55 protein-coding genes (1 of these 55 running past the window's edge) are annotated in these 57,671 nt (G+C 67.9%); 32 read left to right on the forward strand and 23 right to left on the reverse strand.

Features of this window, described 5'->3' with window-relative positions; translation table 11 throughout:
* Together CRM90_RS18590 and CRM90_RS18595 are read right to left on the reverse strand one after the other, a co-directional pair.
* On the reverse strand, positions 1-562 hold a 562-nt coding region (locus CRM90_RS18590; protein ID WP_142391399.1), incomplete at its 3' end, for an MlaD family protein.
* A gap of 176 nt (positions 563-738) precedes the next feature.
* Complete coding sequence (locus tag CRM90_RS18595) at positions 739-1,542, reverse strand: SGNH/GDSL hydrolase family protein (protein WP_102808425.1); 804 nt, start codon at positions 1,540-1,542, stop codon at positions 739-741.
* Between the two features lie 69 nt (positions 1,543-1,611).
* On the opposite strand from CRM90_RS18595, the gene CRM90_RS18600 reads away from it, so the two are divergent.
* Positions 1,612-2,238 (forward strand): TetR/AcrR family transcriptional regulator, encoded by a 627-nt coding sequence (locus tag CRM90_RS18600; protein WP_102808426.1) that lies wholly within the window; start codon positions 1,612-1,614, stop codon positions 2,236-2,238.
* 6 nt (positions 2,239-2,244) lie between these two features.
* Here the strand turns inward: CRM90_RS18600 and CRM90_RS18605 are convergent, their stop codons facing one another.
* Entirely contained in the window at positions 2,245-2,469 is a 225-nt protein-coding gene (locus CRM90_RS18605) for a hypothetical protein (protein ID WP_102808427.1), read from the reverse strand.
* A 159-nt stretch (positions 2,470-2,628) separates the two neighbouring features.
* Between CRM90_RS18605 and CRM90_RS18610 the strand changes: the two genes are divergently transcribed.
* Complete coding sequence (locus CRM90_RS18610; RefSeq protein WP_102808512.1) at positions 2,629-4,032, forward strand: cytochrome P450; 1,404 nt, start codon at positions 2,629-2,631, stop codon at positions 4,030-4,032.
* On the opposite strand, the gene CRM90_RS18615 is transcribed toward CRM90_RS18610, so the two are convergent.
* Entirely contained in the window at positions 3,988-4,992 is a 1,005-nt protein-coding gene (locus tag CRM90_RS18615; protein ID WP_199189947.1) for a VWA domain-containing protein, read from the reverse strand. The genes CRM90_RS18610 and CRM90_RS18615 overlap by 45 nt on opposite strands.
* Before the next feature lie 93 nt (positions 4,993-5,085).
* Between CRM90_RS18615 and CRM90_RS18620 the strand changes: the two genes are divergently transcribed.
* The 3 genes from CRM90_RS18620 to CRM90_RS18630 are packed head-to-tail and all read left to right on the forward strand — an operon-like array spanning position 5,086 to position 6,594.
* Complete coding sequence (locus CRM90_RS18620) at positions 5,086-6,090, forward strand: VWA domain-containing protein (RefSeq protein ID WP_502693291.1); 1,005 nt, start codon at positions 5,086-5,088, stop codon at positions 6,088-6,090.
* 52 nt (positions 6,091-6,142) lie between these two features.
* A complete protein-coding gene (locus CRM90_RS18625; RefSeq protein WP_102808429.1) occupies positions 6,143-6,349 on the forward strand; it encodes a DUF3072 domain-containing protein in 207 nt (68 codons plus the stop codon).
* Positions 6,349-6,594: a hypothetical protein gene (locus CRM90_RS18630; protein WP_502693292.1), complete on the forward strand. Its 246-nt coding sequence runs from the start codon at positions 6,349-6,351 to the stop codon at positions 6,592-6,594. Before CRM90_RS18625 ends, CRM90_RS18630 begins: the two co-directional genes overlap by 1 nt.
* Here CRM90_RS18630 and CRM90_RS18635 read toward each other — a convergent pair.
* Positions 6,591-7,397 (reverse strand): HugZ family pyridoxamine 5'-phosphate oxidase, encoded by an 807-nt coding sequence (locus CRM90_RS18635; protein ID WP_102808514.1) that lies wholly within the window; start codon positions 7,395-7,397, stop codon positions 6,591-6,593. The two genes, CRM90_RS18630 and CRM90_RS18635, sit on opposite strands and share 4 nt — an antisense overlap.
* A 285-nt stretch (positions 7,398-7,682) precedes the next feature.
* On the opposite strand from CRM90_RS18635, the gene CRM90_RS18640 reads away from it, so the two are divergent.
* From CRM90_RS18640 to CRM90_RS18675, 8 genes are all read left to right on the forward strand, one after another.
* Entirely contained in the window at positions 7,683-8,801 is a 1,119-nt protein-coding gene (locus CRM90_RS18640) for an ABC transporter substrate-binding protein (protein WP_102808431.1), read from the forward strand.
* Between the two features lie 8 nt (positions 8,802-8,809).
* On the forward strand, positions 8,810-9,673 hold the full coding sequence (locus CRM90_RS18645; RefSeq protein WP_102808432.1) for an ABC transporter permease: 864 nt from the start codon (positions 8,810-8,812) through the stop codon (positions 9,671-9,673).
* A gap of 65 nt (positions 9,674-9,738) precedes the next feature.
* Positions 9,739-10,455, forward strand: a complete 717-nt coding sequence (locus CRM90_RS18650; protein ID WP_102808515.1) for an ABC transporter permease — start codon at positions 9,739-9,741, stop codon at positions 10,453-10,455.
* Positions 10,452-11,570, forward strand: coding sequence for an ABC transporter ATP-binding protein (locus tag CRM90_RS18655; protein ID WP_102808433.1), 1,119 nt, complete (start codon positions 10,452-10,454; stop codon positions 11,568-11,570). The genes CRM90_RS18650 and CRM90_RS18655 overlap by 4 nt, the downstream gene beginning before the upstream one ends.
* A 69-nt stretch (positions 11,571-11,639) precedes the next feature.
* Positions 11,640-12,125, forward strand: a complete 486-nt coding sequence (locus CRM90_RS18660; RefSeq protein WP_102808434.1) for a GreA/GreB family elongation factor — start codon at positions 11,640-11,642, stop codon at positions 12,123-12,125.
* 7 nt (positions 12,126-12,132) lie between these two features.
* Positions 12,133-13,107: an NADPH:quinone oxidoreductase family protein gene (locus CRM90_RS18665; RefSeq protein WP_102808516.1), complete on the forward strand. Its 975-nt coding sequence runs from the start codon at positions 12,133-12,135 to the stop codon at positions 13,105-13,107.
* Between the two features lie 96 nt (positions 13,108-13,203).
* Entirely contained in the window at positions 13,204-14,478 is a 1,275-nt protein-coding gene (locus CRM90_RS18670; protein WP_102808517.1) for a maltokinase N-terminal cap-like domain-containing protein, read from the forward strand.
* A gap of 46 nt (positions 14,479-14,524) precedes the next feature.
* On the forward strand, positions 14,525-16,204 hold the full coding sequence (locus CRM90_RS18675) for a sulfatase-like hydrolase/transferase (RefSeq protein ID WP_199189954.1): 1,680 nt from the start codon (positions 14,525-14,527) through the stop codon (positions 16,202-16,204).
* A 32-nt stretch (positions 16,205-16,236) separates the two neighbouring features.
* Here the strand turns inward: CRM90_RS18675 and CRM90_RS18680 are convergent, their stop codons facing one another.
* Complete coding sequence (locus CRM90_RS18680) at positions 16,237-20,061, reverse strand: Calx-beta domain-containing protein (protein ID WP_233209390.1); 3,825 nt, start codon at positions 20,059-20,061, stop codon at positions 16,237-16,239.
* A 700-nt stretch (positions 20,062-20,761) separates the two neighbouring features.
* Here CRM90_RS18680 and recC point away from each other — a divergent pair.
* From recC to recD, 3 genes are read left to right on the forward strand one after another with little or no spacing between them, the layout of a single operon-like run.
* Positions 20,762-24,025, forward strand: a complete 3,264-nt coding sequence (gene recC, locus CRM90_RS18685; protein WP_102808436.1) for an exodeoxyribonuclease V subunit gamma — start codon at positions 20,762-20,764, stop codon at positions 24,023-24,025.
* A complete protein-coding gene (gene recB, locus CRM90_RS18690; RefSeq protein WP_102808437.1) occupies positions 24,025-27,324 on the forward strand; it encodes an exodeoxyribonuclease V subunit beta in 3,300 nt (1,099 codons plus the stop codon). The genes recC and recB overlap by 1 nt, the downstream gene beginning before the upstream one ends.
* Complete coding sequence (gene recD / locus CRM90_RS18695; protein ID WP_102808438.1) at positions 27,321-29,054, forward strand: exodeoxyribonuclease V subunit alpha; 1,734 nt, start codon at positions 27,321-27,323, stop codon at positions 29,052-29,054. The genes recB and recD overlap by 4 nt, the downstream gene beginning before the upstream one ends.
* A gap of 15 nt (positions 29,055-29,069) precedes the next feature.
* Here the strand turns inward: recD and sigI are convergent, their stop codons facing one another.
* The gene (gene sigI, locus CRM90_RS18700; RefSeq protein ID WP_102808439.1) at positions 29,070-29,921 is read right to left on the reverse strand and encodes an RNA polymerase sigma factor SigI; all 852 of its coding nucleotides are present in this window, start codon (positions 29,919-29,921) and stop codon (positions 29,070-29,072) included.
* Between the two features lie 74 nt (positions 29,922-29,995).
* On the opposite strand from sigI, the gene CRM90_RS18705 reads away from it, so the two are divergent.
* Positions 29,996-30,442, forward strand: coding sequence for a nitroreductase family deazaflavin-dependent oxidoreductase (locus CRM90_RS18705; protein ID WP_102808440.1), 447 nt, complete (start codon positions 29,996-29,998; stop codon positions 30,440-30,442).
* Here the strand turns inward: CRM90_RS18705 and CRM90_RS18710 are convergent.
* The 5 genes from CRM90_RS18710 to CRM90_RS30730 are packed head-to-tail and all read right to left on the reverse strand — an operon-like array spanning position 30,431 to position 33,213.
* Positions 30,431-31,255, reverse strand: coding sequence for an ABC transporter permease (locus CRM90_RS18710; protein ID WP_102808441.1), 825 nt, complete (start codon positions 31,253-31,255; stop codon positions 30,431-30,433). The genes CRM90_RS18705 and CRM90_RS18710 overlap by 12 nt on opposite strands.
* Positions 31,245-32,054 carry an ATP-binding cassette domain-containing protein gene (locus CRM90_RS18715; RefSeq protein WP_102808442.1) on the reverse strand — a complete coding sequence of 270 codons (810 nt, stop codon included), beginning with the start codon at positions 32,052-32,054 and terminating at the stop codon, positions 31,245-31,247. The genes CRM90_RS18710 and CRM90_RS18715 overlap by 11 nt, the downstream gene beginning before the upstream one ends.
* Complete coding sequence (locus tag CRM90_RS18720; RefSeq protein ID WP_102808443.1) at positions 32,051-32,497, reverse strand: MarR family transcriptional regulator; 447 nt, start codon at positions 32,495-32,497, stop codon at positions 32,051-32,053. The genes CRM90_RS18715 and CRM90_RS18720 overlap by 4 nt, the downstream gene beginning before the upstream one ends.
* Positions 32,498-32,523: 26 nt before the next feature.
* Positions 32,524-33,024: a metallophosphoesterase family protein gene (locus tag CRM90_RS18725; protein ID WP_102808444.1), complete on the reverse strand. Its 501-nt coding sequence runs from the start codon at positions 33,022-33,024 to the stop codon at positions 32,524-32,526.
* 21 nt (positions 33,025-33,045) lie between these two features.
* Entirely contained in the window at positions 33,046-33,213 is a 168-nt protein-coding gene (locus tag CRM90_RS30730) for a hypothetical protein (RefSeq protein ID WP_199189950.1), read from the reverse strand.
* Between the two features lie 90 nt (positions 33,214-33,303).
* On the opposite strand from CRM90_RS30730, the gene CRM90_RS18730 reads away from it, so the two are divergent.
* The 3 genes from CRM90_RS18730 to CRM90_RS18740 are packed head-to-tail and all read left to right on the forward strand — an operon-like array spanning position 33,304 to position 35,645.
* Positions 33,304-33,609 (forward strand): hypothetical protein, encoded by a 306-nt coding sequence (locus CRM90_RS18730; RefSeq protein WP_102808445.1) that lies wholly within the window; start codon positions 33,304-33,306, stop codon positions 33,607-33,609.
* Between the two features lie 24 nt (positions 33,610-33,633).
* Positions 33,634-34,848 (forward strand): CoA transferase, encoded by a 1,215-nt coding sequence (locus CRM90_RS18735; RefSeq protein WP_102808446.1) that lies wholly within the window; start codon positions 33,634-33,636, stop codon positions 34,846-34,848.
* A complete protein-coding gene (locus tag CRM90_RS18740; protein WP_102808447.1) occupies positions 34,845-35,645 on the forward strand; it encodes an acyl-CoA thioesterase in 801 nt (266 codons plus the stop codon). Before CRM90_RS18735 ends, CRM90_RS18740 begins: the two co-directional genes overlap by 4 nt.
* On the opposite strand, the gene CRM90_RS18745 is transcribed toward CRM90_RS18740, so the two are convergent.
* Positions 35,615-36,280 carry a TetR/AcrR family transcriptional regulator gene (locus CRM90_RS18745; RefSeq protein ID WP_102808448.1) on the reverse strand — a complete coding sequence of 222 codons (666 nt, stop codon included), beginning with the start codon at positions 36,278-36,280 and terminating at the stop codon, positions 35,615-35,617. The two genes, CRM90_RS18740 and CRM90_RS18745, sit on opposite strands and share 31 nt — an antisense overlap.
* Before the next feature lie 11 nt (positions 36,281-36,291).
* Positions 36,292-37,587, reverse strand: a complete 1,296-nt coding sequence (locus CRM90_RS18750) for an acyl-CoA dehydrogenase family protein (protein WP_102808449.1) — start codon at positions 37,585-37,587, stop codon at positions 36,292-36,294.
* Positions 37,588-37,697: 110 nt separating this feature from the next.
* Between CRM90_RS18750 and CRM90_RS18755 the strand changes: the two genes are divergently transcribed.
* The 6 genes from CRM90_RS18755 to CRM90_RS18780 are packed head-to-tail and all read left to right on the forward strand — an operon-like array spanning position 37,698 to position 42,435.
* Positions 37,698-38,522, forward strand: coding sequence for a PRC-barrel domain-containing protein (locus CRM90_RS18755; protein WP_102808450.1), 825 nt, complete (start codon positions 37,698-37,700; stop codon positions 38,520-38,522).
* Positions 38,519-39,757 (forward strand): NRAMP family divalent metal transporter, encoded by a 1,239-nt coding sequence (locus tag CRM90_RS18760; protein ID WP_102808451.1) that lies wholly within the window; start codon positions 38,519-38,521, stop codon positions 39,755-39,757. The genes CRM90_RS18755 and CRM90_RS18760 overlap by 4 nt, the downstream gene beginning before the upstream one ends.
* A gap of 17 nt (positions 39,758-39,774) precedes the next feature.
* Positions 39,775-40,569: an enoyl-CoA hydratase/isomerase family protein gene (locus CRM90_RS18765; RefSeq protein WP_102808452.1), complete on the forward strand. Its 795-nt coding sequence runs from the start codon at positions 39,775-39,777 to the stop codon at positions 40,567-40,569.
* Positions 40,566-41,450, forward strand: a complete 885-nt coding sequence (locus CRM90_RS18770) for an SDR family NAD(P)-dependent oxidoreductase (RefSeq protein ID WP_102808453.1) — start codon at positions 40,566-40,568, stop codon at positions 41,448-41,450. The genes CRM90_RS18765 and CRM90_RS18770 overlap by 4 nt, the downstream gene beginning before the upstream one ends.
* A gap of 9 nt (positions 41,451-41,459) precedes the next feature.
* Positions 41,460-42,065, forward strand: a complete 606-nt coding sequence (locus CRM90_RS18775) for a GNAT family N-acetyltransferase (RefSeq protein ID WP_102808519.1) — start codon at positions 41,460-41,462, stop codon at positions 42,063-42,065.
* Positions 42,066-42,111: 46 nt separating this feature from the next.
* Positions 42,112-42,435 (forward strand): hypothetical protein, encoded by a 324-nt coding sequence (locus CRM90_RS18780; protein ID WP_102808454.1) that lies wholly within the window; start codon positions 42,112-42,114, stop codon positions 42,433-42,435.
* Positions 42,436-42,669: 234 nt separating this feature from the next.
* Here CRM90_RS18780 and glgX read toward each other — a convergent pair whose 3' ends face one another.
* From glgX to CRM90_RS18805, 5 genes are all read right to left on the reverse strand, one after another.
* Positions 42,670-44,799 (reverse strand): glycogen debranching protein GlgX, encoded by a 2,130-nt coding sequence (glgX, locus tag CRM90_RS18785; RefSeq protein ID WP_102808455.1) that lies wholly within the window; start codon positions 44,797-44,799, stop codon positions 42,670-42,672.
* A gap of 100 nt (positions 44,800-44,899) precedes the next feature.
* Entirely contained in the window at positions 44,900-45,325 is a 426-nt protein-coding gene (locus CRM90_RS18790; protein WP_102808456.1) for a hypothetical protein, read from the reverse strand.
* The gene (locus tag CRM90_RS18795) at positions 45,322-46,065 is read right to left on the reverse strand and encodes a pyrimidine reductase family protein (RefSeq protein WP_102808457.1); all 744 of its coding nucleotides are present in this window, start codon (positions 46,063-46,065) and stop codon (positions 45,322-45,324) included. The genes CRM90_RS18790 and CRM90_RS18795 overlap by 4 nt, the downstream gene beginning before the upstream one ends.
* 40 nt (positions 46,066-46,105) lie before the next feature.
* The gene (locus tag CRM90_RS18800; protein WP_102808458.1) at positions 46,106-46,771 is read right to left on the reverse strand and encodes an HAD family hydrolase; all 666 of its coding nucleotides are present in this window, start codon (positions 46,769-46,771) and stop codon (positions 46,106-46,108) included.
* Between the two features lie 87 nt (positions 46,772-46,858).
* Positions 46,859-47,569: a TetR family transcriptional regulator gene (locus tag CRM90_RS18805; protein ID WP_102808520.1), complete on the reverse strand. Its 711-nt coding sequence runs from the start codon at positions 47,567-47,569 to the stop codon at positions 46,859-46,861.
* Between the two features lie 70 nt (positions 47,570-47,639).
* On the opposite strand from CRM90_RS18805, the gene CRM90_RS18810 reads away from it, so the two are divergent.
* Positions 47,640-48,686: a ferredoxin reductase gene (locus CRM90_RS18810; protein WP_102808459.1), complete on the forward strand. Its 1,047-nt coding sequence runs from the start codon at positions 47,640-47,642 to the stop codon at positions 48,684-48,686.
* Between the two features lie 16 nt (positions 48,687-48,702).
* The gene (locus CRM90_RS18815; RefSeq protein WP_102808460.1) at positions 48,703-49,800 is read left to right on the forward strand and encodes a fatty acid desaturase family protein; all 1,098 of its coding nucleotides are present in this window, start codon (positions 48,703-48,705) and stop codon (positions 49,798-49,800) included.
* On the opposite strand, the gene CRM90_RS18820 is transcribed toward CRM90_RS18815, so the two are convergent.
* Positions 49,801-51,711 (reverse strand): ArnT family glycosyltransferase, encoded by a 1,911-nt coding sequence (locus tag CRM90_RS18820; RefSeq protein WP_102808461.1) that lies wholly within the window; start codon positions 51,709-51,711, stop codon positions 49,801-49,803. It abuts the gene before it with no gap.
* Between the two features lie 120 nt (positions 51,712-51,831).
* On the opposite strand from CRM90_RS18820, the gene CRM90_RS18825 reads away from it, so the two are divergent.
* Together CRM90_RS18825 and CRM90_RS18830 are read left to right on the forward strand one after the other, a co-directional pair.
* A complete protein-coding gene (locus tag CRM90_RS18825) occupies positions 51,832-52,491 on the forward strand; it encodes a hypothetical protein (RefSeq protein ID WP_102808462.1) in 660 nt (219 codons plus the stop codon).
* Positions 52,492-52,637: 146 nt separating this feature from the next.
* Entirely contained in the window at positions 52,638-53,327 is a 690-nt protein-coding gene (locus tag CRM90_RS18830) for a DUF305 domain-containing protein (protein WP_102808463.1), read from the forward strand.
* Positions 53,328-53,340: 13 nt separating this feature from the next.
* Here CRM90_RS18830 and CRM90_RS18835 read toward each other — a convergent pair whose 3' ends face one another.
* Entirely contained in the window at positions 53,341-54,519 is a 1,179-nt protein-coding gene (locus tag CRM90_RS18835; RefSeq protein ID WP_233209391.1) for a sensor histidine kinase, read from the reverse strand.
* A gap of 125 nt (positions 54,520-54,644) precedes the next feature.
* Between CRM90_RS18835 and CRM90_RS18840 the strand changes: the two genes are divergently transcribed.
* Together CRM90_RS18840 and CRM90_RS18845 are read left to right on the forward strand one after the other, a co-directional pair.
* Positions 54,645-56,156, forward strand: coding sequence for a multicopper oxidase family protein (locus CRM90_RS18840; RefSeq protein ID WP_102808464.1), 1,512 nt, complete (start codon positions 54,645-54,647; stop codon positions 56,154-56,156).
* 21 nt (positions 56,157-56,177) lie between these two features.
* Positions 56,178-56,447, forward strand: coding sequence for an SHOCT domain-containing protein (locus CRM90_RS18845; protein WP_102808465.1), 270 nt, complete (start codon positions 56,178-56,180; stop codon positions 56,445-56,447).
* A 25-nt stretch (positions 56,448-56,472) separates the two neighbouring features.
* Here the strand turns inward: CRM90_RS18845 and upp are convergent, their stop codons facing one another.
* Both upp and CRM90_RS18855 read right to left on the reverse strand, forming a co-directional pair.
* Entirely contained in the window at positions 56,473-57,102 is a 630-nt protein-coding gene (upp, locus tag CRM90_RS18850) for a uracil phosphoribosyltransferase (RefSeq protein WP_102808466.1), read from the reverse strand.
* A protein-coding gene (locus tag CRM90_RS18855; RefSeq protein WP_102808467.1) for a URC4/urg3 family protein crosses the window boundary here: on the reverse strand, positions 57,102-57,671 show its end. It continues 648 nt past the right edge of the window; the window shows 570 of its 1,218 coding nt (coding positions 649-1,218); the start codon falls outside the window, past its right edge — the gene reads right to left on this strand; the stop codon is at positions 57,102-57,104. Before CRM90_RS18855 ends, upp begins: the two co-directional genes overlap by 1 nt.

Raw genomic sequence — 57,671 nt, forward strand, 5'->3', positions numbered from 1 at the left:
CCTCGGCGGCCGCGCTGAGCGTCAAGTTCAGCTTGACCGGATCCACCTTCTCCGAGATCGAGGTGAGCGTCTCGAACAGCGTGTTGAACTCCGTCGTCACGTGGGACACGTCGATCACGTCGCCGCTGGAGATCCGCTGCTTGGACGGATCGGGCGGGCTGCGGAAGGACACGTACTTGTTGCCGAAGACGGTGCTGGCCTTGACCTCGGCGATGGCGTTGGCCGGGATCAATGGGACGTACTTCGGGTTGACGTTCAGTGACAGCTTGGCCTTGGTGGTGCCGTCGCGCTCGACGGCGTCGACGCCGGTGACGCGACCGATCTCGACGCCGTTGTAGGTCACTTTCGACCCCGGGTCCATCACCAGGCCGGCTCGCTGCGAAATGAGGGTCAGCTCGGTCTTGGGTGTGAAGTCACCACGAAACTGCATGTAGACGACCACCACGATGACGGTGAGCAGGATGGCGGTCACCGCGAAGGCGGTCTTCAGCGGGGGCGAGAACTGCCAGTGTCTGGCACGCGACTCGAGCCACCCCGGCGCGTCACCACCGCGGTCAGCCATGTCCGCGCCTACCCATCTCGGGGTCCCCTCCACCGACTGCGGTTCACCCGCAGATCGCCATTCGTTGCCCTGTCACTATCCCACGCAGGCCGCTGACGTCGGGGTTTTCGGACCAATCGATATCAGTGATGAACTCCAGGCGCTGGGCCCTGCGTGACGTGGCTCACACGGTGAGTTCAGGCGGTGTGATGGGCCTGCGGCACGAGCTGGGAAACAGGCTGCAGGACACCGTATTTCGGATCTCTGCCGTCACCGGAGGACCGGCCACGCGCGTGCCGCCACAGCCACGGGATCAGCAGGCCGCGGGTCCACTGGCCTTGCGCGTACATCCGCTGCCAGAAGCCGTCTTGGATCTCCTCACCGCTGGGCTGCGCCCAATCATGGTTACTACCGGGCAGTTTCAGCGCTTCGGCGGCCGCCTCGGCAAACAAGATGTGGCCCCGGGTCGAGGCGTGCATGCGGTCGTGACTCCAGTTCGACGTCTCGTTCATCGACTCGGCGTTGTAGAGATCGACCAGGCCGAACCCGTGCCGATCGGCGGCCTGACGGATGACCGAATTGACCTCGCGGATGCGCGCTCCGATCAACCGGCCCACCGGCAGCATCTTCGCGACGTCGGGGAATGTCGTGGTCACCACCGTCGCGCCGGACTCCGCCAGCTGTCGGTAGACGGTGTCGAGATCGCCCATTGCCCTGGTGAACGTGCGGCCGGGCCGCGTGACGTCGTTCATCCCGATGCAGACGGTGACCAGATCGGGGTCCATCGCCAGCGCTCGGGGGAGCTGATCTTCCAGCACGTCGATCACCCGTTTGCCCCGGATCGCGAGATTGGCGTAGAGCAACCCGGGGTGGCAGCTGTCCAGGGTGGTGGCGAGCCGGTCGGCGAACCCGATCAGTCCATGGGTGTCGTCGCCGTCCCAGAGACCTTCGGTCTGACTGTCGCCGATCGCGACATAGCGAGAGAAGCCGATGTCGGACATGAACTTCGACTTTAGCGTCGCACACCGCAGTACGATCGGCAGGCGAATGGAAGGTGGGGTGTACAGAAGGTGAAGTCGTCTGCGTCGGTCGAATCCACGGCACCGCAGTCAGATCCCGCTCCGTCGACACCTCGCCAGCGACTGATCGACGCGCTGGCCGCCTCGATCACCGACGTCGGATACTCGGCGACCACCGTCGCCGACATCGTGCGCCGCGCGCGGACCTCACGACGGACCTTCTACGAGTACTTCACCGACCGGGAAGCGTGCTTGGTTGCGCTGCTCGCCGATACGAATCGGCGGGCTGTGGAGACCATCTCGGCGGCGGTTGACCCGGCAGCGCCCTGGGAAGCGCAGATCAGGCAGGCCGTCGAGGCCTGGGTGGCCAATGCCGAATCGGAACCGGCGGTGATGCTGAGTTGGATCCGTGACGTCCCGGCGCTCGGCATGGCCGCCAGGACGCTGCAGCGGGAAGTCACCGAGTCGTTCATCGTGATGGTCCGGACGCTGTCCGACACCGAGGAACTGCGGGCCGCCGGCATCCCGATGGTGTCCCGTCAGCGGGCGATCATGCTGATCGGCGGATTGCGGGAACTGACCGCGGTCACCGTCGAGAGCGGCGGCCGGATGACGGACATCACCGACGAGGCGGTAGCCGCGGCCATCGCCCTACTCGGCCCTCATCGCGGCGGTTGAGCCGGGCTACTTCTTGAGCCAGGCGCGAACTTTGGCCAGGTCGCGGGTATAGGCCTCGTACATCTCGTCGTCGAAGAACGACGCGCCGCTGATGACGTCATTGCCCTGCCAGATCACTCGGACCCGGTACCGGTCACGCAGGTAGACGTCGACGCGCCCGCTTTCGCGACGCTGCCAGCCCTTGTCTTCGCCGGCCTCGGAAATGGCCAGCCGCTCGTCCGTGCCAGACATCAGTGACTACTCCTCTTGGGCGCTCCTCTTGGGGCGGCGATACGCGCGCCCCGGGGGTCAACAGTACGGGGAGGACCCCGGCCGGCTGCCGTTGTGTCGCCCGGTACATCGGCGTACCGTGGCCGGTACAGCGACGTACCGAAGCGGAGGATGGGAACCATGGCGCACGCGACGACCGATCCGATCCGACTCCCGCCCGGCCCGAACGCCCCACGGCTGCTGCAGGGAATTCGCTTCCTCACCGCACGCCGGGCCGTGGTGGGCGACCTCGCCAGGCGATACGGGTCGGCGGTCACCCTGAACCTGCCGATATTCGGCAGAACCGTGTTGATCAGCGACCCCGCCCTGATCAAAGACCTGTTCACCACCGGCAGCGATCTGGTGGGGCGGGCCACCAATCTCGGCGAGGTGTTGGGCCCGGGCTCGACCTTCAGCCTGGACGGCGAGGAACACCGCGAGCGACGCAAACTTCTGGTGCCGCCGTTCCACGGCAAGCGCATGCACAGCTACGAGGCCATCATCGAAGAAGAAGTACTGCGCGAGGTCGCGAACTGGCCCGAGGGCGTCGAATTCGACACGCTGCCGTCGATGATGCGGATCACGCTCAACGCCATCCTGCGCGCGGTATTCGGGGCCGAGGGTGCGTTCGACGAACTACGCGAGCAGCTGCCCCGCCTGGTGGCCGTCGGATCGCGGCTCGCATTGCTGCCGAGGATCTTTCGGCGTGACTTCGGCCCCCGCAGTCCCGGCGGCGCCATCGGTCGGCACCGACGGCGCTACGACGAGATCGTCGACTCGCTGATCGCCGACGCCCGTCGCGACCCGGCGTTCGACGAGCGCCCGGACGTCTTGTCGCTGATGCTGCGGGCGCGTTACGAGGACGGCACGGCGATCCCGGACCGGCACATCGCCGACGAGCTGTTGACCCTGCTGACCGCCGGGCACGAGACCACTGCGACCACCCTTGCCTGGCTGGTCGAGCGGGTACGCCGGCATCCGCAGCTGCTGGCGCGCCTCACCGCGGAAGCCGACGCCGGCGGCTCGGAATTGCAGCAGGCCACGATCTGGGAGGTACAGCGGCTGCGGCCCGTCATCGACGGCACATCGCGACGGGCGTTACAGCGAATCCGCCTCGGGGAGTGGGTGATTCCCGAAGGTCATGTGGTCATCGTCAGCATCCCGATGGCGCACGCCAACCCGGACCGATTCACCGGACCGTCGGCGTTCGACCCGGACCGGTTCGTCGGCAGCCCGCCGGACAACTACGCCTGGATCCCGTTCGGCGGCGGGATCCGCCGGTGCATCGGCGCCGCGTTCGCCAGCATGGAGATGAACGTCACCCTGCGAACCCTATTGCGCGAGTTCACTTTCGTTCCCACCACCGCACCGGGGGAGGCGTACCACTCGCGGGGGATCGCCAACGCCCCGGCCGACGGTGGCCGCGCGATCGTCCACCGGCGGTCCGATGCCGGGACGCCGCCGGACTGGGCGGCGTCTGGGAGTCTGCTGGGAATTGCGTCAGGCGGGGAGCCGGCGATTCAGCAGAATGCCCGCACCGACTGACAACGTCAGTGCCAGGGCGCCCAGTGCAACCCAGCCTGCACTGGCGTCACCGTGCACCACCTGGTACCCGATCTGCTCGTCCAGGGTCGAGTACACCTGGTTCAGTTCGCCGAGGCTGGCGGCACGGAAGGCTTGGCCGCCACTGAGATCGGCGATCCTGGCCAGCGAGGCGTCATCGGTCGGAACCGGAATCGATTGACCGTCGACCTGGACCACACCGTTCGGCGTGCCGAACGAGATCGTCGAGATCGGTACCCCCTGCTCTTTGGCGGCCTGCGCGGCGGTGAATGCTCCACGCGGAGAGTCCAGGTTCGGCGGGACCGTCTCCTTGCCGTCGGACTCCAGCACGATGCGGGCCGGTGGCGGTCCGTCACCACCGCCCATCACCGCACCGGTGGTCGCAATCGCTTGCAGCGCAGTGAAAATACCCTCGCCCGTTGCGGTGCGCGGTTCGGGAACCAGCTTGTCGATCGCCTGCTTGACCTGCTGCCGGTCGATCGTCGGCGCGACCAGCAGCGTGGCCCCTGACGAGAACTTCACCAGCCCGAGATTGATGCCCGGGGTGAGCATGTCGGCGAAATGCTTGCCGGCCTCGCGGGCCGCCTCGATTCGGCTGGGGGCGACATCGGTGGCCGACATGGATTCCGAGACATCGATGACGAGCATGACGACGGCCCGGTTGCGGGGGATCCGCACGTCATGGGTGGGCCCGGCCATCGCGGTGGTGAGCAACGCCAGGGCGGCCACCAGCAGGGCCGCGGGCAGATGCCGGCACCTGCGCGGCTTCTGGCCGGCGGCAACCTGCTCCAGCAGCGCCATGTTCGCAAAGCGCAGCACCCGCCGCCGTCGGCTTCGCTGAACCAGCAGGTAGGCGGCCACGGCGGCGAGGACGACGACGAGATAGCAGAACAACCACGGGGTTGTGAAGCCCGAAAGTGACAGCGATTTCACAGCATCCACGCCGGCGGGACCACCTCTCAACTAACCCCGGTACAAAGGACACGTTAGCCACAGTTTCTTGGGGCTGCCGACAGTGATGACAGGAGTGGGTTGTTGCCCGGTATCGGTTCGTTGCCCCTGAGCGGGCTGGCGCATCCCGGCCTGCTGGTGCTGGCCGTGATACCCGCACTGCTGCTGGTCCTGTACGTCCTCGGGCAGCTCCAGCGACGGCGGCGCCTGCGGCAGTTCGGCGACGCGGCAGCGCTGCAGCGGCTGACGCCGAAGCGGCCACATCGCCTGCGGCACTTGCCTATTGCGCTGTCGCTCGGCGCACTACTGCTGCTCATCGTCGCGCTTGCCGGGCCCACCCATGAGGCCCGCATCCCTCGCAATCGGGCTGTCGTGATGCTGGTCATCGACGTCTCACAGTCGATGCAGGCCAAAGATGTTGCCCCGACCCGTCTACGGGCCGCGCAAGACGCGGCCAAGACCTTCGCCCAGCAGCTGACCCCCGGGGTGAACCTGGGCTTGGTGTCGTTCGGCGGCAACGTGAATCTGCTGGTGTCGCCGACCCCCGATCACGCGGCCACCGTCACCGCCTTGGACAAGTTGCAGCCGGACAACTCGACCGCCACCGGTGAGGCGCTGTTCACCTCGCTGGAGGCGATTCAGACCGTGAGCACCGTGCTCAGCGCGGGCGATGCGACGCCACCACCGGCGCGCATCGTGCTGCTGTCCGACGGCGGCGAGAACAAACCCGCCAATCCGGACAATCCGCGTGGGGACTTCACCGCCGCACGGGCCGCCAAGGACCAGGGGGTGCCGGTCTCGACGATCACGTTCGGCACCCGGGACGGGGTGGTGACGCTCAAGGAGGACACCATCCCGGTGCCGTCGGACGGCACCCAGATGAAGCGGATCGCCGAACTGTCGGGCGGGCAGAACTACACCGCCACCAATATCGACGAGCTGAACAAGAGCTACGGGGCGGTCCTGCAACAGGTCGGGTACCAGACGATCAGCGCGCCCGCGACCACCGGATGGCTGCGGCTGGCGGTGGTTCTGCTGACCGTCGCGGCGTTCCTCGCGCTGGCAGTCAACCGGAATCTGCCCGCGTAGATGTCCGCTCGGGTGGGCATAGCTACCGCGACAGCAGAGGAGGTCCAGCCGCATGAGCGACGACACCGCGCCCCGGGAGAACCCCGCCAAGGATCAATCGGAATGGGTGACCGGCGATGAGCCGATGACCGGTCCACAACGCAGTTATCTGAGCACCCTGGCCCAGGAGGCCGGCGTCGAGGTGCCCGAGCAGCTGACCAAGGCACAGGCCTCGGAGATGATCGACGAACTGCAGACGAAGACCGGACGAGGTGCCTGATGATCACTGCCGATGACGTGCGCCGGCTTCTCGACGGCGACCCCGACGCGGTGCTGGTGCTCATCGAAGGCCGCACCGAGGTCGTCGGCCCGGCTGCTTTGGACACCGACGACTACCGCGGGGCGCTGCAGGTGATCACCCGCGCGGAACTGGTCGAGCAGGCCGGCGGCGAAAAACTCTCGGATCGTGAACTGTCCGAGCAGGCCGCGGCCCTGGAGACCGCGATCGCCGAACTGGGCGGCTAGCTTTCCGCGCCGCGGGCGCGTTTCACCAATTCGACCGAGGCCGAACGCAATTCGTCGGCGGAGGACAACGGTGCACCGAATCCGACCCGGGTGTATCCGGTGCCACGCGGCGTGTCGACCCGCAGGTCGAGCCCGTAGCGGTCGACGCCGGTGCACACCGCGGCCGTGGTGTCCGGATAGCCGCCGAGTGCGCGCGCCATCGCCACCAGTGACTCGGCGTGATCGGCGTTGAGGTGGGTGATGGCGCCGGCGGCCTGCGGTCGAACCGGGTCGGCGGCGGCCGCCGCGTAGTCCTCGGCGGTCGCCGAATCCATCCGGCCGTAACCGCCCACCCAGCGCACGCGGTGCACGCGCAGCACCCAGAGCGTGAAGTCGGAGTAGTCGACGTAGTACTTCGCCGCCGCGACGGCGGCCAGATGCGCGTCACGGGCAGCGCGGGCTTCGTCACCGGTCGGGCGTTCCACGACGCCGGCCAGCGTGATCCGTCCGCTGGCCAGCGGGTCGGTCTCCGTGGTGGGCGCGACGACGGCAAGACTGGCGCGCGGATCGCCGGCGAGATTGCGGCCGTGCTCGGCCATGTTCGACACGCACAGCACCGGCTGACCGCCGAGAAGCCCGTAGGTGACGAACGAGGCCCATGGATCGCCGGTGGCGGTCAGGGAGGCCAGCGTCGCGGTATTGGTCGACGCCGCAATACTGCGGGCCTCCTCGGCCGCCGAGGGCCGGGTCGCGCCGACGACGGCGGTCAGCGGCGGCGGAACCGAAGGGGCGTCGCCCGGGTCGCCATGATCGCGTGATGCCACGTCGGCACGATACCGCGCCCACCGTCCGGCGAGAGACCCGATTCTGATCCGGTCCATCCTGCGTGGTGCTGCCGACGATGAGATCGCAAGCGACATCATCGAATCCGATGTTGCGCGACGGTGTCGGCGGCAAGAACCGCAAGAACGAAAACCGCGAATTGCGGCGAAACCCGCGCGCTCCTGCAGGTAGTGTCAGATCGTCGTGACGATCCCGTTCACCGTCACGAAACACCGCGGACACCGCGGCGCCACCGCATCGCTTCGAAGTCATAAGAAGGTTCGGTCATGAGGAACGTACGTCTGATCGCTGTTGTCGCGGCCGCTGTCGTGGTCGCCGGTGTCGCCTGCGCACCACCGGAGAAGAAGAGCGGCGGCGGCGGTGACGGCACCGCCGCAGGCCAGGCCACGTCGATGGCCGATTTCGGCGGCATGGACGGGCTGATCTCGGCGGCCAAGAAGGAGGGCGAGCTCAATGTGATCGCCCTGCCGCCGGACTGGGCCAACTACGGCGCCATCATCAAGGCGTTCGGCGACAAGTACGGCATCAAGGTGAACTCGGCTCAGCCGGACGCCGCCAGCCAGGACGAGATCAACGCCGCCAATCAGCAGAAGGGCCGCAGCACCGCACCGGACGTCTTCGACCTCGGTCAGTCGGTGGCATTGGCCAACAAGGCGATGTTCGCGCCGTACAAGGTGGCGACCTTCGACAGCATCCCGGCCGATATGAAGGCGGCTGACGGCTCGCTGGTCAACGACTACGGCGGTTACATGTCGATCGGCTACGACTCTGCCAAGGTCCCCGACCTGAGCTCCGTCAACGATCTGCTGAAGCCGGACTACAAGGGCAAGGTGGCACTCAACGGCGACCCGACCCAGGCCGGCGCCGCCTTTTCCGGTGTGGCGATGGTGGCCCTGTCGCAGGGCGGCTCGGCCGACAATGTCGCGCCCGGCGTCGACTTCTTCGCCAAGCTGAAGCAGGCCGGCAACTTCCTGCCGGTCGACCCGACGCCGGCCACCATCGAGTCCGGCCAGACGCCCATCGTCATCGACTGGGACTACCTGAACGCCGCGGAAACCAAGAAACTGCCCAGCTGGAAGGTGTTCGTGCCGCAGGACGCGGTGCTGGGCGGGTACTACTTCCAGGCGATCAACAAAGATGCCCCGCATCCGGCGGCCGCAAGGTTGTGGCAGGAGTTCCTGTTCAGCGACGAGGGCCAGAACCTGTACCTGGCCGGCGGCGCGCGACCGGTGCGGGCCGACGCGATGGTCAAGGCCGGCACCATCGACACCGCCGCCTACGAAAAGCTGCCCCCGATCAGCGGTAAGCCCGTCATCATGACCCAGGCCCAGACCGACGCCGCGACCCGATACCTGGCCGACAACTGGGCCAAAGCGATGGGCTGACACCGCGCGTGCTCCGCCATCAGTCGCCGGCCGAACGTCTCCGGCAAGCACTGCCCTTGGTGCCGTTCGCAGTGTTCGTCACGGTCTTCCTGATCATCCCGACCGTGACGGTGATCGTGTCCGCGTTCTACCTGGACGGGGTGTTCTCGCTACAGCGAATCGGATTGCTGTTCTCCGGCACCGCGGTGGCCGCGCTCGGTAAGAGCGTGCTGCTCTCGACGGTCACCGCCGCGATCGGAGCGGTTGTGGGTGCGGTGCTGGCGTGGCTGGTGGTCACCAGTTCGCCGACGTCACCGATGCGTCGGGTGGTGCTGTCGCTGTGCAGTGTGCTCGCCCAATTCGGTGGCGTGGCATTGGCATTCGCGTTCCTGGCGACGATCGGCCTCAACGGTGTGCTGACCGTCTGGGTGTTCGACCGGTTCGGGTTCAACCTGGCCGGCGACGGGTGGTTGTACTCGTTGCGCGGACTGATCCTGGTGTACACCTACTTTCAGATCCCGCTGATGGTGATCGTCTTCACCCCGGCGCTTGAGGGCTTGCGAGCGGAGTGGCGCGAGGCGGCGGTCAGCCTGGGCGCCTCCCGGTGGGCCTACTGGCGAGAGGTGGGCTTTCCGCTGCTGACACCGGCGTTCCTCGGGTCCGCGTTGTTGTTGTTCGCCAACGCGTTTGCCGCCTACGCCACCGCCGCGGCATTGGTCAGTCAGGGCAGCCCGATCCTGCCGCTGCTCATCCGCTCGGCCCTGACGTCGGAGGTGGTGCTCGGACAGTCCGGGTTCGCCTACGCGCTGGCGCTCGAGATGGTTGTCGTGGTCGCCGTGGTCATGGTCGCCTACAACCTGCTGGTGCGCCGCACGTCGAGGTGGCTGCAGTGAATCGGGTCGGGCGGGCGGTGCTGCTGACACTGTTCGGGGTGTTCTTCCTGTTCCCGCTGTATGCGATGGCGGATTTCAGTACCCGCAACCTCATTCACGGCGGACGCACGCTGGCGGCGTGGAAGAACCTGGTACAGAACGAGATGCTGTATCAGGCGATCATCGTCTCGCTACTGCTGGCGGTGTTCACCGTTGTGCTGATGCTGGTGATCCTGGTGCCGACGATGATCTGGGTGCGGCTGCGTGCGCCGTGGGGCAAGCGGCCGATCGAGTTCCTCTGCCTGCTGCCCTTGACCATCCCCGCTTTGGTGATCGTGGTGGGGCTGCGCAACGTCTACCTGTGGGTGGTCTACTTCCTCGGGGAGTCGGCGTTGACGCTGACGTTCGTCTACGTGGTCCTCGTGTTGCCGTTCGCGTATCGGTCCCTTGATGGCGCCCTGTCGTCGATCGACCTGAAAACCCTTGCCGAAGCGGCACGTTCCCTCGGCGCGGGCTGGACCACCACGATCCTGCGGGTGGTGGTGCCCAACATCTGGTCGGGCATTCTGTCGGCCGCGTTCATCTCCATCGCCGTGGTGCTGGGCGAGTACACCATCGCGTCGTTGAGTGGATACCAGAACCTGCAGGTGGTGATCGTCGCGATCGGCAAGAGCGACGGACCGACCTCGGTGGCGGCGTCGCTGGCGACATTGGTGTTCGGTTTCCTCCTGCTGCTGATCCTCTCGCTGGTGACCCGCCGTCACCGGCACGCCGACGTCGTCGACGGGAAGGAAAGCCGATGACCGGCAACGGTGTGGCTGTCGATTTCACCGACGTGACAAGAATTTACGGCGGAGCCGTCGGAAAGGCGGGCGTCGGCGGAGCCGTCGGAAAGGCGGGCGTCGGAAGAGGAGGTGGCGGGACCGTCCATGCGCTCGACGGACTGACGCTGCACTTGGAGCCCGGCGAGATGGTCGCCCTGCTCGGTCCGTCGGGATGCGGCAAGACCACCGCGCTGCGGATCCTGGCCGGGCTGGACGAGCCGACCGCGGGCCGGGTGGCCGTCGGCGGTGACGACATCACCGGTGTGCCGCCCAACAAGCGGGACATGGGCATGGTGTTTCAGGCCTACAGCCTCTTTCCGCACCTGACCGTTCTCGACAACGTCGCGTTCGGGCTCAAGCTGCGCGGGCAGGACAAAGCCGACCGAACGGCGAGGGCGGCGGACATGCTCGATCTGGTGGGGTTGTCCGAACACAAGCAGAAGTACGCCAGCCAGCTCTCCGGCGGCCAGCAGCAGCGGGTGGCGCTGGCGCGTGCCCTGGCCATCCAGCCGCGGGTGTTACTGCTGGACGAGCCGCTGTCGGCCCTCGATGCGAAGGTGCGCGCGCAGTTGCGCGACGAAATCCGGCGGGTCCAACTCGAAGTCGGCACGACGACGCTGTTCGTCACCCACGACCAGGAAGAAGCTCTGGCCGTCGCCGACCGGGTCGGCGTCATGAACCAGGGCCGACTGGAACAGATCGCCGCGCCCGCCGACGTCTACGCCCATCCGGCCACCCCGTTCGTCGCCGAGTTCGTGGGCTTGAACAACAGGATCGACGTCCAGGTGGCCGACGGGCGGGTCCACCTGCTCGGGACCACCCTGCCCGCGGCGGCCGGCTCGGTGGCGACGGGTGCCGGCGTCGCGCTGGTGCGACCGGAGTCGGTACGAATCGACGCCGCCCGCGACGGGTCGGCCACTGTCGCCTCGGTGTCATTCCTGGGCCCGATCTCGTTGATCCACTGCACCTTTGACGACGGCACCCGACTGGTCGCCCAGAGCTCGAGCACCCATGCGGCCGGGCTGACCCAGGGCGATCGCGTCGCCGTGCGCGTCGAGCAATCCGAGGTGCTGGTGATCCCGGCGGCCGGCTAGACCGCGCGCCGGACGAAAAGTCCCCGAACCCAGCATCTCCGAGGCAGGCACGCAGGTACGTTGTCGGGCATGGGTCAGGATGAGGGAACGCCGAATTTCACCGCGCAGGAACGCGACCGGATCGACGAGGAGTTGGCGGATCTGCGTCGCCGCCGCGATCAGATGCGCGCCGAACTGCAGGGCGACGCCGACACCGTGGGCGACCGCGGCGATGCCGCGGACGCGTTGCAACGGTCGGAGGATCTGGCCGGCATCGACGAGCAGATCAACCGGTTGACCTGGCTGCTCGCCGGGGGGAACGCGGACGCGCCAGGGCAACTGCCCAACGGCACGGAGGTGACCGTGCGCTTCCCGGGTGACGAGCCGGTGCGCATGCGGATCATCCACTTCCTGGAGGAGACGCCGGCCGGCGAAGAGGACACCACGCTGACCTCCGACAGCCCGCTCGGTCTAGCGTTGTTCGGGCGGCGGGCCGGTGAGACCGTCACCTACTCGACGCCACGGGGCGAGCTGCAGGTCGAGCTGCTGGCCATCGATATTCCGAACGAGCGATAGAGGTGTGATGCGGGCGATACGGGTGACCGAACTGGCCGGTCCGGAGTCGGTGCAACTTCTCGAGATCGACGAGCCGACCGATGATGGCGCGATCCTGGTCGACGTCCACGCCGCCGGGGTGGCCTTCCCGGACGCCCTGCTCACCCGCGGGCTCTATCAGTACAAGCCGGAACTGCCCTTCACCCTGGGAGCCGAGGTCGCCGGTGTCGTGCGGTCCGCCCCCTCCGGCGCCCCCGTGAAAGCCGGTGATCGGGTCGTCGGTCTGACGATGATCACCGGCGCGATGGCCGAGACCGTCGTGCTCACGCCGGACCGGGTGTTCCCGCTGCCGGACAATGTCAGCTTCGAGGCCGGCGCGGGTCTGCTGTTCAACGACCTGACCGTGTATTTCGCTCTGACCGTGCGCGGCAGGCTGGCCAAGGGCGAGTCGGTACTGGTCCACGGCGCGGCCGGCGGTATCGGCACGTCCACGCTGCGGCTCGCGCCCGCGCTCGGCGCCAGCCGGGTGATCGCGGTGGTCAGCACCGAGGACAAGGCGGACGTGGCCAGGGCCGCCGGCGCCACCGACGTCGTGCTGGCCGACGGGTTCAAGGACGCGGTCGCCGAGCTGACCGGCGGCAAGGGTGTCGACATCGTCATGGATCCGGTGGGCGGCGACCGGTTCACCGATTCGCTGCGCTCGCTGGCGCCGGCCGGGCGGCTGCTGGTGGTCGGCTTCACCGGAGGTGAGATTCCCACCGTGAAGGTAAATCGGCTGCTGCTCAACAACATCGACGTCGTCGGGGTCGGCTGGGGGGCCTGGACCATGACGCACCCCGGGGCGCTGACCGAGCAGTGGGACGGGCTGGCCGAGCTGCTGACCTCCGGTGCGCTGCCCGCGCCGCAACCGGAGGTGTATCCGCTGGAGCAGGCTGCCGCGGCGGTCTCCTCGCTGGAGAATCGCACCGCCAAAGGCAAGGTCGTGGTCCGCGTCAGGGATTGACCCGGGCGACGGTTCGGCTCACGCGGTGTGGGCTCGGCGGGTCTGGGGTAGTGGAACTTAGATGCGCCCGTCCGAGGAGAAGCAATGAGCTCACCGGTGACCCTGCCCTGGACCGAGTGGCTGCCGACCCAGCGGTGGTATGCCGGTCGCACCCGCACCCTGGTGTCCGCTGACACCGTCGACGTGGTGCCGCTGCGGCCACAGCTTGACCTGATGCTGGTCGACGTCACCTACACCACTGGGCCCGCCGAGCGGTATCAGGTTGTGGTCCAATGGGATTCGACTCCGCCATCGAACGCGGGCGCGATCATCACCGACGGCGCCTTCGACGGCCTGCACGACCCGTCGTCGGCGCAGTTCCTGCTGGCACTGATGGACTCGGGCACCACGATCGGCGACGTCACGTTCACCAAGGAGCCCGGCGTCACGTTGCCGCTCGAGGTCACCCCGCGGGTGTCGACGGCCGAGCAGAGCAATACCAGCGTGGTGTTCGCCGACCAGGCGATCTTCAAGTTGTTCCGCCGGGTCGCCGCGGGGATCAACCCCGATATCGAACTGAACCGGGTGTTGGGCCGGGCCGAGAACCGGCACGTGGCCCGGCTGCTGGGCTCGTTCGACACCACCATGGACGGTCAGCCCTGCCCGCTCGGGATGGTGACGGCTTTCGCCGCGAATTCGACTGAGGGCTGGGACATGGCCACCGCGAGCACCCGTGCGCTGACTGCCGGCGGCGCCGGTGACGGCTTTTCTGGTGAGGCCTACCAGTTGGGCAAGGCGGTGGCGTCCGTACACGCGACGCTCGCGCAGGAGTTGGGGACCTCGACCGACCGGCTGCCCGTCGATGTGATGCGCCAGCGGCTGGCCGCGGCCGCGTCGGCCGTGCCCGAACTCGCCGAGTATCAGGCCGCGATCGAGGAGCGCTACGCCAAAGTCGCCGAAGAGCCGGTGGTCGTTCAGCGCGTCCACGGCGACCTGCACCTGGGTCAGGTGCTGCGCACGGCGGACGGTTGGCTGCTGATCGACTTCGAGGGTGAGCCGGGTCAGCCGGTCGACGAGCGGCGCAGGCCCGACTCAGCGATGCGCGACGTCGCGGGCATGCTGCGGTCGTTCGAGTACGCGGCATATCAGCAGATGGTCGACCGGACCCCAAACCCGGAGCTGGCGGCGCGGGTAAAGGACTGGGTGGACCGTAACTGCGCGTCGTTCTGCGACGGGTACGCCGCCGAAGCCGGTACCGATCCGCGCGATCATGCGGCGGTGCTGGCCGCCTACGAGTTGGACAAGGCGGTCTATGAGGCCGGCTACGAGGCGCGTTACCGGCCCAACTGGCTGAACATCCCGATGCGTTCGATCGCCCGCCTGGTCGGCTGAGCGGCCGCGAGCCCGAGCCGGTTCTTAGATCGGCTAGTAAGTTGGGCTGATGGCAGTCAAGCGCAGGACAGCACTCGGGACGGTGGCCGCGGTCGGAGCCGCGGCGGCCGGCCTCGGCGGGGTCGAGCTCATCACCCGGGAACAGCGCGCCCGATCCGCGACCCCCGCCGCCGGCAAGCCCAACATTCTGGTCGTGATCGTCGACCAGATGCGCACCCCGCAATGGTTTCCCGACGCCGCCGCGTTGGACGCCCGCCTGCCCCACCTGAGCGCGCTGCGCCGTGCGAGCGTGTCTTTCGACCGTCACTACACCGCGTCGAACATGTGCACCCCGGCCCGCGGGGCCATGACCACGGGCCTGTATTCACACCAGACCGGTTGTCTGTTCACCGGCGACGGAGCCACCGAGTCGACGCTGGCGCCGCAGTTCCCGACCTGGGGCACGCTGCTGCGTGACCGCGGCTACCGCACCTGGTGGTGGGGTAAGTGGCACTTGGGTGCCGAGGCGGACAACACCCCCGACGGTCTGGACGTGCACGGCTTCTCCGGTGGTACCTACCCGTCCCCTAATGGCGGGCCGAGCCAGGGCCTGCACCAGGATCCCCACATCACCGACCAGTTCGTCGAGTGGTTCGACCAGCACGCGGGTGACGGTCCGTGGTGTACGACGGTCTCGTTGGTGAACCCGCACGACATCATGTGGTGGCCGAGAAGCCCACTGCCCGAGGATGTTCCGCGGGTATTCACCGATCTGCCCGCCAACTTCGAGACACCCGAGGACATCCGTCGCCGCAACAAGCCGCAGCTGCAACTGGACTACATCGACTTCATGAGCCCGCTGATCACCGGCGCGCTGCCCTACACGGGACCCGATGTGACCAGGCGGTGGGCGCGAGGCCTGGACATGTACCTATGGCTTCAGCAGCAGGTCGATGCCCAGATCGGGCGTGTGACACAGACTTTGGCTTCGCGCCCCGACATCGATCGCAATACGATCGTGGTGTTCACATCTGACCACGGTGAGTATGCCGGATCGCACGGAATGCGCGGCAAGGGCGCGAGCATGTACGAAGAGGGCATCAGGGTGCCCCTCTACATCCGCGACCCGTCCGGCCGGCTCACCCCCAGGCCCGGTGAGACGCGGGATCAGTTGACCTCCAGCGTCGATCTCGCGCCGCTGCTGTTGACGATCGCCGACGGCGGCAACGGCTGGCGGACCGACCCCGGATGCGAGCACCTGGCGCGCCGTGCCGACCTGGCCGCGATCGCCGCCGATGCCACCGCGCCCGGCCGGCCCTGGATCGCGCACGTCACCGACGACGTATCGGTCGAGGAGATGGCCGCCCTGATGACATCCGACCGGATGCGAAAGATGCTGGGCGTCAACGATAATCCGACACACATCCCGACGACGGCCCCCAGTCACCTCGTCGCGGTCCGTACCCGCGACGCCAAGTTCGGCAGCTATGCGTACTGGCGGCCCGGCGGCATGCAGATCGACGCGTCGCGCCCGATCGATCACGAGCTGTACGACTACGCCACCCCGGAGGGCCGGCGCGAGGTCGACAACCAGGCGGGCCGTAACGCCAAACAGGCTGCGTTGCAGGCATTGCTGGACAACGAGGTGCTTCCCGAAGTGCAGGCGCCGCTGCCGCCGGCGCTACACGCGGCGCAGGAGCTGGGGCTGGCCAACCTCCAACAGGTCGCCGCCGCCCGCGGCGCCTAGCAGATCCACGGGCGGCAGCGATCCGGGGGGACTCAGAGCGACACCGGCACCGAAACGTCGAGTGCGCTCAGGCTGTTGCCGAGCGGATCGCCGAGGGCCACCATGCTCTGGAAGTACTCGATCACCCGCTTGTCTGAGACGTCCAGTGCGGGCCATTGCGGCCAGTCCCAGGTGTCGTTCATGAACGGTTGCATCTGATCGTGGCTGAGAACCGTCAGATGGTTGACGTCGTGGGCGGTGGCGGAACCCTCGAGGACGAGGCGGCCATTCGCCCGATCGTGCATCCATCCGCCGTAGTGTGGCTCCATTTTCAGGGTGTCGATGAAGGCCGTCTCACCACCGGTGTCCATCAGGTACTCGGCGAAGCCGGTATGGCCGTACTGCGCCACCATGGCCATCACATCGGCTGCCGAACCGAGCCGCGCCGTCCGTTCGATGTCCGCCACGATCTGCGGGGTGTACTTGTCGTCGGCTATCCAGCCGACTTTGGCGCCCTGCATGGCGTAATACAGTCCGACGCCCTGCAGGTCCTGGTTCCAGGCCTGCGCGTTGTTGGTCAGCTTGTTGGCGAACGCCCAGTTGCCGACATCCTCGAGGGCCACCGTGCCCAGGCCGGCGAACGTGCGCTGGTCGTTGTAGGCGACCAGTGCCTCGGTCGTGATCGCCGTTCGGCCGCCCGCGAGCCCGTCCATGCCGGTGTGGCTGCTGCCGTGGAACATGCCGAACGACATGATGTCGGTGTACTGACCGCTTGCCGGGGGATCGGGCATCGGCATCCCGGGGTCGGTCGGCGGAGTCTGCGTGCCGCCCCCGGATGTTGTGCCCACCGGACGATCGAGGATGGTTCCCATGCCGGTCGCGTCGGTGAGCGTCGCCCCGGTGGGATTCGACAACATGACGGTGAACGTCTCGCTGCTTTCCGTCAGGGAATCGCTCTTCACCGGAACGGTGATCACCTTCTGAGTTTCGCCTGGCGCGAAAGTGACTGTGCCCGTGACGCTGACGTAGTCGAGCCCTGCGGTGGCGGTGCCGTTCGACGTTGCGTACTGCACCGTCACCTTCTGAGTCGACGGTGCGGCCAGGGTCACCACGAACGACGCCACCGACGTGCCACTTCCCCCGGTGAATTCGATGGGCGTCAGGTAGGCCATCTTGTTCTGGTTGATCGTCTTCCAGTCGTCGGCCAGGATGCCCCCGGTATCACCGGAATTCGGGTTCCACGACCAATACGTCCAACTCATGTCTTCGGTTCCGGCGGCGATGTCAACCGTGCCGTTGTTGTCGAAATCACCCGACAGGTAGGACGTCAGCGCCTCGAACCAGACGGCATCCTTGGGATCGGTGAGTTTGGTGCCGAACTCGCCGACGTAGATCGGCGCGATGTTGTCCTCGTAGATGTAGCCCCAGGCTTTCCGGAAGACGCCGGGCAGGCCGGCTCCGAAATTGGCGGTCTGGAACCACGGTTGGGCGTATACGGAGTTCGGATAGTCGTGCGGTGAGTAGACGACCTGGTTGGGCACGTTGAGCACGATCGGGCGGTCTTTCACACCCATCAGATTGCCGCCCCACCAATAGTTTTGGCCCTGATAGGTCCCGACCCCTTCGACGAAGATCAGCAGGTTCGGATTCGCCTGCAGGACAGCGCTTCCGGCTCGCTCCGCCGCGCGCGCCCAGTCGTTGACTCCGCCGCCGCCCCAGGTCCCGTTGTACGGCTCGTTGTGAAGATCGAAGCCGATGACGGTCGGATTGTCCTTGTAGCGGGTCGCCAGTGTCTGCCAGTCGGAGACCCATTGGTCTTCGGAGTACTGGCTGTTGTACCAGAGCCCGTTCTCACTTGTGCCCGCACCGGCAGTGCTGCGGTGGTGGTCGAGGATGACCCGCATCCCGTCTTGGCCGGCGTAGGCGATGATCTGATCGAGCACCTGCATACGGGACAGCCCTTGCAGGTCCGGGTTCAGGTTGTAGTTGATACCGGACGGCGCCGCGGAGGTATGCAGCATCTCGCTGGAGTACGGGATGCGAATGGTGTTGAAGCCCTGGGCCGACATCTGGTCGATCATGTCTTTGTAGTTGCGGGTCCACAGACCGTCCGGCACCCCGTTGGAGCCCTCCGCGCCGAACCAGTTAACGCCCGAGATCTGGACGGTTTTGCCTTGGGAATCCAGGATCTGGTTGCCCGAGGTGTGTAGGAATCCTGCCGCCATGCCGGTGGAACCGGGTTCCGTCGCCGATGCATCGGAGATGCTGAGGCCGGGCGTTGTCGCCACGTCGTCGTTGGTGATGGTGCCGGTGGCGGTCCCGCGGGAGATGGTCGCCCCGGAGGGGTTGGACAGTGCGACGGTGAAGGTCTCGGTGGGCTCGACCGTCGTGTCGCCGGTGATCTTGACCGTGACGGTCTGCGACGTCACGCCGGCCGCGAAGGTGAGAGTACCTGTAGTGCTGGTGAAGTCGGCTCCGGCGGTGGCGGTGCCGTTCGCGGTGGTGTAGCCGACGGTGACGGGCGTGGTCGCGGCCTTGGACAGCGTGACGGTGAAGGTGGCGTTGCTCGAGCCGCTGTTGCCCTCGGCGACCGTCACATCGGCGATCGAGATGGTGGGGGTGGTCGGCGGCGTGCTGACCGCGACGCCGTTGACCGTGAGGTTGGTCGGCGCCGAACCGACGGCGCCGGGGGTGGCTTGATAGCCGAACGATGTGCTCTGGCCGGCCGCGACGGTGGCGTTGTAGGTCATGTTGCTGATCACGTAGTGGGTGCCGACATGGCTGGTGATCTGGCCGTTCCAGATGTTGGTGATCTGGGCGGGAGTATCGAATTCGACCGTCCAGCCGTTGAGGTTCTGGCCTGCGGTCACCGTGATGTTCGCGTTGTGCCCGGACCCCCAGTCACTGGCCACGCTGTAGGAGACAGAGTTGGTGCCCGGGTTCGAAGCCACGTCGTCGTTGGTGATGGTCCCGGTGGCGGTGCCACGAGAGATGGTCGCCCCGGAGGGGTTGGACAGTGCGACGGTGAAGGTTTCGGTGGGTTCGACCGTCGTATCGCCGGCGACCTTGACGGTGACGGCCTGCGACGTGACGCCGGGAGTGAAGGTGAGAGTGCCTGTGGTGCTGGTGAAGTCGGCTCCGGCAGTGGCGGTGCCGCTGACAGTGGAGTAGTTGACGGTGACCGGGGTGGTGGCGGCCTTGGACAATGTGACGGTGAAGGTGGCGTTGCTCGAGCCGCTGTTGCCCTCGGCGACCGTCACATCGGCGATGGACACGCTCGGTGTGGTCGGGGGCGTGCTGACCGCGACGCCGTTGACCGTGAGGTTCGTCGGCGCCGAGCCGACGGCGCCGGGGGTGGCCTGATAGCCGAAGGTGGTGCTCTTGCCTGCGGCGACGGCACCGTTGTAGGTCATGTTGCTGATCACGTAGTGGGTGCCGACATGGCTGGTGATCTGGCCGTTCCAGATGTTGGTGATCTGGGCGGGAGTATCGAATTCGACCGTCCAGCCGTTCACGGCGGCGCCACCCGCGGTGACGGTGATGTTGGCGGTGTGACCCGAGCCCCAGTCGGAGACCACGCTATAGCTGGCGGTCGGCGTCGACGTCGTGAGCGCGGCCGCCTTCCCGGTGGCCCTGGGCATCGCCAGCAGCGACTGGGTCTGCCGGTACAGGCCGGCAAGCAGATCGTTGATCGGATTGCCGACCGGCAGGGCCGGAAGGACGGGGGCGATCCCCAGCGAGCGCAGCACCTGCGCCGGCGACGGAAGCGAGAGGGGGATCTGCAGCAGACTCGGCGGCGTGAATGCCAGTTTTCGTGCTGCGACCGGCGGTGCGGGGTCCGTCACGGCGCGGCTGAGCGCCTCGGCGGGGGCCGGCACTGGATTGCTGATTGATTCGACTGTTCCGACCCGCACGGATGAGGCGTCAGGCTCTGTTATGTTGCCAACCGCCGCGCGCGGGGTGGATGGGGTAGTTAGCGTAGCGGCGGTCCTCGGTGGCTTGGACCCCGACGAAGCGGAGGCGGCGGCCCTGAGCTTGGTCGTCTGCCGCCGAGCAGTATGGCCGCCGGCCGACGCGCCCGACGAGGCGTCCCGGGTGGCGCTACTCGGCGACGAGGAGCCACCACCGGCGGTGGTATCCGCATGTGCCAGCCCCGCGCCGGTCGTCAAAGCGGCCCCGACACCCAGACTCAGCGCCCCCACACCCAGCCAGCCGTAGGGTTCTCTGCGCCCCCGGCGGCGCGGTCCCCGCTTCGGACCGTCGTTGTCGATCTTCGCCGCATCCCCGCCATGATGTGCCGCAGCATTCATTGCTCTGCCCTTCCTCCAAGAGAATTCACAGCGTTGCTGAAAGGTTCAGACATGTCACGCATTTGACCGAAAATGGAGCCAAAAAAGTCTTTGCTGTGTACAGGCCCTGGACAAATTTGGCGGGGGCGTCAAGGGCCTGGACACAGCAGGGGCCAGCTGGCTGGGCGCGCCGATCGCCACGCCCTCGGCGTGGGGCGGTGTGATTTCCCCGCCGCGGCGTCACAGCCGCGCGCCGGGGATGTCCCCCGGCGCGGCTACGGTGATCCCGATGGCCCTGCACCTGCACCGCGCCGAGCGAACCGACCTGCTCGCCGACGGTCTCGGCGCGCTGCTGGCCGTCCCGCAATCCGACCCGTTCGCCGCCGAACTCGTGGTGGTGCCGGCCCGCGGCGTGGAACGCTGGCTCAGTCAGCGGCTATCGCACGTCCTCGGTGGCGGGGACGGTGCCGGGGGCGTCTGCGCCGGGGTGTGGTTCCGGTCGCCGGCATCGTTGATCGCCGAGATCGCCGGGACCGAGGACGACGATCCGTGGTCGCCCGACGCGATGGCCTGGCCGCTGCTGGAAGTCATCGACGCGAGCCTCGACGAGCCGTGGTGCCGCACGCTGGCCACCCACCTCGGCCACTTCGTGGCCGGCGAGGAGAAGGAGCTGCGTCGGGGCAGGCGGTACGCGGTGGCCCGCCGGCTGGCCGCACTGTTCGCCTCCTACGCCCGCCAGCGCCCCCGGCTCCTGGTCGAGTGGCTGGCCGGCGAACCCGACGCTCTGGGCGCCGACCTGCGGTGGCAGCCACACCTCTGGCGTGCCCTGGTTGCCAGGATGGGCATCGACCCGCCTCACGAGCGGCACGCCAAAACACTTGCCCGGCTGCACGAGTCGGGGGCGGACCTGCCGGCCAGGGTGTCGCTGTTCGGGCACACCCGGCTGCCGAGCACCGAGATCGAACTCGTCGGCGCGCTGGCCGAACACCACGATGTGCACCTGTGGCTGCCGCATCCCAGCGCCGCGCTGTGGACCGCGCTGAGCGGCGTGCGGGGCACCGTCGTGCGCAGCGACGACACCAGCCACCGGTTGGCCGCCCACCCGTTGCTGGCCACCCTCGGCCGCGACGTCCGCGAACTGCAGCGGGGCCTGCCCGCCTCGGTGGCCACTGACGAGTTCCTGGGCGCCGAGCGTCTTCCGGACACGCTGCTGGGCTGGCTGCAATCCGATATCGCCGCCAATGCCGAACGGCCGCAGGGTCGTTCGTACGCCGGCGACCGGTCGGTGCAGGTGCACAGCTGTCACGGCGCGGCCCGCCAGGTCGATGTGCTGCGTGAGGTCCTGCTCGGTCTGCTCGCCGAGGACCGCACCCTGGAACCCCGCGACATCCTGGTGATGTGCCCGGACATCGAGACCTACGCCCCGCTGATCGTCGCGGACTTCGGCCTCGGCGACGTGGTGCCTGGTGCGCATCCCGCCCACCAGCTGCGGGTGCGGCTGGCCGATCGTGCGTTGATCCAGACCAACCCACTGCTCGGGGTGGCGGCCAAACTGTTGGCGTTGGCAGGCAGCCGGGTGACCGCGACCGAGGTGCTGGACTTCGCCCATCTGGAACCGGTGCGGGCGCGATTCGCCTTCAGTGACGATGACCTGGAGACCATCACCCGCTGGGTGCAGCAGGCCAACATCCGGTGGGGCTTCGATGCCGAGCACCGGGCCCCGTTCGGAATCCCGTTCATCCAGAACACCTGGCGGTTCGGTCTGGACCGGGTGCTGGCCGGGGTCGCGATGTCCGACGATTCCAAGGACTGGCTGGATGTGACCCTGCCGCTGGATGATGTCGGCAGCAACAGCGTCGAACTGGCAGGCCGGCTGGCCGAGTGTGTGGACCGGTTGCAGCGCATCGTCGACGCGCTGAGCGGGGTCCGTCCGTTACGGCAGTGGCTGACCGCGCTGCAAGACGGTGTCGGCATGCTCACGGCCACCAGCGGTGACGATGCTTGGCAGACCAGTCAGCTGCAACGCGAGTTCGGCGACGTGCTGACCTCGGCCGGGCACCGGGCCGACACCGAGCTGCGGCTTCCGGACGTCACCGCACTGCTGGGTCGGCATCTGTCCGGGCGGCCGACCCGGGCGAACTTCCGCACCGGCACGCTGACGGTGTGCACCATGGTTCCGATGCGCTCGGTGCCGCACCGGGTGGTGTGCCTGGTCGGCTTGGACGACACCGTGTTTCCCCGGATCGGCGTGGTCGACGGCGACGACGTGCTGGCGCGCGACCCGAGGACCGGTGAGCGCGACATCCGCTCCGAGGACCGTCAGCTGCTGCTGGACGCGATCTGCGCCGCGACCGACAAGTTGGTGATCACCTACACGGGAGCCAACGAGTACTCCGGGCAACAGCGGCCGCCCGCGGTTCCGTTGGCCGAACTGCTCGACGCGCTGGACCGCACCACCGAAGCGCCGGTGCGTGAGGAGATACTCATTCGGCACCCGTTGCAGCCCTTCGATGTTCGCAATGTGACGCCGGGTGCGCTCGGGGTTCCCGACGAACCGTTCACCTTCGACTCCAGCGCGCTCGCTGCTGCGTCGATCACCGGCGGTCACCGCCCCGAACAGCCCGACCTCCTGGCGAACCCGCTGCCCGCACCAGGGCCCGACGATGTCACGCTGGCCGATCTGTCGAAGTTCTTCGCCAATCCGGTCAAAGGCTTCTTCACCGCCCTGGACGTGACGCTGCCGTGGGACGTCGAGGGTGTCGAGGACGCCATGCCTGTCGAGATCGACAACCTGCAGCAGTGGACCGTCGGCCAGCGACTGCTCACCGACATGCTGGCCGGAATGGATCCCGATCGGGCCGGGCAGGCGGAATGGCGCCGGGGCACGCTGCCACCGGGGCGGCTGGGCTGGCGAACCGCCGGCGAATTGCGCGACCAGGCAACGGAACTGGCGCGGGCAGCGCTGGCTCATCGAACCGGGACCCCGCACGCCTACGACGTGGACGTCGATCTGGGCGGCGGCCGTCGTCTCACCGGCACCGTCTCCGGTGTGTACGGCAAGCGGCTCTTGGAGGTGACGTTCTCCAAGCTGGACGCTCCGCACCTGCTGCGGGCGTGGATCCCGATGCTGGCGCTGTGCGCGGCCCATCCTGGGCAGTGGTCCGCGGTGTGCATCGGCAGGCAGCGGCGCCGCAACGGGGTGGTCGAGCGTCTGCTGGGGGCACCGCAGGAGGACCCGACCGCGCTGCTGCGGGATCTGGTCGCGATCTACGACGCCGGCCGCCGCGAGCCGATTCCCCTGCCCATCAAGACGTCTCATGCCTGGGCCGTGGCACGGATCAGTGGCCAGGACCCCCGAAGCGAAGCCTGGTCGAAGTGGCGTTACGAGCGCGATGACCGCGCCATCGAGCGGGTCTGGGGCCGGGATCCCGATCTGGACCCGTTGCTGACCGAGCCACGTCCCGGGGAGGAAACGCCCGGTGAGCTGACCCGGCTGGGAGCCTATGCGGCGCGGCTGTGGGCACCGCTGCTGCGTGCCGAGGACGGTGCCTGATGGATCAGTTCGATCTGCTGGGCCCCTTGCCGGAGCACGGTTCGACGACGGTGCTGGAAGCCAGCGCCGGGACCGGCAAGACATTCACGCTCGCCGCACTGGTGACCCGCTATGTGGCCGAGGGTCGGGCCAGGCTGGACCAGATGCTGCTGATCACGTTCAGCCGGGCGGCCACCCAGGAGTTGCGCGAGCGTGTACGGCGCGCGCTGCAGGAGGCATTGCGCGCGTTCGACGACCCCGAATTCGCTCAGGGCAACGATGTTGTGGCCGCGCTGACCCGTGGTGCGCCGGCAGAACTGGTTGAACGTCGGCACCGGTTACGCGACGCGCTGGCCGGGTTCGATGCCGCCACGATCGCCACCACCCACCAGTTCTGCCACCTGGTGCTGAAATCCCTTGGTGTTGCCGGGGACACCGACTCCCATGTGACTCTGGCCGAGAGCTTGGACGAACTGGTCGCCGAGATCGTCGACGACCTGTACCTGGCCCACTTCGGTCAGGAGCGTGAGCCGCCGCCGATCAGCCGCGCGGAGGCGCTCAAGCTGGGCCGTGAGGTGGTCGCCAATCCGGGCACCGAGCTTCGGCCGTTGAATCCGCCGCCGGGCTCGCAGCCCGCGGTCCGGGTCGGCTTCGCCAACGATGTTCTGACCGAGCTGGATCGGCGCAAACGCCGCCGCGGGATCCTCAGCTACGACGATCTGCTCGGCCGGCTGGCCGATGCGCTGGAATCGGCCGAATCGCCGGCCGCGACCCGCATGCACCAGCGGTGGTCAGTGGTGATGGTCGACGAGTTCCAGGACACCGATCCGGTGCAGTGGCAGGTGATCGAGCGCGCGTTCGGCCGCCAGTCGACGCTCATCCTCATCGGCGATCCCAAGCAGGCGATCTACGCCTTTCGGGGCGGGGACATCGTCACCTACCTGCATGCCGCCAAGACCGCGGGGCAGCGCCGCACACTCGGCATGAACTGGCGCAGTGATTCGGTGCTGGTCGACCGCCTGCAGAACGTGTTGGGCGGGGCCGAACTCGGCGACCCCGACATCAAAGTCCTTCCCGTACAGGCCCACCATCGTGGGCACCGGTTGGCGGGTGCCCCGCACAACGACCCGTTCCGGTTGCGGGTGGTCAGCAGGGACAGCTTCGGGCAACGGGGTACCCGCACAATCCGCATGGACGCCCTGCGCCCACACATCGCCGCCGACCTGGCAGCCGACATCGCCGCGCTGCTGGCGAGCAAGGCCACCTTCGACGGCAGTCCTCTGCAGGCCAACGACATCGCCGTCATCACCGAAAGCCACGCCGACGCCAGGGCGTGCTTCGACGCGCTGGTGACCGCAGGCGTTCCGGCCGTCTACACCGGTGACACCGATGTGCTCAGGTCGCAGGCCGCCGACGACTGGCTGAGCCTGCTGGAGGCGTTCGACCAGCTGCACCGGCCGGGGCTGGTGCGCGCCGCCGCGACGACGATGTTCTTCGGCAAGACCGCCGAGGATCTCGCCAGCGGCGGTGACACGCTGACCGACCGGGTCGCGGACACCTTGCGGCAGTGGGCAGATCATGCCCGTGAAGCCGGCGTGGCGGCGGTGTTCGAGGCGGCGCAGCTGGCGGGTATGGGCCGCCGGGTGCTGTCCTGGGCCGGCGGCGAACGCAACATGACCGATCTCGCCCATGTCACTCAGCTGCTGCACGAGGTGTCCCACCGGGACCAGCTCAGCCTCACCGCATTACGCGACTGGCTGCGTACTCAGCGCGAGGAGCGCAGCGGCGCGCCGGAACGAAACCGCCGCCTCGACAGCGATGCCGCCGCGGTGCAGATCATGACGGTGTGGGTGAGCAAGGGGCTCCAGTTCCCGATCGTCTACTTGCCATTGGCGTTCAATCGCTATGTGCGCAGCGAGGATCTGGTCCGTTTCCACGACCAGGAGCGGCGCTGCCTGCACGTCGGCGGTGACCAGAGCGCCGAGCTGGCAACGGCGCAACGGCTCGGCAGGCAGGAGTCCGCCGGCGAGGAGACCAGGCTGACGTATGTCGCGATGACGCGGGCGCAGTCGCAGGTGGTGACATGGTGGGCGCCGTCCTGGGACGAACCCAACGGCGGCCTGTCGCGCCTGCTGCGGGGCCGCCGGCCGGGGCAGAGCACGGTTCCGGACCGCTGCGATCCCGAACGGGTCGACGACGCCGACGCGATGGCGCTACTCAGGGAATGGGAAACCGCAGGCGGCCCCGTGCTGGAAGAGTCGGTCGTCGCCGAGCCTGCCGAGCTGGCCGTGGAGCAGCCACGAGAAGACCTGGGTGTCCGGCACTTTCATCGCGGCATCGACACCACGTGGCGGCGAACCTCCTACTCCGGCCTGATCCGCGCCGCTGAGACGACCGGGGTCGGCAGTGAGCCCGAGGTGATCCAGCTCGACGACGAGGTCGCCGACATCGCGGTGAGCGCACCGCCGTCGGGATCGGATGTGCCATCCCCGATGGCCGACCTGCCGACCGGCGCCACGTTCGGCAGCCTGGTGCACGCAGTCCTGGAAACCGCCGACCCGTTCGCCGGCGACCTGGCGGCTGAACTGCAGACCCAGATCGAGCGGCACTCGGTGTGGTGGCCGGTGGACGTCGCTGCGGCGGAATTGGCCACGGCCCTGGTGCCGATGCACGACACCCCCCTCGGCCCGCTCGCCGGCGAACTGACCTTGCGCCAGATCGGGATGCGGGACCGGTTGTGCGAGATGGACTTCGAGTTCCCGCTGTCCGGCGGCGATCGGGGTACAGGCCGACCCGAGACGCGGCTGGCTGACGTCGGCCGGCTGCTGAGCGCGCACCTGCCCGCCGACGACCCGCTGGCGCCCTACGTCGAGCGGCTCAGCGGCGGCCCGCTCGGCGCGCAGTCGTTGCGCGGCTATCTGTCCGGATCCGTGGACGTGGTGTTGCGGATACCCGACGGTGCGGGGCATCGCTATCTGGTGGTCGACTACAAGACCAACTGGCTGGGGGAGGCTGACCGCCCGCTGTCCGCCGCCGACTACGACCGCGATCGGATGGCTGAGGCGATGCTGCATTCCGACTATCCCCTGCAGGCGTTGCTGTACAGCGTTGTGCTGCACCGGTTCCTGCGCTGGCGGCTGCCCGGGTACCAGCCGGACCAGCACCTGGGTGGGGTGCTGTATCTGTTCGTCCGCGGTATGTGCGGCCCGGACACGCCGACCGCCGGCGGTCACCCTGCCGGGGTGTTCAGCTGGCGGCCGCCCGCGGCGTTGGTGACGGCGGTGTCCGACCTGCTCGACGGACCGCGGGTGCCGGCGTGACCGTCGAGGTGACCGACGCCGCAGACTGGCGGCGGTGCGCCGGTGCCACCGGATTGCTGCGGGTGTTCAACGAAGCCGGGGCCATCGAAGCAGCTGATGTCCTTGTCGCCCAACGGCTCACGGCACTGGGCAAGGAGCCCGACGAGCTGGTCGCGCTGGCGATCGCGTTCGTGGTGCGCGCGGTGCGCGGCGGATCAGTGTGCGTGGAACTCGCGGCGGTGGCGGAGCAGGTCGACATCGACGACGTGCCGTGGCCGGAGCCGGGGGAGTGGCTGGCGGCCGTCGCGGCCAGTCCACTGCTGCACTCCCCGGCGGTGTTGCACATCGACGAAGGCCTGCTCTACTTCGACCGGTACTGGCTGGAGGAACGCCAAGTCGCCACCGATGTACTGGCGCTGACCGCCGCCCGGCCGCAGCGCCGGTTGCCCGACATTGCACGGCTTTTCCCGGCGGGATACGACGAACAACGCCGGGTCGCGGAGGTCGCCCTGGCCCAGGGGCTCACGGTGCTGACCGGGGGGCCGGGCACCGGCAAGACCACCACCGTGGCGAGACTGCTGGCACTGCTGGCCGAGCAGGCGGAACTCGAAGGCACGCCGGGTCTGCGGATCGCGCTGGCTGCGCCGACCGGCAAGGCGGCCGCCCGGCTGCAGGAGGCGGTGCAGGCTGAGGTCGACGAACTGACGCCCGCCGATCGCGATCGGCTGCACGGGCTGCGCGCCACCACGCTGCACCGGCTGCTGGGTCCGCTGCCCAGGACCTCGGCCCGGTTTCGGCACCACCGGGAGAATCGGCTGCCGCACGACGTGATCGTCGTCGACGAAACGTCGATGGTGTCGCTGACGATGATGGCCCGCCTGGTGGAAGCGGTCCGGCCGGACTCGCGGCTGCTGCTGGTGGGCGACCCCGACCAGCTGGCCTCGGTGGAAGCCGGTGCGGTACTGGCGGATTTGGTGGAGGGACTCAGTGCGCGCGGCGATACGCCGGTAACCAAGCTGATCACGTCGCACCGGTTCGGCGCATCGATCGGGGCGCTGGCGCTGGCGATCCGGGTCGGTGACGCCAACCGCGCGATCGACGTCCTGAATGCCGGTGGTGAACACATCGAATGGATCGACACCGAGGAGCCCACCACGGCGCTTCGTCAGGTGCTGGTTCCGCATGCGATCGGATTGCGCGAGGCCGCGGTGCTGGGCAACGGACCGGCCGCGCTGGCCGCTCTCGAGGAGCACCGGCTGCTGTGTGCGCACCGGCGCGGGCCGCACGGCGTGGCGTATTGGAATCGTCAGGTCGAGCGGTGGCTGGTCGAGGAAACCGATGCCCCGCAATGGGCTTCGTGGTACGCCGGTCGCCCGGTGCTGGTGACCGCCAACGACTACGGACTGCGGCTCTACAACGGTGACATCGGGGTCACCGTGCTGCGCGACGGTGTGCTGCGGGTGGCGATGGCGGGGGCCGACGGCACCGCCGAGTTCGCCACCAGCCGGCTTGCCGATATCGAGACCATGCATGGGATGACGATCCACAAGAGCCAGGGCAGTCAGGTCGAGGAGGTGACGGTGCTGCTGCCGCCGACGGATTCGCGGTTGCTCAGCCGGGAGTTGTTGTACACCGCGGTGACTCGCGCCAAGACCAAGGTGCGGGTGGTCGGCTCGGCCGAGCAGCTGCGTGCCGCCGTGGGGCGACGGGCGGCGCGGGCCAGCGGGCTCAGCCGCCGCCTCACCCAGTGACGCTCGGCGGCGGAGTCAGCGCGCTGACGGGTCGGCGGTCGCCTCGATCGTGGCGACCAGGCCGTCGCGGATGGTGAGCACGACGACGGCGAACAGCCGCCGGTGGCTGAACGCCAGCACGACGGGCCGCTCGACCGGGCCGCTGACGAGCGTCGCGCCGGTGAGGTAGCGCAGCAGGTTCTGCCCGACCGCGTGCCTGCCGTGGTTCACCTGCGGAGGTGGCGCCGGATCGGCCAGGACGGTGCCGGAGCCCCACACGTCGGGTGCCAGAACCTCGGTCAACGCCGCGAGGTCGCCGTCGGCGCACGCGGCGATGAACCGCTCGGTGACCAGATGGTGTTCGGTGTCGTCGACCGCGGCGGTGACCGGTGCGGCGGCGTGGATCTTGCTGCGGGCGCGGCGGGCGAGTTGACGGCACGTCGCGGCGGGACGCCCGACGGTCTCGGCGATGTCCTCGAACGGCACCCGGAAGACGTCGTGCAGGACGAACGCCACCCGCTCGGCGGGACTGAGCCGGGCCAGCACCTCGAACAGCGCGTCGTGCACCTCGTCGTCCAAGGTGACCCGGTCACCTGGATCAGGCATCGCGCTGTGGTGCAGCGGCGTCCAGAGTTCCATCCGCTCGGGTTCGGCGGTGGTCACCCGTCGGTGCCGGGCCGACCGTACGTGGTCGAGGCAGAGTCTGCTGCTGACCACGGTAAGCCAGCCGCGCGGGTCATCGATGTCGTCCAGATCGGTCTGGGACAGCCGCAGGAATGCCTCCTGCACAATGTCTTCCGCGTCGCCGACGTCGCCGACCATCTGGTAGGCCAGGTTGATCAGGTACGGGCGGTGGGCCTTCAGCAGGGCGGGAAGGGTGTCGCTCATGTCATAGACGACGAATCGGCATGCCCAAAAGTTACCGCTGTCACCTTCCGGTGCGCCATCTCGTCGTTGTTGGTATGAACAATCCACAACCACCGCGCTGGCTCAAGCCGATGAACCGCGTCATGATGGCCGTGCAGAAAATCGGGCTGCACACCGGGCCCGCCTACGTACTGACCGTCCCCGGTCGGAAATCGGGAAAGCCGCGCAGCACCCCGATGACACCGTTCGAATACGACGGCGGTCTGTACACCGTCGCCGGATATCCCGGGGCGGACTGGGCGCGCAACGCGAAGGCGGCCGGCGCCGGGACGCTGAGCCGCGGGCGGCGTTCCCGCCAGGTCACGATCGTCGAACTCGGCGCCGAGGAAGCCAAACCGGTGCTGCGGGCGTTCCCCGAACAGGTGCCGGTCGGAGTGATGTTCGCCAAACGCTCCGGCCTGGTGCGTGACGGCACGCCCGACGAATTCGAGGCGTTGGCAGGCACACTCGCGGTATTCCGCTTCGATCCGCTAACGCACTAGCCTGCGCAGCAGCGCCGACGCCGCCGCGATACCGAGCACCGCCGCCAGCGCGAGCACGCCGAGGTCGAGCCACGGATGCGCCGACGGAATGCCCACCAGCAGCAGCCGAAGTGAATCCACTTCGTAGGACAGCGGATTGATTCGCGACAACCAGCGCAGCCACTCCGGCATCACCGCCACCGGGTACAGCGCGTTCGAGGCGAAGAACAACGGCATAGTGATCGCCTGCCCGATGCCCATCAGCCGGTCCCGGTTGCGTACCAGCCCGGCCAATGTCATTGACAGGCAGGCGAAGAACGCCGACCCGAGCATCACCACACCCATCGCCGCCACGATCCGCAACGGGTTGTGCGTCATCCCGATGCCCATCAGGTAGGCCAACACCAGGACCCCGATCACCTGCGCGACCGACCGCACACCCGCGGCGAACGCCTTGCCCGTCACCAACGCCGACGCCGGCGCCGGGGTCACCATCAGCTTGGCCAGGATCCCGGCATCGCGATCCCAGATGATCTGGATGCCGTAGAAAATCGAGATGAACAGCGCCGACTGGGCGATGATCCCGGGCGCCAGGAATTCCAGATACGGCACCGAGCCGGTGTCGATGACGTGTAGCCGGTTGAACGTCGTGCCGAAGATCAACAGCCACAACGCCGGCTGCACCGTGCGGGTCAGCAGCTCGGTGCGGTCGTGGCGCAGTTTCTGCAACTCGACCCAGGCGAACGTCTGCATCCGGGCGGCCATGCTGGGCACCCGTCGCCAGCCGCGGGGTGCCCGAAGCAGCCGGGTGCCTGCCGTGGAATCAACCGGCATTGCGCGCCGCCTTCCGTCCGGCCCGGATCCCGCCGAGGCCGTTGTGCTCCACGGTGTCGTCGAGCCCCGATCCGGCGTAATGGCGGAACACATCCTCCAGGGATGCCTGGGGGCCGACTTTCGTCTTGAGTTCGGCCGGCGTGCCCACCGCCCGCAGCCGTCCGTGGTGCATCAGTGCCACCCGGTCGCAGAGCACGTCGGCTTCTTCCATGTAGTGGGTGGTCAGCAGGACGGTCATGCCGAACTCCTGTTGCATGCTGTGCACCTGGTCCCAAACACTGTCGCGGGCAATGGGATCCAGGCCCACGGTGGGTTCGTCGAGGATCAGTAGCGACGGCTGGTTAACCAGGGCCTGGGCCAGCTCGAGCCTGCGGACCATGCCCCCGGAGTAGGTGTTGGCCAGCCGGTCGGCGACGTCGACCAGTTGCATCGCCGCCAGTGCCTCGTCGACCCGTCGCTTGCGCACCGCGCGCGGAACGTCGTAGAGCCGGGCGAACCATTCCACGTTCTGCCTGCCGGTCAGTGCGGGTTCGATCGAAAGTTGTTGGGGCACATAGCCGAGGTTGTATCGGATGTCCATGGTGTCGCGTCGCGAGTCGAGTCCGAAGATGTGGACCTGACCGTGCTGAACCGGAGTCAGTGTGGTCAGAACGCGAACGACGGTGGTCTTGCCTGCTCCGTTGGGGCCCAGTAGGCCGACCGTTTCGCCGGGTTGTACCTGCAACGTCAGATCGTCGACGGCGGTGAAGTCGCCGTAGCGGTGGGTCAGGTGCCGGCAGTCGATCGCGGGTGCGGTCATGGTCGCTTCTCCTGGAGGGTGGCGGTCAGGGCGGCGAGCACTCGCATGCCCTCGGCGAGGGCTCGGGCGTCGTCGTCGTCGAGCTCATCGAGGGCGTCGGCCAGGGCCGCTCTTCGTGCGGCCCGCGAGGCGTCGGCGAGCTTCTGCGCCGGTGGGGTGAGGGTCAGGCGGCCGACGCGGCGGTCGTCGGGGTCGGGGGTGCGCGTCAGCAGTCCGTCGGATGACAGCTTCGACACCAGCGTGGACGCGGTGTTGGCGGCCAGCCCGAGCTCGGTGGCGGCCGCGCTGACCGAGATCCCCGGCTGGCGTCCGACCAGCCGGAGCAGCTCGGCCTGCGATTCGGTCAGTCCGGCGAAGGAGGCACCGGCGGTTCGGCGGACCGTGCGCCGGAACCGGCCGACGGTGCCGAACAGCTCGGCGACGAGATCGGTGCGGAGGGTCACCCCACCAACTTAACTCTGTTTCAGAGCTAAGTCTTCTCGATCCGGTGTTGTTGCACGTCGGCCAACACTCCCGACCGAGTCACCATCGTCATGTACGTGCAGAACGGCTGGCGACGGCGATCGGTCGGCGAGCCGGGGTTCAGCAGCCGCAGTCCGGTCTTGGTGGTGGTGTCCCACGGGATGTGGCTGTGGCCGAACACCAGCACATCGCTGTGCGGATACTGTTGCGCCATCCTGGCTTCCCGACCCGACGCCGCCCCGGTTTCGTGCACGACGGTGAAGCGCAGACCATCCAACGTCACGTCGTTGCGTTCAGGTAGCCGCGACCGCAACTCTGCCCCGTCGTTGTTGCCCCAGCAGGCGATCAGACGGCGAGAGCGCGCCGACAACTCGTCGAGCAAGCCCACCTCGACCCAGTCACCGGCGTGGATGACGACGTCGCACTGCTCGACCTCGTGCCACACCTGTGCGGGCAGATCGCGGGCGCGCTTGGGAATGTGAGTGTCGGCCAACAGCAGCAGACGCATAGATCGATCCTTGCACGAACCTCAGCCCTCGCTGCGCGCCTCCGCTCCGGTCTCGCCGGCGTCGAACGTGTCGTCGGGACCGGTCTCGCCGACGTAGCTGCCGTCGTCGCCGTCCTTGCCGGCCCGCGACGAGGCCACCTTCGGGTCCTCGTGGACGTCCTCTTCGCTCTTGTCAGTAGGTTGCGTCATCAGGCCGGGTTACCCCATTGATTGAGCGCTTACGCCGCATATTTCACCTGGATGCCGAACGTGAGCGCTCACTCAACGCTCTACGCTGGGATGACTATGGACAGCGACGACGTCGAGAAGAGCTGGCACGACCCGGCAACCTTCCGCGCTGCGGTGATCTACGTCGTATCCGTCGTCGCGGTCGCTGCCGTGGCGTTCGCGGCGACCGTGCTCTGGCACTCGCTGATCGCGGGCGTGCTGGTTCCGGTGATCCTGTTCACCGGTGGTGTCGGTGCGTTCATCAAGACCTATCGGGTGTGGCGAACCGAGGGCACCTGGCCGATCTGGCAGGGCGCGGGCTGGATCCTGCTGGCGCTGTTCCTGTTCTGCCTGGGTGTCCCCGTCGGGGTGTGGTGAGCGGGCCACCGCCATACTCGTCAGGTGACTGATACCCCTGACCTGCCGTTGGCCGGTGTCCGCATCGTCGAGATCTCCAGCTTCGTGGCAGTTCCGCTGGCCGGTATGACGCTGGCCCAACTGGGCGCCGAGGTCATCCGTGTCGACCCGGTCGGCGGCGCGGCCGACTACAAGCGCTGGCCACTGACGCAGGCCGGGGACAGCATCTATTGGGCGGGCCTGAACAAGAGCAAGCGCTCGGTCGCCGCCGACATGCGCTCGGAGAAAGGACAGCGGCTGGTCGCCCGGCTGATCGCCGACGCGGGTGTATTGATCACCAATGTTGCCGGGCGGCAATGGCATTCCTACGACGAGCTGAGCGCTCTCCGCCCCGACCTCATCCATCTGGAAGTGGTCGGCCGTGGCGACGGGTCCACCGGGGTGGACTACACCGTCAACGCCGCCACCGGATTTCCTCTCGTCACCGGCTCGCCGAGCCAGGGCGGTCCGGTCAACCACGTGCTGCCTGCCTGGGACGTCAGCTGCGGTCTGTATGCCGCGCTGGCGATCCTGGTAGCCCTGCGGCGCAGGGATGCGACGGGGGCGGGCAGCCGCATCCGGCTTCCGCTCGACGACGTCGCACTGGCCACCGCGGCAAACCTCGGCTTCCTCACCGAGCCGATGGTCAACGGCACCCAGCGACCGCGCCTGGGCAATGCGATCTACGGCCAGTACGGCCAGGACTACACCAGCAGCGACGGCGCCACCTTCATGCTGGTCGCGCTGACCAACCGGCACTTCCGTGACCTCACCGAGCTCACCGGGACGACGAAAGCCGTTGCCGCCGTTGCCGAAGCGCTGGGTGCCGACTTCGCCGACGAGGGTCAGCGCTACGAGCACCGGGCGGTGCTGACCGGCCTGTTCGCGCCGTGGTTCCGAAGCCACACCGCCGACGAGGTGAGCGCGGCGCTGTCGGCCAGCTCGGTGCTGTGGGACCGCTACCTCGACTTCGCCGAAGTCGCGAAGGACCCGCGGGTGACGGCTAATCCGTTGTTCAGCGCAGTGGAGCAGCCCAGGATCGGCACCTACCTGGCACCGGGGCTGCCGATGTCGGTCGACGGTGCACACGTAGCCGCTCAGCCCGCGCCCGCGCTCGGTGATGACACCGCGGCCGTGCTGACCGAGTTCGGGCTCACCGACGACGAGATCACCGAGCTGCTCGAATCCGGCACTGTGACAACGGGAACCGGTCCCGCGTGAGCACGCTGTCGCGGCTGCTGAACGTCACCCCGGACCATGCCGGTGCTTTTGTCGGGGAAGCGAGCGGACCGCCGGACAAACGCGCTTACGGCGGCCACCTCGCCGCACAGGCGATGGCCGCGGCCTGCCACACCGTCGATGCCGACAAGGCACCGACCAGCCTGCACGTCCAGTTCCTGCGCGGCGGGGATGCGGGTGCGCCGGTCCACTACGAGGTCGACCACGTCTACGACGGCCGCACCACGGCGTCGCGGCGGGTGCTGGCCCGCCAGGATGGGCGGCTGCTGACCACCGCGACCATGTCGTTCTCCGCCGCGGCGGACGGTCCCGAGCACGCGGCACAGGCGACAACGTCCGGTGATCCCGAGCAACTGCCCGCCACCGGTCCCATCGGCCCGGCGCCGTCACTGCCGCTCGACGAGATCGACATCCGCACCGACGATGACCGCAGTACAGGCGAATTCGTGCGCCGGCTGTGGTGGCGAGTCACCGTGCCGCTGGACGGTCCGGCATGGCTGGGCGCCTGCGCGGCGGTCTACGTCACCGATATCTACGGCATCGATCCGGTACTGCAGGTGCACGGCCACTCGATGGTCGACCGCAGCCACCGCACCGCGACCACCGACTCGTCCATCTGGTTCCACCGGCCGATCGACGCCGGGCAATGGAATCTGCTGGAATCGCGCTCACCGGCCGCCGCGCGGGGGCGCGGTCTGGTGACGTTGAACCTCTACGACGCCGACAAGGTGCTGACCGCCACCCTGGTTCAGGAAGGGCTGGCGATCGTCCGCTCCTGAGGACGCGACCGGCGAGCCTGCCGCTCTGTCGCCAACGCCCGGGTCTCGTCGGACAACGGCGCGCCCAGCATCGCGGCGACGGTGTCGACCAGATGACTGATGAACAGCCGGTCGTCGGCGTGCGGCGCGGTGGCCGCGCGGCGCCCCAGCTCCACCGCGGCGTAGACCAGCGCACCCAGCCGCGGGTGCAGGGTGACAGCCACCGGATCGAGCATCGGCTCCAACAAGGCGCGCCAGCGTTGCAGGCTGCCGGAGCGCCCGGTCAGGTCGAACGACGGCACCGGCCGGTTCAGCAGGTCGGCGTGGACGCGCAGGAACGCCGGGCCGCCATCGGGGTCGGCCAGCTTGGCGGCCAGCGGGCGGACCAACGCCGAGGCCATCGCCCGCATCGACGGCGTGGCCTCGCCCTCGATGCCGTCCAGCAGGGCATCTCGGCGCGCGTCGACGACCGGCAGGTGCTTGTCGGCGATCGCCGCGAGCACCCCGGCGCGGTCAGTGAAGTGGTACTGCACCGCCATCACATTGCGGGCACCCGCCTCGCGGGCGATCTCCCGCAGGCTGACCGCGTCGACGCCGCGCTCGGCGAACAACCGCTCGGCGGTTGCCACCAGATTGGCCGACGTGTCGGCGGCCATTCAGCGCGCCATCACAGCTGGGCGACCTCGTGTTCGAGCAGTTCGGCCAGCTTCGCCTGGGCAGCCGCACGCCGGGTCGGGATGTGCTGCGACGGGAACAGGGTGTGGACCGGCTCGTACTCCTTGAGTGTGCGGCGCGCGACGGTCAGCTTGTGCACCTCGGTCGGACCGTCGGCGATCGCCAGCGATTCCGCGCCCACCAACATCTTCACGAACGGCATCTCGTCGGAAACACCCAATGCCCCATGCAGATGCATGGCCCGCTGCACCACGTCGTGCAACACCTGCGGCATAGCGACCTTCACCGCGGCGATGTCCCGGCGCACCTTCTGGTAGTCGTGGTACTTGTCGATCTTCCACGCGGTGCGCAGCACCAGCAGCCGGAACTGTTCGATCTGGATCCAGCTGTCGGCGATCTTCTCCTGCGTCATCTGGTAGTCGCCGAGGGGACCGCTGCGGGTCTGACGCGACACCGCCCGCTCACACATCATGTCGAATGCCTTGCGGGCCAACGCGATCGTGCGCATGGCGTGGTGCACCCGGCCGCCGCCGAGCCGGGTCTGCGCGATCGCGAACGCCTGCCCCTCACCACCGAGCACGTGGTCGGCAGGCACCCGGACGTCGTTGTAGCGGACGTAGCCATGGCCGGCGCGGTCGTCGGACTCGCCGCCGACGCCGACGTTGCGGATGATCTCGATGCCCGGGGTCTCGGCCGGCACGATGAACAGCGACATCTTCTGATGCGTGCGGGCCTCCGGATTGGTCACCACCATGACGATGAAGAAGCTGGCGTTGCGGGCATTGGAGGAAAACCACTTCTCGCCGTTGATGACCCACTCGTCCCCGTCGCGCTCGCCATGGGTGGTGAACAGGCCGGGATCCGAACCACCATGCGGCTCGGTCATCGAGTAGCACGACGACATCTCGCCGTCGAGCAGCGGCTGCAGGTAGCGCTTCTTCTGTTCCTCGGTGCCGAACATCGCGAGGATCTCGGCATTACCGGAGTCCGGCGCCTGTGAGCCGAAAACTGAAGGCGCCCAACGTGAGCGGCCGACGATCTCGTTGAGCAACGCCAGCTTGACCTGGCCGTAGCCCTGGCCGCCGAGCTCCGGGCTCAGGTGCGCCGCCCACAGCCCCTGCTCGCGGACCGCCTGTTGCAGGGGACGCAGCACCCGCAGCACCTGGGGGTTGGTCTTCTCGTACGGGTCCAGCGGGGCGAAGTCCAGCGGCTCGAGCTTGTCCTGCATGAACTCCTCGACCCAGTCGAGCTTCTTCTGGTACTCGGGGTCGGTTTCGAAATCCCACATGGTGACGTCCTCGGATCGGCAGCGTTAAGGCGCCGCGATCATAACTTCATGCATCTGCATTAATCAACGACCGGCGATCACCGGCCCGCCGGATCAGGCATGCTTCCAGCGTGCTGTTGCTCAGCCGGATCACCGGCCAGGACGTGCGGGCGGCCGGTGACCGGGTCATCGGCCAACTCGCTGACCTGACCGTGCTCCTCAGCCAGCCGTCGGGACGCCTTCTCGTCGAGCGGTTACTGATCACCCGCCGCCGGGAGCCCCCGCTGCTGGTGCCGTGGGACCGTGTGATCAGCTTCGAGCGCGACAAACTCACGATCGCCGGGGACGTCCAGAACGCCGACTTCGAGCTGCGTGAGCACGAGATCCGGCTGGTGCGAGACGTACTGGACACCCAGGTCGTCGACGTGGTGGGGCAGCGGGTGGCCCGCGTCGCGGACGTGGTGCTGGCGCGAACGGAGGCCCACCGCCTCGAACTGGTCGGTGTGGAGGTGGGTTTCGGCGCGGTGTTGCGGCGCCTGCGGCTGGAACCGCTCGGTGTGCGCGTCGGTCGCGACATCGTCGACTGGGCTGACCTCCACCTGACCTCCGAACGCGGCCACGCAGCCCAGCTCGCCTGCCGGCGCTCGGCCGTGCACCGCCTCGACGCCCGCGGCCTGGCGGCACTGGTCAGCCGGGTGGACACCGAATCGGCCACCGAGATACTCGCGGTCAGAGGTCCCCGGCTGGCCGCCGACGTCGTCCGCGCCGCCCATCCGTCGGTGGCTGAACGCGTCCTGCGCGCGATGCCGGGCGCGCACGCCGCCCAGATCGTGGCGGCCATGTCCGACGAGCACGCCGGGCGGTGGCGCGAACGACTCAGGCATGCTCCCGGCCGGCACTTTCTGCGCTCGCGGGTGTGGCCGCGGCGCCGGCACCTCGGTGACGTGACGTCATGACCGCGGCGGGCCGCACCACCACCAGGGTCGGCGCACTGCTCGCCGTCCTCGGCCCCGGATTGCTGGCCGGGCTGTCCGACGACGATCCGGCCGGTATCACCACCTACTCGGTGCTCGGTGCCGACCACGGCTACCAGCTGCTGTGGGTGCTGCTGCTGTCCACCGTCGCGCTGATCGTGTTCCACAGTCTGGCCGCCAGGATGGGGGTGGTCACCGGTCAAGGGTTGATCGGGTTGGTACGGCAGCGCTACGGCGTCCGGGTGGGCGCAGCCATCCTGGCCGCCCTGGTGATCGCCAACGTCGGAACCACCTGCGCCGAATTCGCCGGTATCGCAGCAGGATTCGAACTCTTCGGCCTCAGTCGATACATCAGTGTTCCCGCCGCGGCAGTCGCCGTCTCGCTGCTGGTGCTGCGCGGCAGCTTCCACCGCGTCGAGCGGCTGCTGCTGGCGTTGTCCACGGTCTTCCTCGCCTACGTCGCGTCCGGATTCCTGGCCAAACCTGACTGGGGGGCCGCACTGCACGGGACGTTCGTGCCGACGATGCCGATGACCGGACCGGCGATCGCGATCGTGACGGCCACGCTGGGCACCACGCTGGCGCCGTGGGGGTTGTCGTTCATGCAGTCCTACGCCGTCGACAAGAAACTCCGCACCGACGACCTCCCGCTGGAGCGGGTGGACGTGATCACCGGCGCGGTGCTGACCGGTGTCATCGGGTTCTTCGTGGTGGTCGCCTGCGCGGCGACCCTGCACCGCGACGGGCGCGGCATCAGCGACGCCGCCGATGCGGCGGTCGCTCTGCAACCGCTGGCCGGTGAGGCGGCGGGCACGTTGTTCGCGGTGGGACTGATCGGCGCGGCGTTCCTGGCCGCCTCCATCCTGCCGTTGTCGACGGCCTACGCCGTCTGCGAATACGCCGGCGTGGAGGCCGCGATCGACGATCCCTACCGCGAGGCCCGCACGTTCTATCTGACGTACGGGATCGTCACCGTGCTCGGCGCCGTCATCGTCCTGGCCCCCAACGCCCCGCTGGTGCCGATCCTCATCGGTACCCAGGTGCTCAACGCGGTGCTGTTGATTCCGCTGATGGTCGCGATGATCGGGCTGGGCCGCGACCGTGAACTCATGGGCCGGTTCGCGATGCGCCGTTCCGGGACGATCGTCTACAGCGTCACCACTGTCGTGGTCGTGGTCTGTGTCGCGGCATTGGGCATCACGATGGCCTTCGGCTGAGCAGAACGGAGCGCCTAGTGAGCACTACAGTTGCCCTCGACGTCGACGACTCCGGCGTCGCCCTGATCACTCTGGACGGCCCGGAACGGCTCAACGCGTTCTCCGCCGACACCGCCCGCCAGCTCGGCCAGGCCTATCGCCGGTGCGACGCCGACGATGCCGTCCGCGCCGTGGTGGTCACCGGCGCAGGCCGGGCATTCTGTGCCGGGGCCGACATGACCGCCGCCGCTGCGGCGTTCGACGCCCCCGACGAGGGCTTCAGCGCCTCGCCCATCCAGCCGCCGGCCTGGCGGGTGCGCAAGCTGGTGATCGCTGCGATCAACGGCCCCGCGATCGGCATCGGGCTGACCCTGGCGCTGCAATGCGACATCCGGCTGGTCGCCGAGGACGCCAAGCTCGCGATCCCCCAGGTGCGCCGCGGCATGATCGGCGACTGCGCCGTGCACGCCACCCTCAAGCGCGCCGTCGGCCTGGCCGTGGCCGCCGACATCCTGCTCACCGGCCGCACGTTCACCGGCCGGGAGGCGGCCACCCTCGGGATCGCCAGCCGCGCGCTCCCCTCAGGCGAGGTGCTCCCGGCCGCGCTGGAGCTCGCCCGCGACGTGGCGCTGGCCGCCAACCCGGCCTCGGTGGCATACAGCAAGCGGCTGCTATGGACTGAGACCGACCTCGACGCGGTGGCCGACGAGGAGACTACGGTGCACCTGAAATTGATGGGCGGCCCGGACGCGGCCGAGGGCCCGGCCGCCTGGCGGGAGAAGCGGCCCCCGGTGTGGCGGTCCACGGCCGGCGAGACGGGAGACCCCGCATGACCACCACGGCCGAGGTTCTCTCCGGAGTCGATCTGACCGGCCGGACGGTCGTCATCACCGGCGCCTCGACCGGCCTGGGGCTGCAGACCGCCCGGGCCATGCAGTCCGTCGGCGCCGAGATCGTCGCGGCGGTACGCGATCTGGACAAGACCCGCTCGGTGATCGACTGCGAGACCGTGCACCTCGAACTCGGCGACCTGCGTTCGGCGCGCGCCGCGGCCGAGGCGATCGCCACCCGTCACGACCGCATCGACGTGCTCATCAACAACGCCGGGGTGATGGCCCCGCCACTGACCCGCACCGTGCAGGGCTACGAAATGCAGCTCGGCACCAACCATCTCGGTCACTTCGTGCTCACCACCGGACTGGCCGACCGCTTTGGGGACGGCACGCGCATCGTCAACCTCAGCAGCCGCGGACACCAGCTCGGCGGGATCCGATGGGATGACCCGAACTACGACGACGAGAGCGCCTACGACAAGTGGCAGGCGTACGGGCAGAGCAAGACCGCCAATGTGCTGTTCACCGTCGAATCGGAACGGCGGTGGGGACCGCTGGGCGTGCATTCGTTCGCTGTGCATCCCGGGGTGGTGTTCACCGATCTGGCCCGGCACATGACCCGCGACGATTTCCGTGCTGGCGGCACGCTGGCCAACCTCGAGGTGACCGACGTCGAGCACGGAGCGGCGACCACGGTGTGGGCGGCCACCAGCCCCGAACTCGACGGGCGGGGCGGTCTCTATCTCGAGGACTGCCACGTCGCCGACGCGATGGTCGACGGTGTCGAGGGCGGGTACGCGCCCTGGGCGGTCGACCCCGCGCAGGCCGCCCGGTTGTGGGAGTGGTCTGCGCGCCAGGCCACGCTTAATTTGGGTGACTAACCTGCAGTGGTGCCCATCGACGTCCGTCCCGCCCGCAAGGCTGACATCCCGGCTTTGGCGCGGGTCCTGGGTCGAGCGTTTCACGACGACCCGGTGATGGCGTGGGTGCAACCCGACGTCGAGCGGCGCAGGGCTGCACTGCCCGGAATGTTCAGCGCCCTGACCCGCCACCACTTCCTGGCCGGTCGTGGCACCGAGGTGGCAGTATCCGACGACGGGATCGCGGCAGCCGCGCTGTGGGATCCGCCCGGCCGGTGGGAGCAGTCGCCGCGCGAACAGCTGGCGATGCTGCCCGGCGTCATCCGCGCCTTTCGCGGCCGGCTGGCCGCCGGGCGGGCGGTGACCGACCTGATGAAAGAGCACCATCCGGAGGAGCCGCACTGGTACCTGGGCGTCATCGGCAGCGACCCCAGCGTGCGTGGTGGCGGGTTCGGTCACGCGCTGATGTGCTCGCGGCTGGATCGCTGCGACGCCGAATACGCTCCCGCCTACCTCGAGTCCAGCAACCCCGACAACATTCCGTACTACCAACGGTTCGGTTTCGAGGTGACCGGGGAGATCACGCTGCCCGAAGGCGGCCCGTCATTGTGGCCGATGTGGCGCGCAGCGCGATGACACCGCGGGCGGTTTAACCGCCCCGGCAGCCGGGCAGCCCGTTGGCATGACCAATCCAGCCGACTTCGCAGATGACAGTGGCCCCGGCGACACCCTGAGCGGCTCGGAGTCGCTCGACTCCGACGAGGTGCGCAACAGCGACGGCGACGATGTTGTGGACCCACCTGAAGGATGGAGTGGGGCAACCAAGTTCGGCATCACAGCGCGGGAGGAACGCGAGGGCGAGTCGTTGGACGCTCGGCTCAGCGAAGAAGAGCCCGACGTGATCGCCGACATCGAGCCGGACGACACCGCCCCGGATCGGGCGCATCGCGGCCAGATCAGCGGGACCCCCGAAGACGGTGACTCGCTGTACCCCCTTGTGGACTGAGTTGTGGACTGACGACCCCGGCGCCGCGGGCGTGTCGTAACCGCTTCACGTTAAGCGGAATTGACATCTGCGGCGATCTCGCCTGAACGTTTGCTGAGTGCCGGAAAATCTTGAATTCAAGTTGGTGAAAACTGCGCATCGCGCGTTCCCCATTGTGATAATCGGGCCAGCGGTGCTTCGGACCATGGCGGTCCCCCGGAGGGGAGGGGATCGGCCATGGTCCGTTCGCTTTTCCTACTCCGCTGCGCGCAGCACCACCATCGAGCGGGACTCGACTCGCACCGGTGTGGACGCTTTCACCACCGCCGCTTCGTCGATCTCGCCGACCCCCGCCGACGTGTTGACGACAGGTTGCCAAGCCTTACCAAACTCGGCCGGCGGCAAGACGAATTCGATCGGTTCGTGGTGGGCGTTGAAGCACAGCACGAAGGAGTCGTCGGAGACGCGTTGCCCGCGGGGATCACGATCTGGTATGCCGTGTCCGTTGAGGTACACAGCCACCGACTTGCCGAAGCCCGAATCCCAGTCCTCGTCGTTCATCTCCGAACCGTCCGGGCGGAACCAGGAGATGTCCGGCATGCCTTCGCTGCCGCGGCGCCGCACCGGTCGGCCGTTGAAGAACCGCCGCCTGCGAAACACCGGATGGGCCGCGCGAAGTGCCGACACCGAGGCCGTGAACTCCAGCAGCTCGTCGTCGGCCGAATCCCAGTCGATCCAGGTGATCTCGTTGTCCTGGCAGTAGCCGTTGTTGTTGCCGCCCTGGGTCCGGCCCAGCTCGTCGCCGTGGCAGATCATCGGAACACCCTGGGACAAGATCGTGGTGGCAATCAGGTTGCGCTGCTGGCGATTACGCAGCTCGTTGATCTCCGGATCGTCGGTTGGTCCCTCCGCCCCGCAATTCCACGAGTTGTTGTTGCTCTCGCCGTCGTTATTGTCCTCGCCGTTGGCCTCATTGTGTTTCTCGTTGTAGGACACCAGGTCTCGCAACGTGAAGCCGTCGTGGGCGGTGACGAAGTTGATCGACGCGACCGGTCGGCGGGCGGTGTGCTCGTAGAGGTCGGCCGAGCCGGTCAGCCGAGAGGCAAATTCGCCGAGGCTGGCGTCTTCGCCGCGCCAGAAGTCGCGGACGGTGTCGCGGTACTTGCCGTTCCACTCCGTCCACTGCGGCGGGAAGTTACCCACCTGGTAGCCGCCGGGGCCGACGTCCCACGGCTCGGCGATCAACTTCACCTGACTGACGGTCGGATCTTGTTGCACGAGTTCGAAGAACGCGCTCAGGCGGTCGACGTCATAGAACTCGCGGGCCAGGGTTGAGGCGAGGTCGAACCGGAAGCCGTCCACGTGCATCTCGGTCACCCAGTACCGCAGCGAATCCATGATCAACTGCAGCGAGTGCGGATGCCCGACGTTGAGACTGTTGCCGGTGCCGGTGTAGTCCATGTAATAGCGCTTGTCGTCATCGACGAGCCGGTAGTAGGCGGCGTTGTCGATGCCGCGGAAGGACAGCGTCGGCCCCATGTGGTTGCCTTCTGCGGTGTGGTTGTACACCACGTCGAGGATCACCTCGATCCCGGCTTCGTGCAGCGTGCGAACCATCGCCTTGAATTCCTGCACCTGCCCACCGGGCGTCGAGCTGGCCGAGTACTTGCTGTCCGGGGCGAAGAACCCAATGGTGTTGTAGCCCCAGTAGTTCGACAGGCCTTTGTCGATCAGGGTGGAGTCGTTGGCGAAGTGGTGCACCGGCATCAACTCGATGGCCGTGGCGCCGATCGCATTCAGGTGGTCGATGATCGCCGGGTGTGAGATCGCCGAGTACGTCCCGCGAATGGCGTCCGGAATGTCGGGATGGGTTTGCGTCAGGCCTTTGACGTGCGCCTCGTAAATGACGCTGTCGGCATACTCCCGCTGCGGGGGCCGGTCGACACCCCAGTCGAAGTACGGGTTGATGACGACCGATTTGGGCATGCTCGCGGCCGAGTCGTCGTCGTTGCGGCTGTCGGGTTCGCCGAAGTTGTAGCCGAACAGCGACTGGTTCCAGTCGAAATGACCGTCGATGGCTTTGGCGTACGGGTCCAGTAGCAGCTTGTTGGGATTGCAGCGGTGCCCTTCGGCGGGATCATGCGGGCCGTGCACCCGGTAGCCGTAGCGCTGGCCCGGTTCGATGCCCGGCAGAAACCCGTGCCAGACGAATCCGTCGACCTCGGGCAAGGCGATACGTGTCTCGGCGCCGTCTTCCTCGAACAGGCACAATTCCACCCGCTCGGCCACTTCGGAGAACACCGCGAAGTTTGTGCCGTAGCCGTCGTAGGAGGCGCCCAGCGGGTAGGCCTTACCAGGCCATACCTCAGTTGCAGCGTTGGTCACGTGGGACTCCCTAAATAGGCGGACGGACTGTGGCGTGTACCCGGGAATGGGTCGCGCCAAATCAGCCGGAACAGGTTTGTGACAGGGGTGACAATTGACGTCACGGAACAGCTTCGTGGCCGGGCCGGCCGCTGGTCCGGCGGCGCTCCTTCATCTCTGCTTCGAACACGTGGCGGTGCCCGCCCATCAGCTGATCACGCACGGCGCGCTCGCGTTCGCGCAGCACCGACCAGTAGTCGTCGTCGAATTCCTCGACGATCTGGAAGGTCCAGCGGCCGTGGAGCACATTGCGGCCGACCATCTCCTCGGTCAGGCTGTCGGCGATGTCGGAGTGACCGGCATCGCGCAGCTTGTCGCAGGCCTCGCCGAGCAGCAGGTCGGCGTGGCCCATCAGCTGGTGAAAGGAGTACAGGTGGCCGCGGGCGCGCTCCACGTACTCCAGCGCCTCGGACAGCGATCCGACGGCTTCCACCGTGTCGTCGTCGACGCCCTCGGGCCGACGGCTCAGTAATTCGTCGCCGCTCATGTACCGACCTGCCTCTCCTGGTCCCGGACGTAACGCAGATAAACGTAGTTCTCGAGGGTCACCGCATGGCCCAGCGTAAGGCGGGCAGGAACCGCGAGCGCCGGGGCGCCCGGCCGGGCGGTGGTGGTGCTCGCGACCAGCGTGGGCGAGACCGTCAGGCACATCTCGTCGACCAGATCGCCCGCGACCAGCTCGTCGAGCAGCGTGGGGCCGCCCTCGCACAAGATTCGGCGCATGCCCCGGGCTTGCAGGGTGCGCAGCGCGGACTCCAGGTTGACCGCGCTGTCACCGGCGATCAGCAGGTCGGCGTGCTCGGCCAGCCGCGGGCGTTCGCGGGCGGCGACCGCGGTGGTGATCAGGATGGGCCGTTGGGCGGGCTCGGCGAACAATGATGCCGGGACGCGGCCGGTGTGGGTGACCACCGCGATCGGCGGGATGACCTCGGTGCCCCAGCGCTCTCGGCGTTCGGCGACCTGAGCGTCGGTCAATCGCACCGGGCCATATCCTTCGGCGCGCACGGTGCCCGCGCCGACGAGCACGACATCGGCGTAGCCGCGCAACGCGAGCAGCAGGCTCTGGTCGTTGGCGTCCGAAAGCGGACCGGCCACACCGTCGAACGCCGCGGCGCCGTCGAGCGACATGATCATGTTGGCGCGCAGCCCGTCGGGCGGATCGCGGTAGAGCACTACCAGTTCTTCCGGTGCGGTGGCCCGTTTCGGCTGTTGCACCGCCTGAGTCATGGGCAGTCTCTACCCGGCCGTGGATGGGGCAAAACCCACCTCAGAGCAGGGCGGCGATGGGTGAACTGTCGAGGTTGTCGAGCAACTCCCGGGCGTCGTCGAAGATGGCCGCGGCGCCGGCCTTTTCGAGTTCACCGCTGCCCACGCCGCCGGACAGCACCGCGATGCACGGCACTCCTGCGCGGGCACTGGCCTCGACGTCCCAGACGGTGTCGCCGACGAACACCGCCCGCTGCGCCGGCACCCCGGCCTTGTCCAGCGCGACGTTGACGATGTCCGGGCGGGGCTTGGCCTCCTCGACGTCTTCGGACGAGGTGATGGCCGACACGAGGTCGTCGCACCCCAGCGTTTTGCGCAGCAGGGCCAGCTCGTTCTCCGGCGCAGAGGTCGCCAGCACCACCTGCAGGCCAAGGTCGGCAACCCGCTTCAGCAGTTCGCGCGCCCCGGGCAACGCGGTCAGCAGATCGGCGCCGGCCTCGTAGTGGCGGGTGTGAGAGTCCTTGAGACGCTTCTGCGCATCGTCGTCGGCGCCGTTGGACAGCTCCTCGACCATGGTGGACCCGTCCATGCCGATCGAGCGGTGGACATGCCAGGCCTGGACCGGAAGCCCGACCTCATGGAAGGCCTGCTGCCAGGCGTGGACGTGAAGGTAGTTCGAGTCGACGAGGGTGCCGTCGATGTCGAAGAGCACTGCGGGCTTGTCCATGGGCGTGGTGTACCCGGTTTTGCGGATGGCTCGGCTTCGCGAGATTGAACTGGCGCGGCACGCTACTCGCACGTTCCTCGCGTGAGTTCAATCTCGCGTGTCCGGTTCGTCATCCTCGTCGACGACCGGCGCCGGCTCCCAGGCGTTGACACCGATCGTGATCATCCGCAGCTGCTTGACCGCCGTGCGTTTGATCTCGTCGAGTGCGGCCGCGTCATGGGCGTCCTCGATGGCCTCGGCGATGATGATCATCGAGTTCACGAACAGGCTGGCCAGGATGTTGAGGTCCTCGGTGCTCCACTCGTTGAGCCCGGGGAACCGGGCAAGGTCGGTGGCCAGCTCGGAGGTGATCAGCCGGATCTCGGTGCGGATCGCGTAGCGCAGCACCGTCACACCGCTGGAGCGTTCGCGCCCGATGAAGCGCCAATGCTCGCGCTGCTCGGCCACCCCGGCGACCAGGATGTCGACCGTCGACTCGATGACACGGTTCGGGTCCAGCTTGCCCGCGCGGGCGCTGCGCAACATCTCGCGCAGGGTGCGGAACGACTCGTCGATGAGCACCAGGCCGAGGGCGTCCATCGATTCGAAGTGGCGGTAGAACGCGGCAGGCACAATCCCGGCCTCGCGGGTGACCTCACGCAGGCTCAGACCGCTGAAGCTGCGCTCGTCGAGGAGCTTCAGCGCGGCCGCGATGATGGCCCGGCGGGTGGCCTCTTTGCGCTCTTCCCGCGATGGTGTGTCGCGGGAACGTGACTTCCCTGAACGCTCACGACGTGAGCTGGGCGTACGACTGTTCACCGGTGTGAACCCTACCACAGACTGGTCCGATTCCTTGACGACGTGCACTTTCACGACCCAGAGTGTACATATGTTCACTCAAACTTTGACCGAGAAGGTGCTCCGTTCGCCGCTGGTCGATCTGCTCACCGGCCCGCATGGCGTGGACCGCTACACCGAGCTGGTGAACCCGACCTGGACCACCGACGCCCGGGCCCGGGTGGTCGACGTACGTCGCTCCACGCCGCGCAGCGTCACTCTGCTCCTCGACCCCAACTCGGCCGTCACCGGTTACCGCGCCGGCCAGCACCTGAACCTGACGGTGGAGATCGACGGCCGTCGCCACACCCGCTGCTATTCACCGGCCAGCGCCGAGGGATCACCGCTGATCGAATTGACGATCGGATCCCACGACGGGGGCCTGGTGTCCAACCACCTCTACCGGCACGCCCGCCCCGGCATGGTGGTCGACCTGTCCGACCCCGCCGGCGACTTCGTGCTCCCCGAGGTCAGGCCCCGCCGCATCCTGTTCGTCTCCGGCGGCAGCGGCATCACCCCGGTGATTTCCATGCTGCGAACCCTTCACGCCGAGGGCTTCGACGGCGAGATCGCCTTCGTCCACTACGCCCGCACGCCGGCGGAGGCCTGCTACCGAGCCGAACTGGCCGCCACCGGTGTCCGGGTGCTGCACGGCTACACCCGCGCGCCGGGCGGCGAGCTCGACGGCCGCTTCGGCCCCGAGCACCTCGGCGTCGCGATGCCCGATCCCGACGCCGTCTACGTGTGCGGGCCGCCCGCACTGGTCGAGGCGGTGCGCGAACACTGCCCGAATGCGTTGTCGGAAAGCTTCGTCCCGGTGCCCTTCGTCGTCCCCGACGTACCGTCGGGCGGCCGAATCAGCTTCCGGGACAGCGGTATCGACGCGCAGGACGACGGGCGTCCCCTCCTGGACCAGGCCGAGGACGCCGGACTGAACCCGACCAGCGGATGCCGAATGGGCATCTGCCACACCTGCACTCGCCGCAAGCATCGCGGCGCCGTGCGCAACCTGACCACCGGAGCGGTCTCCACCGCCGACGAGGAGGACGTGCAGATCTGCGTGTCGGTGCCTGTCGGTGACGTCGAGATCGCGCTCTGAGCAGAAAGGGACGACCATGAACACCCAACACATCACACTGACCCGGGAGCAGGCCGACGAGTTCGGCCGTGAACTCGACGCCATCAAGGAACGGGTCATCGCCGACCTCGGCCAGACCGACGTCGACTACATCCGCCGGGTCATCAAGGCTCAGCGCGCCATGGAGATCGGCGGCCGCGCGCTGCTGATGGCCGGCATCTTCCCGCCGGCCTGGCTGGCCGGCACCGCGCTGCTCGGGATCTCGAAGATCTTGGACAACATGGAGATCGGCCACAACGTCATGCACGGGCAGTACGAGTGGACCGGCGACCCGGCCCTGCGCGGCCGCACCTTCGAGTGGGACACCGCGTGCCCGGCCGACCAGTGGCGGCACTCGCACAACTACTCCCACCACACCTTCACCAACATCGTCGGCATGGACCGCGACATCGGCTACGGCATCCTGCGGATGAGCCCGGATCAGCCGTGGCGGCCCTACTATCTGGGCAATCCGGTGTACGCCTTCCTGCTGATGGTGCTCTTCCAATACGGCGTCGCGCTGCACGAGCTGGAGGCCGACCGCATCCGTTCCGGCGAGATCTCGATCGCGGACAAGCGCGAGATCGCCAGTGAAATCTGGCGCAAGACCCGTCGCCAGCTGCTCAAGGACTACGTGGCCTTCCCGCTGCTGGCCGGGCCGATGGCGCCGTTCGTGTTCACCGGCAACATGACCGCCAACCTGATCCGCAACGTGTGGTCGTACATGATCATCTTCTGCGGCCACTTCCCGGACGGCACACAGGAATTCACGGTCGAAGAGACCCGCAACGAGTCACGGGGCCAGTGGTACTTCCGGCAGGTCCTCGGCTCGGCCAACCTGACCGGCGGCAAGCTGTTCCACCTGTTGTCGGGCAACCTGTCCCACCAGATCGAGCACCATCTGTTCCCGGATGTGCCTGCGCGCCGGTACGCCGAGATGGCCCCGCACGTCCGCGAGGTGTGCGAGCGCTACGGCATCCCCTACAACGCGGGACCGCTGCCCAAGCAGTTCGCCACCGTGGTGCGCAAGATCGTCAAGCTGGCACTGCCCACCCGCCAGCGCAGTGCGCAGACCGCACTGGTCGAGGCGGCCTGATCACTTGGGCCGGGACAGGTCGTAGACGTCGTCGTCGCCGACCTGGGTGACCGGGAACGTCGCGCTCACCCAGTCGGTGATGCCGGTGTGGTTGCGGTTGATGCCCGGCCACCCGCCGGCCCGGCCCCGCCAGTCCCGCTCGACGATGTAGTAGGCCACCTTGCCCGCAGCCACATCCGCCTTGAACTGGCCCAGACTCGGGGCGGGATCACTGCCGAGGAACCCGCCGATGGCCATCACCGCTGTGCCGGTGGACAATTCGAGTCCTGCAGCGGCCGACGAGCCGGAGATCGCCGCCGACCACTGCGTGGTGGTCGCGCGTAGCAGTGCGTCCAGTTTCGGATTGTCCTTCGACACACCGAACCCTGCTCCGAACCCGGTCGTCGATCGGACCGGGCCAACCGTCGGCCCGCCACCGCGATGCGGAGCGCCGAGTGTGGCGACGGCGTAGGCGGTCGGGCCGGCCAAGACGGCCACCACACCAACTACCGCCGCGGCCATCGTGACCCGGCGCCACCGCGGCGCCGACAGGGCGAGTGCGGCGGCGGCCAGCACGGTGACGACCAAGACCGTCCACCGCAGAGCGGGCAACCAGTCCTCGTTTCGGCCGAGCACCCACCAGCTCCAGACACCCGTCACCGCGATCAGCCCCGTCAATCCGGCTCGGCCGAACCAGGTTTGTCTGCGGATCCACATCTGTTGTGCGCCAATGGCAGCCGTGCCGGCCACCGCCGGCGCCAGCGACAGGCAGTAATACGGGTGCACCATGCCCTTCATATAGCTGAGCACCACACCGTCGATCACCAGCCAGCTGCCGAATAGCATGACGCCGGCCCGCACCGGGTCGGTGCGCGGCGCACGACCGCGGGCGATCAGCACGAGAACCAGACTGAGCAGGGCTGCCGGGATCAACCAGCCGATCTCGAAACCGAACTCGCCCGCGAACAGCCGGCCCAGACCTTCCTTCTGATTGCCCATGCCGCCGAAGCCGCCCAGGTGTCGGAGCTCGTCGCCGGCCGAATTGCCGAGCGGATCGCCGGGCCCGAAATTCATGTGATTGCGGCCGAGCACGCGCGCGAATCCGTTGTAGCCCAGCACCAGATTCATGAAGTTGTCATCGGTCGACCCGGCGATGTAAGGCCGCGACGACGACGGCCAAACCAGGGTCAGGATCACGAACCAGCCCGCCGACAACACGAAAGCTGCCGCGGCGCCCAGCAGATGCTGCAGCCGGGTGCGCAGCGGCGTCGGTGCCGCGATCAGGTAGGCCAGGCCCACCGCGGGGGCGATCATCAGGCCTTCCAGCATCTTGGCCAGGAACGCGAAACCGAGCGCGACACCCGCCCACGCCAGCCACTTGCCCCCTGCCCGCTCGAGCGCGCGCACGGTGCAGTACGCCGAGGCCATCATCAGCAGCACCATCGCGGCGTCGGGGTTGTTGAACCGGAACATCAGCGCGGCGACCGGGGTCAGCGCCAGCGCGGCACCGGCCAGTAAACCGGCCCGCGGGCCGCAGATGCGCGCGACCGCGGAGTAGAGCAGCCACACCGTCGCCACGGCCATCAGTGCCTCGGGTATCAGCATGCTGGCGCTGCTGAAGCCGAACAGCTGACCGGACAGGCCCATCACCCACTGCGACACCGGGGGTTTGTCGACGGTGATGAAGTTGGCCGAGTCGAGCGACCCGAACAGCAGCGCCTCCCAGTTCTTGGAGCCGGCCTGTGCGGCGCCTGCATAGAACTCGTTGCCCATTCCGTTGACGGTGATGTTCCACAGGTACATGACCGTGGTCGAGGCGAGCAGCACCACCAGCCCGATGCGGTCCCGTCGCGACGGGCTGGTCACCGCGGGTGCGACTTCGGCGGAATCCTGCGGTGCTTCGGCCGGAAACGTCGTTGTCACAACGCCCATTGACCCATCTGCGGCTGACGGTTGACTGAAAGGACGCTGCGAGCGCCGTAGCCGATCCGGCATCTGACTGTTATCGGCCGCTGCTCGTCCGGGCCCACCTGCTGTGTCAGCGTCGACGCTGTGACCGCGAAAGACGCGAGAAAGATCGATAACCGGCTGGCCGCACGGTGTGCGGCGGTGTCGTCGATCGGTGCCGCAGTCATCCACTTCGCGGTCGCGCCGATGCACTGGAAAGACTGGGTGCCCTCCGGGGTGTTCTTCGCGTCCATCGCGGTGTTCCAGCTCGCCTGGGGCTTTCTCGCCTGGTCACGGCCGACGCGACTGCTGTTGGCGGCCGGAATCGCCGTCAATGTCGGTTCCGCCGCCCTGTGGGTGGTATCCAGAACGGCTGGTGCGCCGTTCGGTCCCAACGCAGGTGCTGCGGAGGCCGTGGAGGCAGCGGGGATCTGTGTTCTGCTCCTGCAGTGCTACGTGGTCATGGGTGCCGCCTGGGTGTTGCTTCGGCGTTACCGGGCGCACGCGTTTTCGGGTGTCGGGCGGACGCTGGTACTTGTGGGCGCCAACACCGTGATGGCACTCGCTGTGACCGCAGGCCTGGCCTCCGGCCTCCAGGGCCATCAGCATCACCATGGCGTGCCCGTCGACGCCGAGGCCGGACGTGATGCGGCGCACGGGGCACCTGCGGAGCCGGGCAGACCGGTGACGGACATGAAGCTGAGCACGGCCGGCGAGCACCCTCCGTCGAGCTCTGACGGGCACCAGCACGATCACCACGGCTGACGGCACCTCCACGGCAGGTGTGGCTCTGCGCCCTCGCGGATCGGGTTCTTTATCGAATCTTCACAGAACCACTACGCCGCACCTGCCGGAGTCTGGCGAAGCTGGGCGGGGATCGAGTGATCCGTGTGCGACGAAAGGGATGTGGTGTGAGCAAAGCGAGGACTGTGGTGACCGGAGTGGCCGCGTTGGCTGCGGTTGCCGCCATCGGCGCGTGTAGTGACTCGGGCACCAAGGATGTGGCGGCGTCGTCGGCACCGTCCACTGTCCAGAGTTCGACCGCGGCGCCGGCAGCCGCCCACAATCAGGCCGACATGATGTTCGCCCGCATGATGATTCCGCATCACCGGCAGGCGATCGAGATGAGCGACATGATCCTGGCGAAGCAGGGCATCGATGCGCGGGTGGTGGACCTGGCCAAGCAGATCAAGGCGGCGCAGGGCCCGGAGATCGAGACGATGCAGGGCTGGCTGAACCAGTGGGGAATGCCCGGGATGCCGGGAATGGACAACATGCCGGGGATGAACGGCACGCCCAGCAATGCGCCCTCAGATCACGGCGGCATGCACGGATCGGATATGCCCGGAATGGATGACGTGCCAGGCATGGAGGGGATGATGTCACCGGCCGATTTGCAGGCACTGCAGAACGCCCAAGGCGTCGAGGCCGGCAAGCTGTACCTGACCCAGATGATCAAGCATCACCAGGGCGCAATCACCATGGCGCAGAACGAGATCAAGGGGGGCCAATTCGCCGACGCCATCGCCCTCGCCAAGTCGATCGCCACCAGCCAGCAAAAGGAGATCGACACCATGAACCAGATTCTGAGTTCCCTGTAGTCGCAGCAGTAGGTCACGCGTATTCGCGTTGATTGCCGCGGCGGGCCCCGGCCACCGGCAGGCTGGGCACCGTCACCGTGAAGGTGGTGCCTGCCCCGGGGCCGGCGCTGGTCGCGGTGATGGTCCCGCCGTGCGCCTCGGTCAATGCCTTGGCGATGGCCAGGCCGATGCCGGAGCCGCCCCGATCGCGGTTGCGCGCCGAGTCGGCACGGTAGAAACGCTCGAAAACGTGCGGAAGGTGCTCTGCCGCAACCCCCTCGCCGTCATCGCTCACCGTGAAGACGACATCGTTACCCATCGGCTCCGCGGTGAGTCGGACGTGGCCGCCGGGCGCAGTATGACGTAATGCATTGTCCAGCAGGTTGTTCAACACCTGCGTCAGGCGTTGACGGTCGGCCCAGAACCGGGTCCCTTCACTCACCTGGAGGCTCAGCGTGACATTCTTCGCAGCGTAGCGGTCGGTCACTGCGGCACTGACGGAGCGGGCGACCTCGTCGGCCTCGACCCATCCCGGGGTGATCGTGGCATGAGCTTCTTCGGCCTGGGCCAGGGCGGCGGCGTCGGCCGAGAAGCGCACCAGGCGGCCGGTCTGCTCCCGCAACATCGCGATGGTCGGCTGGTCCAGGACTCGCACGCCGTCCTCAACGGCTTCCAGATAGGCCTCCAGCACGGCCACCGGCGTGCGGATCTCGTGAGCGAGATCGCCGAACAGCTGGCGCCGGCTTGATTCCACAGCCTGCAGCCGATCCGCCATCTTGTTGAAAGCGGTTGCCATCTCGTCGAATTCACGGCCGAGCCGAGGCGGTGCGACCCGAATGTCGTAGCGACCCTCGGCCACCGCCGACGCGGCTGCCGAAACCTCGGCGACGGAGTGCTGCAACCGCCGGCTCAGGTAGGCGGTGGCGATCAGCGCGGTCAGGGCGGCCACCGTGATCGCGACCCCGATCGAGAGCGCAGTGGCGTGTTGGTAGGCCTGCTCGGCGTGATACTGCTCGTTGGAATCATGGGCGACGCCGGCCATGTGCAGGTGCTCTCGGAACAGCGGCGGCCCCACCACTGATGCGACGACCCAGGTGGTCACCCCGCCGGCGAGGAGAACCAGCGTCTGCGCGAGCAGCAGTCGCCTGCGCATGCCGAATCCACCGACGGCGGTCACCGTCACGTGCGGTGATGCCTGCGAGGAGAGCTTCATGCCTTCATCGTGCCGTGCCGGCGCACCGGGATCGGGTCTTGAGCGAATCTTCACAGAACCAACACCAAACCCGCCGAGGTGCCGCCGCAATCTGGAAGACGAACCCTCGAGAAGACAGGATTGTGATGAGTCGACAGGCGCTCACCCGGCGCGGCTTTCTGGCAGCAGGAGCCCTCGGCGGCGCGGCGTTGGTGGCCTGCGGTCGGACGACCCATCCCCCGGCAACCGGCGGCTCCCCGTCGCCGACTGCGATCGCCGCGGCCGAGGCAGCCCGGCCGCACACCGGCAGGACCGTCACCGCACACCTGGCCCCAGGCCTTGCCGACATCGACCTCGGCGGGACCACAGCCCGCACGCTGGCCTACAACGGTCAGGTCCCGGGCCCGCTGATCAGAGCCAACGTCGGCGACGACATCGCGGTCATCGTCGACAACGGACTGGATCACCCGACCTCGGTGCACTGGCACGGGATCGCCTTGCGCAACGACATGGACGGGGCCAGCCCGGCCACGCCGAACATCGGACCCGCCAGCGGCTTCACCTATCGGTTCAGCTCCCCTCATCCCGGAACGTACTGGGCGCACCCGCATACCGGGCTGGACACCGACTACGGGTTGTATCTACCGGTCATCGTCGACGATCCGGCGGAGCCCGGACGCTACGACGCCGAGTGGATCGTGATGCTCGACGACTGGACCTCCGGCGTCGGTACCAGCCCTGAGCAGATCTTCACCGGGCTGCAATCGAGGGGTGGCATGGGGCACATGCCCGGTATGGGCGGAATGGGATCGATGCCTGGCGTTCCCGGCGTCGGCGGTGTGGGAACCAGTGACCTGCTCGGCGGTGACGCCGGTGACGTCAGCTACCCGTACTACGTCATCAACGGCCGAATCCCGTCGGCTGCCACGACATTCACCGCGAAACCCGGAAACCGCATTCGCATCCGGATCATCAATGCCGCAGCCGATACCGCGTTCCGTGTCGCGTTGGCCGGGCATCGCATGACCGTCACCCACACCGACGGATTCCCCGTCCGGCCGGAGGAGGTCGATGCGCTCCTGATAGGTATGGGCGAACGTTACGACGTCATCGTGACCGCGGGTGAAGGCGTGTTTCCCCTCGTTGCCGCCGCGGAGGGCAAGAACGCGGTCGCACGTGCGCTGTTGTCGACCGGTGGCGGCACCGTGCCGGACGCCGCGTTCCGGCCCCCGCAACTCACCGGGCGGATCGGAACGGTCGACACCTTCACCGCAGCACCGGAAGTCGAGCTGCCGGCCGCCAGTGACCACACGTTGCAGGTCCGGCTGTCGGGCATGATGATGCGCTACGACTGGATGATCAACGGCCGGCCCTACGACCAGACGGTTCCGCTGACGGTCCATCAGGGCCAGCACGCGACACTGACGTTCGTCAACAACTCGATGATGTGGCACCCCATGCACCTGCACGGCCACACCTTCCAGGTGCTCAAGCCTGATGGCAGCGCAGGGCCGCGTAAGGACACCGTGATCGTCCAACCGATGCAGACGGTGGCCGTGCGGATGGTCGCGGACAATCCCGGCGACTGGATGCTGCACTGTCACAACACGTATCACATGGCGGCCGGGATGATGACGACCTTGAACTACGTCCGCTGACGGGCGAGGAAGGAGAAACCGATGATGTTCTGGTATGGCCACGACATGAGCGGTTGGGGCTACGCGGGTATGGCGATCGGGATGGTGGTGTTCTGGGTCCTGATCATCGCCGGAATCGTCATGTTGATCCGGTACACCACCGGGGCGCCGCAAGGTCCGGCCCTGCCCCAGTTCCCGCCATACGGCGAGTCGCCCGAGCGGCTGCTGGCGGCGCGGTTCGCGCGGGGTGAGATCGACGAAGCGGAATACCGCCAGAGATTGGCCGCACTGCGTGCCAGCCCGTATCAGTGAACGGTGCACGGTCACTGATAGGAACCTATTTCGTGCCGAAGAGCCGATCGCCCGCGTCGCCGAGACCGGGAACGATGTAGCCGTGCTCGTCGAGTCCACGGTCTACCGCCGCGGTGTAGATCGGCACCTCGGGATGCGCGTCGTGCAGGACGGCGATCCCTTCGGGGCAGGTGAGCAGGCAGACGAATTTGATGGACCGGGGCCGGAATTCCTTGAGGCGGTCCACAGCCGCCACGGCTGAGTTGCCGGTGGCCAGCATCGGGTCGACCACGACCACTTCTCGCTCGTGCAAGTCGCTGGGCATCTTGAAGTAGTACTCCACGGCGACGCGGGTTTTCGGATCCCGGTACAAGCCGATGTGCCCGATCCGGGCGCCGGGCACGACGGTCAGCATCCCGTCCAGGATGCCGCTGCCGGCCCGCAGGATGGCGACGAACACCAGCTTCTTGCCGTCGATGACGGTGCCGGTGGTGGTCTCCAGCGGCGTCTCCACCGCGATCTCGTGGGTCGGGGTGTCACGCAGCACCTCGTAGGCCAGCAGTGTGGCCATCTCGTTGGCCAGCCTGCGGAACGTGTTGGTGGACGTGACCTTGCGCCGCATCAAGGTCAGCTTGTGCTGCACCAGCGGATGGTCGATGACGTGGACGTCGCGCATCAGAACACTGTGCCATCGCTGACGATGGACAGCGGCGGCAGGCCGCCGCGCAGCCGCTGGGCCAGCGCCCTGCCCGCCGCCCAGGTACCGCCCTCCAAGACGCGGGCCAGCGGCATCTGGTCGGCGTCGACGCCGAGCCGCCCGCGCACCAGGGGAGCTAGCTCGTCGAGCAGAGTGACGGTCAGCGCGCGCCACTCGACCACCAATTCGTCTGTGACGCCGACACTTCGAGTGGAATCCGCGTTATCGCGCAACCGGAGGACGTCGGTGTCCAGCAGTAGTCCGCCATTGCGGTATTCGGGGAGGCCGGTCAGCTCGTCGAGATCGGTGACGGTGACCCCGGCCCAGCCGAACGGCTCCAGCAACGAGTACGTGAGCCACTGCGAGAGTTTGTGAAACGGCATCCAGCCCGCCGTCAGGCCGGCACCGGCCAGCGCGGAATGGCGCCAGCAGTCCCCGAGCGGTTGGTCACCGATCCTGCTGCCGCCCGGCCAGATTGGTGCCAGCGAGCCAAGCACCGTGGACAGCAGCTCGGAGGCGCGCGCCGAGCTCCCGCCCACGGCGTCGAG

Source organism: Mycobacterium sp. ENV421 (assembly GCF_002887815.1).
GTDB lineage: Bacteria > Actinomycetota > Actinomycetes > Mycobacteriales > Mycobacteriaceae > Mycobacterium.

Coding starts and splice junctions, on each gene's coding strand:
- CRM90_RS18710 (WP_102808441.1), bottom strand. CDS start 31,255: ATGCCGGTTGATTCCACGGCAGGCACCCGGCTGCTTCGGGCACCCCGC.
- CRM90_RS18665 (WP_102808516.1), top strand. CDS start 12,133: ATGCGGGCGATACGGGTGACCGAACTGGCCGGTCCGGAGTCGGTGCAA.
- CRM90_RS18625 (WP_102808429.1), top strand. CDS start 6,143: ATGAGCGACGACACCGCGCCCCGGGAGAACCCCGCCAAGGATCAATCG.
- CRM90_RS18760 (WP_102808451.1), top strand. CDS start 38,519: ATGACCGCGGCGGGCCGCACCACCACCAGGGTCGGCGCACTGCTCGCC.
- recC (WP_102808436.1), top strand. CDS start 20,762: ATGGCCCTGCACCTGCACCGCGCCGAGCGAACCGACCTGCTCGCCGAC.
- CRM90_RS18840 (WP_102808464.1), top strand. CDS start 54,645: ATGAGTCGACAGGCGCTCACCCGGCGCGGCTTTCTGGCAGCAGGAGCC.
- CRM90_RS18725 (WP_102808444.1), bottom strand. CDS start 33,024: ATGCGTCTGCTGCTGTTGGCCGACACTCACATTCCCAAGCGCGCCCGC.
- CRM90_RS18795 (WP_102808457.1), bottom strand. CDS start 46,065: ATGACTCAGGCGGTGCAACAGCCGAAACGGGCCACCGCACCGGAAGAA.
- CRM90_RS18595 (WP_102808425.1), bottom strand. CDS start 1,542: ATGTCCGACATCGGCTTCTCTCGCTATGTCGCGATCGGCGACAGTCAG.
- CRM90_RS18705 (WP_102808440.1), top strand. CDS start 29,996: ATGAACAATCCACAACCACCGCGCTGGCTCAAGCCGATGAACCGCGTC.
- upp (WP_102808466.1), bottom strand. CDS start 57,102: ATGCGCGACGTCCACGTCATCGACCATCCGCTGGTGCAGCACAAGCTG.
- CRM90_RS18815 (WP_102808460.1), top strand. CDS start 48,703: ATGAACACCCAACACATCACACTGACCCGGGAGCAGGCCGACGAGTTC.
- CRM90_RS18845 (WP_102808465.1), top strand. CDS start 56,178: ATGATGTTCTGGTATGGCCACGACATGAGCGGTTGGGGCTACGCGGGT.
- CRM90_RS18605 (WP_102808427.1), bottom strand. CDS start 2,469: ATGTCTGGCACGGACGAGCGGCTGGCCATTTCCGAGGCCGGCGAAGAC.
- sigI (WP_102808439.1), bottom strand. CDS start 29,921: ATGAGCGACACCCTTCCCGCCCTGCTGAAGGCCCACCGCCCGTACCTG.
- CRM90_RS18660 (WP_102808434.1), top strand. CDS start 11,640: ATGGGTCAGGATGAGGGAACGCCGAATTTCACCGCGCAGGAACGCGAC.
- CRM90_RS18630 (WP_502693292.1), top strand. CDS start 6,349: ATGATCACTGCCGATGACGTGCGCCGGCTTCTCGACGGCGACCCCGAC.
- CRM90_RS18790 (WP_102808456.1), bottom strand. CDS start 45,325: ATGAGCGGCGACGAATTACTGAGCCGTCGGCCCGAGGGCGTCGACGAC.
- CRM90_RS18640 (WP_102808431.1), top strand. CDS start 7,683: ATGAGGAACGTACGTCTGATCGCTGTTGTCGCGGCCGCTGTCGTGGTC.
- CRM90_RS18610 (WP_102808512.1), top strand. CDS start 2,629: ATGGCGCACGCGACGACCGATCCGATCCGACTCCCGCCCGGCCCGAAC.
- CRM90_RS18655 (WP_102808433.1), top strand. CDS start 10,452: ATGACCGGCAACGGTGTGGCTGTCGATTTCACCGACGTGACAAGAATT.
- CRM90_RS18730 (WP_102808445.1), top strand. CDS start 33,304: ATGACTATGGACAGCGACGACGTCGAGAAGAGCTGGCACGACCCGGCA.
- CRM90_RS18835 (WP_233209391.1), bottom strand. CDS start 54,519: ATGAAGCTCTCCTCGCAGGCATCACCGCACGTGACGGTGACCGCCGTC.
- CRM90_RS18780 (WP_102808454.1), top strand. CDS start 42,112: ATGACCAATCCAGCCGACTTCGCAGATGACAGTGGCCCCGGCGACACC.
- CRM90_RS18745 (WP_102808448.1), bottom strand. CDS start 36,280: ATGGCCGCCGACACGTCGGCCAATCTGGTGGCAACCGCCGAGCGGTTG.
- CRM90_RS18650 (WP_102808515.1), top strand. CDS start 9,739: ATGGCGGATTTCAGTACCCGCAACCTCATTCACGGCGGACGCACGCTG.
- CRM90_RS30730 (WP_199189950.1), bottom strand. CDS start 33,213: ATGACGCAACCTACTGACAAGAGCGAAGAGGACGTCCACGAGGACCCG.
- recB (WP_102808437.1), top strand. CDS start 24,025: ATGGATCAGTTCGATCTGCTGGGCCCCTTGCCGGAGCACGGTTCGACG.
- CRM90_RS18810 (WP_102808459.1), top strand. CDS start 47,640: ATGTTCACTCAAACTTTGACCGAGAAGGTGCTCCGTTCGCCGCTGGTC.
- CRM90_RS18715 (WP_102808442.1), bottom strand. CDS start 32,054: ATGACCGCACCCGCGATCGACTGCCGGCACCTGACCCACCGCTACGGC.
- CRM90_RS18800 (WP_102808458.1), bottom strand. CDS start 46,771: ATGGACAAGCCCGCAGTGCTCTTCGACATCGACGGCACCCTCGTCGAC.
- CRM90_RS18770 (WP_102808453.1), top strand. CDS start 40,566: ATGACCACCACGGCCGAGGTTCTCTCCGGAGTCGATCTGACCGGCCGG.
- CRM90_RS18750 (WP_102808449.1), bottom strand. CDS start 37,587: ATGTGGGATTTCGAAACCGACCCCGAGTACCAGAAGAAGCTCGACTGG.
- CRM90_RS18820 (WP_102808461.1), bottom strand. CDS start 51,711: ATGGGCGTTGTGACAACGACGTTTCCGGCCGAAGCACCGCAGGATTCC.